This window comes from Lelliottia jeotgali, from assembly GCF_977070485.1.
Map to the genome: position 1 here is coordinate 391477 of NZ_CDRVFO010000002.1, position 57513 is coordinate 448989.

General features: G+C 62.9%; 48 protein-coding genes (2 of these 48 cut by a window edge). 26 read left to right on the forward strand and 22 right to left on the reverse strand.

Translation table 11 applies throughout. From position 1 onward, the window contains the following. The 5 genes from ACW4TB_RS04290 to ACW4TB_RS04310 all read right to left on the reverse strand — a co-directional run. Positions 1-412 carry the 5' portion of a response regulator transcription factor gene (locus tag ACW4TB_RS04290; RefSeq protein WP_012314269.1) on the reverse strand. It extends 269 nt beyond the left edge of the window, so 412 of the gene's 681 nt are visible here — the first part of the coding sequence; it begins with the start codon at positions 410-412; its stop codon lies beyond the left edge, outside the window. Between the two features lie 239 nt (positions 413-651). Beyond that, positions 652-1671: a branched-chain amino acid aminotransferase gene (locus ACW4TB_RS04295; protein ID WP_039602754.1), complete on the reverse strand. Its 1020-nt coding sequence runs from the start codon at positions 1669-1671 to the stop codon at positions 652-654. A 122-nt stretch (positions 1672-1793) separates the two neighbouring features. Further along, the gene (locus ACW4TB_RS04300) at positions 1794-3386 is read right to left on the reverse strand and encodes an ATP-binding cassette domain-containing protein (protein ID WP_279933108.1); all 1593 of its coding nucleotides are present in this window, start codon (positions 3384-3386) and stop codon (positions 1794-1796) included. Positions 3387-3554: 168 nt separating this feature from the next. Continuing rightward, positions 3555-3914: a hypothetical protein gene (locus tag ACW4TB_RS04305; protein WP_012314272.1), complete on the reverse strand. Its 360-nt coding sequence runs from the start codon at positions 3912-3914 to the stop codon at positions 3555-3557. After that, the gene (locus ACW4TB_RS04310) at positions 3911-4288 is read right to left on the reverse strand and encodes a glyoxalase superfamily protein (protein ID WP_012314273.1); all 378 of its coding nucleotides are present in this window, start codon (positions 4286-4288) and stop codon (positions 3911-3913) included. The genes ACW4TB_RS04305 and ACW4TB_RS04310 overlap by 4 nt, the downstream gene beginning before the upstream one ends. Positions 4289-4619: 331 nt before the next feature. Here ACW4TB_RS04310 and ACW4TB_RS04315 point away from each other — a divergent pair, with 331 nt between their 5' ends. From ACW4TB_RS04315 to ureG, 8 genes are read left to right on the forward strand one after another with little or no spacing between them, the layout of a single operon-like run. Then, positions 4620-5450, forward strand: a complete 831-nt coding sequence (locus ACW4TB_RS04315) for an urease accessory protein UreD (RefSeq protein WP_455842896.1) — start codon at positions 4620-4622, stop codon at positions 5448-5450. Positions 5451-5459: 9 nt separating this feature from the next. Next, complete coding sequence (locus ACW4TB_RS04320; RefSeq protein WP_012314275.1) at positions 5460-5762, forward strand: urease subunit gamma; 303 nt, start codon at positions 5460-5462, stop codon at positions 5760-5762. 19 nt (positions 5763-5781) lie between these two features. After that, positions 5782-6099 (forward strand): urease subunit beta, encoded by a 318-nt coding sequence (locus tag ACW4TB_RS04325; protein ID WP_012314276.1) that lies wholly within the window; start codon positions 5782-5784, stop codon positions 6097-6099. Further along, positions 6096-7799, forward strand: a complete 1704-nt coding sequence (gene ureC / locus ACW4TB_RS04330) for an urease subunit alpha (protein WP_279933110.1) — start codon at positions 6096-6098, stop codon at positions 7797-7799. Before ACW4TB_RS04325 ends, ureC begins: the two co-directional genes overlap by 4 nt. A 10-nt stretch (positions 7800-7809) precedes the next feature. Further along, positions 7810-8295 carry an urease accessory protein UreE gene (gene ureE / locus ACW4TB_RS04335; RefSeq protein WP_012314278.1) on the forward strand — a complete coding sequence of 162 codons (486 nt, stop codon included), beginning with the start codon at positions 7810-7812 and terminating at the stop codon, positions 8293-8295. 20 nt (positions 8296-8315) lie between these two features. After that, a complete protein-coding gene (locus tag ACW4TB_RS04340; protein ID WP_012314279.1) occupies positions 8316-8861 on the forward strand; it encodes a HupE/UreJ family protein in 546 nt (181 codons plus the stop codon). After that, positions 8861-9535, forward strand: coding sequence for an urease accessory protein UreF (locus ACW4TB_RS04345; protein ID WP_279933113.1), 675 nt, complete (start codon positions 8861-8863; stop codon positions 9533-9535). Before ACW4TB_RS04340 ends, ACW4TB_RS04345 begins: the two co-directional genes overlap by 1 nt. 11 nt (positions 9536-9546) lie before the next feature. After that, positions 9547-10170 (forward strand): urease accessory protein UreG, encoded by a 624-nt coding sequence (gene ureG, locus ACW4TB_RS04350; protein WP_012314281.1) that lies wholly within the window; start codon positions 9547-9549, stop codon positions 10168-10170. On the opposite strand, the gene ACW4TB_RS04355 is transcribed toward ureG, so the two are convergent. The 3 genes from ACW4TB_RS04355 to ACW4TB_RS04365 all read right to left on the reverse strand — a co-directional run bounded on the left by ACW4TB_RS04355 (position 10133) and on the right by ACW4TB_RS04365 (position 13352). Next, on the reverse strand, positions 10133-11713 hold the full coding sequence (locus tag ACW4TB_RS04355) for a sensor domain-containing diguanylate cyclase (protein ID WP_279933115.1): 1581 nt from the start codon (positions 11711-11713) through the stop codon (positions 10133-10135). The genes ureG and ACW4TB_RS04355 overlap by 38 nt on opposite strands. 131 nt (positions 11714-11844) lie before the next feature. Next, complete coding sequence (locus ACW4TB_RS04360; RefSeq protein WP_279933117.1) at positions 11845-12567, reverse strand: DUF899 domain-containing protein; 723 nt, start codon at positions 12565-12567, stop codon at positions 11845-11847. A 119-nt stretch (positions 12568-12686) separates the two neighbouring features. Then, positions 12687-13352, reverse strand: a complete 666-nt coding sequence (locus tag ACW4TB_RS04365) for an HAD family hydrolase (protein WP_012314284.1) — start codon at positions 13350-13352, stop codon at positions 12687-12689. 102 nt (positions 13353-13454) lie between these two features. Here ACW4TB_RS04365 and lexA point away from each other — a divergent pair, with 102 nt between their 5' ends. The 4 genes from lexA to ACW4TB_RS04385 are packed head-to-tail and all read left to right on the forward strand — an operon-like array spanning position 13455 to position 19185. Continuing rightward, positions 13455-14063, forward strand: a complete 609-nt coding sequence (gene lexA / locus ACW4TB_RS04370; RefSeq protein ID WP_080516513.1) for a transcriptional repressor LexA — start codon at positions 13455-13457, stop codon at positions 14061-14063. Then, positions 14063-14683, forward strand: a complete 621-nt coding sequence (gene imuA / locus ACW4TB_RS04375) for a translesion DNA synthesis-associated protein ImuA (RefSeq protein WP_279933121.1) — start codon at positions 14063-14065, stop codon at positions 14681-14683. The genes lexA and imuA overlap by 1 nt, the downstream gene beginning before the upstream one ends. Positions 14684-14689: 6 nt before the next feature. After that, positions 14690-16108 carry a Y-family DNA polymerase gene (locus tag ACW4TB_RS04380; RefSeq protein WP_279933123.1) on the forward strand — a complete coding sequence of 473 codons (1419 nt, stop codon included), beginning with the start codon at positions 14690-14692 and terminating at the stop codon, positions 16106-16108. Beyond that, positions 16084-19185 (forward strand): error-prone DNA polymerase, encoded by a 3102-nt coding sequence (locus tag ACW4TB_RS04385; RefSeq protein WP_455842890.1) that lies wholly within the window; start codon positions 16084-16086, stop codon positions 19183-19185. Before ACW4TB_RS04380 ends, ACW4TB_RS04385 begins: the two co-directional genes overlap by 25 nt. Positions 19186-19240: 55 nt before the next feature. On the opposite strand, the gene ACW4TB_RS04390 is transcribed toward ACW4TB_RS04385, so the two are convergent. Both ACW4TB_RS04390 and ACW4TB_RS04395 read right to left on the reverse strand, forming a co-directional pair. Continuing rightward, the gene (locus ACW4TB_RS04390) at positions 19241-20062 is read right to left on the reverse strand and encodes an aldo/keto reductase (RefSeq protein WP_279933125.1); all 822 of its coding nucleotides are present in this window, start codon (positions 20060-20062) and stop codon (positions 19241-19243) included. After that, a complete protein-coding gene (locus tag ACW4TB_RS04395; RefSeq protein ID WP_012314290.1) occupies positions 20050-20955 on the reverse strand; it encodes a LysR family transcriptional regulator in 906 nt (301 codons plus the stop codon). The genes ACW4TB_RS04390 and ACW4TB_RS04395 overlap by 13 nt, the downstream gene beginning before the upstream one ends. A gap of 139 nt (positions 20956-21094) precedes the next feature. Between ACW4TB_RS04395 and ACW4TB_RS04400 the strand changes: the two genes are divergently transcribed. The 4 genes from ACW4TB_RS04400 to ACW4TB_RS04415 all read left to right on the forward strand — a co-directional run bounded on the left by ACW4TB_RS04400 (position 21095) and on the right by ACW4TB_RS04415 (position 25018). Continuing rightward, complete coding sequence (locus tag ACW4TB_RS04400) at positions 21095-21793, forward strand: CoA transferase subunit A (RefSeq protein ID WP_279933128.1); 699 nt, start codon at positions 21095-21097, stop codon at positions 21791-21793. A 35-nt stretch (positions 21794-21828) separates the two neighbouring features. Beyond that, on the forward strand, positions 21829-22485 hold the full coding sequence (locus ACW4TB_RS04405) for a CoA transferase subunit B (RefSeq protein WP_012314292.1): 657 nt from the start codon (positions 21829-21831) through the stop codon (positions 22483-22485). Positions 22486-22632: 147 nt separating this feature from the next. Continuing rightward, positions 22633-24051, forward strand: a complete 1419-nt coding sequence (locus tag ACW4TB_RS04410; protein WP_254467757.1) for a short-chain fatty acid transporter — start codon at positions 22633-22635, stop codon at positions 24049-24051. A 145-nt stretch (positions 24052-24196) separates the two neighbouring features. Beyond that, entirely contained in the window at positions 24197-25018 is an 822-nt protein-coding gene (locus tag ACW4TB_RS04415; protein ID WP_012314294.1) for a helix-turn-helix domain-containing protein, read from the forward strand. On the opposite strand, the gene ACW4TB_RS04420 is transcribed toward ACW4TB_RS04415, so the two are convergent. Beyond that, entirely contained in the window at positions 24980-25561 is a 582-nt protein-coding gene (locus tag ACW4TB_RS04420) for a LysE family translocator (protein WP_012314295.1), read from the reverse strand. The genes ACW4TB_RS04415 and ACW4TB_RS04420 overlap by 39 nt on opposite strands. Before the next feature lie 258 nt (positions 25562-25819). On the opposite strand from ACW4TB_RS04420, the gene ACW4TB_RS04425 reads away from it, so the two are divergent. After that, on the forward strand, positions 25820-27391 hold the full coding sequence (locus tag ACW4TB_RS04425; RefSeq protein WP_012314296.1) for a TerC family protein: 1572 nt from the start codon (positions 25820-25822) through the stop codon (positions 27389-27391). Here ACW4TB_RS04425 and rarD read toward each other — a convergent pair. Continuing rightward, on the reverse strand, positions 27354-28241 hold the full coding sequence (gene rarD, locus ACW4TB_RS04430; RefSeq protein WP_012314297.1) for an EamA family transporter RarD: 888 nt from the start codon (positions 28239-28241) through the stop codon (positions 27354-27356). The genes ACW4TB_RS04425 and rarD overlap by 38 nt on opposite strands. A gap of 32 nt (positions 28242-28273) precedes the next feature. Continuing rightward, complete coding sequence (locus tag ACW4TB_RS04435) at positions 28274-29860, reverse strand: EAL domain-containing protein (RefSeq protein ID WP_012314298.1); 1587 nt, start codon at positions 29858-29860, stop codon at positions 28274-28276. A 298-nt stretch (positions 29861-30158) separates the two neighbouring features. Here ACW4TB_RS04435 and hppD point away from each other — a divergent pair, with 298 nt between their 5' ends. Beyond that, on the forward strand, positions 30159-31235 hold the full coding sequence (gene hppD, locus ACW4TB_RS04440; RefSeq protein ID WP_012314300.1) for a 4-hydroxyphenylpyruvate dioxygenase: 1077 nt from the start codon (positions 30159-30161) through the stop codon (positions 31233-31235). A gap of 16 nt (positions 31236-31251) precedes the next feature. On the opposite strand, the gene ACW4TB_RS04445 is transcribed toward hppD, so the two are convergent. Further along, complete coding sequence (locus ACW4TB_RS04445; protein ID WP_254467759.1) at positions 31252-32058, reverse strand: CSS-motif domain-containing protein; 807 nt, start codon at positions 32056-32058, stop codon at positions 31252-31254. Positions 32059-32192: 134 nt separating this feature from the next. Next, entirely contained in the window at positions 32193-32876 is a 684-nt protein-coding gene (locus ACW4TB_RS04450; RefSeq protein ID WP_279933198.1) for a type 1 glutamine amidotransferase domain-containing protein, read from the reverse strand. Between the two features lie 279 nt (positions 32877-33155). Between ACW4TB_RS04450 and ACW4TB_RS04455 the strand changes: the two genes are divergently transcribed. Then, positions 33156-35144 carry a hybrid sensor histidine kinase/response regulator gene (locus tag ACW4TB_RS04455; RefSeq protein WP_279933135.1) on the forward strand — a complete coding sequence of 663 codons (1989 nt, stop codon included), beginning with the start codon at positions 33156-33158 and terminating at the stop codon, positions 35142-35144. A gap of 5 nt (positions 35145-35149) precedes the next feature. Here the strand turns inward: ACW4TB_RS04455 and ACW4TB_RS04460 are convergent, their stop codons facing one another. From ACW4TB_RS04460 to mexE, 5 genes are all read right to left on the reverse strand, one after another. Further along, complete coding sequence (locus ACW4TB_RS04460) at positions 35150-36763, reverse strand: response regulator (RefSeq protein ID WP_254467761.1); 1614 nt, start codon at positions 36761-36763, stop codon at positions 35150-35152. Positions 36764-36855: 92 nt separating this feature from the next. Further along, the gene (locus tag ACW4TB_RS04465) at positions 36856-37911 is read right to left on the reverse strand and encodes a tetratricopeptide repeat protein (RefSeq protein WP_012314305.1); all 1056 of its coding nucleotides are present in this window, start codon (positions 37909-37911) and stop codon (positions 36856-36858) included. Between the two features lie 200 nt (positions 37912-38111). Then, positions 38112-39527 (reverse strand): TolC family protein, encoded by a 1416-nt coding sequence (locus ACW4TB_RS04470; protein ID WP_279933138.1) that lies wholly within the window; start codon positions 39525-39527, stop codon positions 38112-38114. Continuing rightward, positions 39524-42703: an efflux RND transporter permease subunit gene (locus ACW4TB_RS04475; protein WP_012314307.1), complete on the reverse strand. Its 3180-nt coding sequence runs from the start codon at positions 42701-42703 to the stop codon at positions 39524-39526. The genes ACW4TB_RS04470 and ACW4TB_RS04475 overlap by 4 nt, the downstream gene beginning before the upstream one ends. A gap of 12 nt (positions 42704-42715) precedes the next feature. Beyond that, positions 42716-43957: a multidrug efflux RND transporter periplasmic adaptor subunit MexE gene (gene mexE, locus ACW4TB_RS04480; RefSeq protein ID WP_012314308.1), complete on the reverse strand. Its 1242-nt coding sequence runs from the start codon at positions 43955-43957 to the stop codon at positions 42716-42718. Between the two features lie 179 nt (positions 43958-44136). On the opposite strand from mexE, the gene ACW4TB_RS04485 reads away from it, so the two are divergent. After that, positions 44137-45309 carry an MFS transporter gene (locus ACW4TB_RS04485; protein ID WP_012314309.1) on the forward strand — a complete coding sequence of 391 codons (1173 nt, stop codon included), beginning with the start codon at positions 44137-44139 and terminating at the stop codon, positions 45307-45309. Positions 45310-45448: 139 nt separating this feature from the next. Here ACW4TB_RS04485 and ACW4TB_RS04490 read toward each other — a convergent pair whose 3' ends face one another. Continuing rightward, positions 45449-45928: a GNAT family N-acetyltransferase gene (locus tag ACW4TB_RS04490; RefSeq protein ID WP_012314310.1), complete on the reverse strand. Its 480-nt coding sequence runs from the start codon at positions 45926-45928 to the stop codon at positions 45449-45451. A gap of 137 nt (positions 45929-46065) precedes the next feature. On the opposite strand from ACW4TB_RS04490, the gene ACW4TB_RS04495 reads away from it, so the two are divergent. From ACW4TB_RS04495 to ACW4TB_RS04510, 4 genes are all read left to right on the forward strand, one after another. Continuing rightward, positions 46066-46686 (forward strand): LysE family translocator, encoded by a 621-nt coding sequence (locus ACW4TB_RS04495; RefSeq protein ID WP_455842891.1) that lies wholly within the window; start codon positions 46066-46068, stop codon positions 46684-46686. 21 nt (positions 46687-46707) lie between these two features. Continuing rightward, positions 46708-47580 carry an alpha/beta fold hydrolase gene (locus ACW4TB_RS04500; protein WP_254467762.1) on the forward strand — a complete coding sequence of 291 codons (873 nt, stop codon included), beginning with the start codon at positions 46708-46710 and terminating at the stop codon, positions 47578-47580. 101 nt (positions 47581-47681) lie between these two features. Beyond that, positions 47682-48557 (forward strand): pirin family protein, encoded by an 876-nt coding sequence (locus tag ACW4TB_RS04505; RefSeq protein WP_254467763.1) that lies wholly within the window; start codon positions 47682-47684, stop codon positions 48555-48557. Positions 48558-48806: 249 nt separating this feature from the next. Continuing rightward, positions 48807-49037: a DUF1652 domain-containing protein gene (locus ACW4TB_RS04510; protein ID WP_455842892.1), complete on the forward strand. Its 231-nt coding sequence runs from the start codon at positions 48807-48809 to the stop codon at positions 49035-49037. Between the two features lie 80 nt (positions 49038-49117). Here the strand turns inward: ACW4TB_RS04510 and ACW4TB_RS04515 are convergent, their stop codons facing one another. After that, the gene (locus ACW4TB_RS04515; protein WP_012314315.1) at positions 49118-49405 is read right to left on the reverse strand and encodes a hypothetical protein; all 288 of its coding nucleotides are present in this window, start codon (positions 49403-49405) and stop codon (positions 49118-49120) included. Positions 49406-49675: 270 nt separating this feature from the next. Between ACW4TB_RS04515 and mnxG the strand changes: the two genes are divergently transcribed. Both mnxG and ACW4TB_RS04525 read left to right on the forward strand, forming a co-directional pair. After that, complete coding sequence (gene mnxG, locus ACW4TB_RS04520; protein ID WP_279933144.1) at positions 49676-55555, forward strand: manganese-oxidizing multicopper oxidase MnxG; 5880 nt, start codon at positions 49676-49678, stop codon at positions 55553-55555. An 18-nt stretch (positions 55556-55573) separates the two neighbouring features. Next, on the forward strand, positions 55574-57513 hold the 5' portion of the coding sequence (locus ACW4TB_RS04525; RefSeq protein ID WP_279933146.1) for a cytochrome D1 domain-containing protein. The gene runs 43 nt beyond the window's last position; only the first 1940 of its 1983 coding nucleotides appear in the window; its start codon is at positions 55574-55576; the stop codon falls past the right edge of the window.

A 57513-nucleotide genomic window follows, 5' to 3' on the forward strand; every position in this document is an offset into this window, starting at 1 on the left:
GGTCCAGTTGCAAGTCGGCGACCTGCAGCCGGGTCTGGGTCATCGGCACGCTGTTGCGCCGCAACAGCACCTCCACCCGGGCGGCCATCTCGTCGGAGGCGAACGGTTTGGTCAGGTAGTCGTCGCCACCGGCACGCAGGCCTCGTACACGCTCATCGACGTCGGACAGTGCGCTGATCATCAGGATGGGCGTTGCGATTTTCAGGTTGCGCAGGGTGGTGACGATGGTCAGGCCATCAACCTCAGGCAGCATGCGGTCCAGGGTGATCAGGTCGTAGCCGCCGCCGATGGCCTTGGCCAGGCCTTCACGGCCATTATCTGCCCAATCCACTTCCAGACCGTGGCTGGTGAGTTCGGCGACGATTTCCTGGCCGGTGACGGCGTCGTCTTCGATGGTCAGTACGCGTGGCATGCTGGTTCCTGGGCGTCTAGTGGAGGCTTGATTGTGCCAAAGAATAGACTGCCGGGAATTTAAGAAAAATTCATCTGGCTGCAGTTTCTTTGTTGCGGGGCAAACTCGCTTGCTCAATGTCTAAAGATGACGCAAGCCCTGTGGTAGCGGGCTTGTCGGCGATGGGGTCGTAACGCTCAGCCAAAAAAAGGGGCATGCCAGCGTCTGGCATGCCCCGTGGTTCAGCGTGGCGCGATGGCTCAGGCGACCTTGACGATCCAGCCCGCCGGCGCTTCGACGTCGCCGCTCTGGATACCGGTCAGCTCGTTGTAGAGCTTCTGGGTGACCGGGCCAACCTTTTCCAGGTCATGGAACACGTGCAGCTTGCCGTTGTACTCGATGCCACCGATCGGGGTGATCACCGCGGCGGTACCGCAGGCACCGGCTTCGATGAAGCGGTCGAGCTTGTTGATTTCGACATCGCCTTCGATCACGGTCAGGCCCAGGCGCGAGGACGCCAGTTCCATCAGCGACAGGCGGGTGATGCCTGGCAGTACCGAAGCTGATTTCGGGGTGATGAATTCGTTGTTGGCGGTGATGCCGAAGAAGTTGGCCGAACCGACTTCCTCAATCTTGGTGTGCGTCAGCGGATCGAGGTAGATGGCGTCGGCGAAGTTGGCTTTCTTGGCTTCAGCACCTGGCTGCAGGCTGGCCGCATAGTTGCCGCCGACCTTGGCCGCGCCGGTGCCTTGCGGAGCTGCGCGGTCGAAGCTGGAAATCTGGAAGTTGTGCGGCTTCATGCCGCCTTTGAAGTAGGAGCCAACCGGGATGGCGAATACCGAAAAAATGAACTCCGGGGCGGTGCGCACGCCGATGTTGTCGCCGGTGCCGATCACGAACGGGCGCAGGTACAGGGCACCCTTGCCGTGTGGCGGGACGAATTTCTCGTTGGCCTTGACCACTTGCTTGCAGGCCTCGATGAACACATCGGTCGGCACGTGCGGCATCAGCAGGCGAGCGCAGCTGCGCTGCATGCGCGCGGCGTTCTGGTCAGGGCGGAACAGGTTGATCGAGCCGTCCTTGCAGCGGTAGGCCTTGAGGCCTTCGAAACACTGCTGGCCATAGTGCAGGGCAGTGGAGCCTTCACTGATGTGCAGCACGTTGTCTTCAGTCAGGGTGCCTTTGTCCCACTCACCATTGCGCCATACGGACAGGTAGCGCTTGTCGGTCTTGATGTAGTCGAAACCCAGCTTGTCCCAGTTAATGCTTTCGTTACTCATGACACCCTCGATTGTCTTGCAAGTGCCCGATCGCTCGGGCTGCTGTTATATGCGCACCTCGCCACGATAATACATCCGCTGCGGATCGGGAACGGCCAGTCACGAATTGGCGGCTATCTGGATCATGGTGACGCCGATGGCAGGTGCAGGTAAGCGTCCAGCGCCAGTTGCTGGAGAAACACTGAATCATGGGAAGCCACCAGCATCGCCCCCTGAAACTGCCGTAGCATGGCCTCCAGCGCTTCAAGCGACGGCAGGTCCAGATGGTTGCCGGGCTCATCGAGCAACAGCAGGTCCACGCCGCGTTTGCGATAAAGCACACCAGCCAGCGCTGCCTTGAGCCGCTCGCCGCCGCTGAGCAAACTGCTGGGCAGCTCGATGCGTGCGGCATCGAGCCCCAGTTGAGCCAGCCGCATGCGCAGAACGCCGGATGGCAGTGTCGGGTTAGCCTCGCGCAGGTGTGCCAGAACGGTCTGCTGCCCGGGTAATGAACTGCAGTGCTGGTCGAGCATCGCGACTTCGCCGCTCATCCGAACGCGGCCGGCCTGGATGGGCAGCGCTTCGCACAGCACCTGAAAGAGTGTTGACTTACCACTGCCGTTGGTACCGACCAGTCCGAGCCGTTGGCCCAGGCAAAGGCGCAGGTCGATCGGTTCGGTACTGCCGCGCGGCAGCACAAGCCCCTGCAGTGCCAGCACTTCGCGACCAGGGTGCGATTGAGGTGTCGGCGCATGAAGAATGATCGCGCTGTCTCGCTCTACCTGGCGCGCCGCTTCCTGCACCTGCGTTTGCAGGGCCTGCAGGGCATCGTTGTGATCGCGACGCTGTTTGCCAGCCGTGGCCTGGCTACGTTGCTGCTGGCGGTCGATGAGTATCTTGGCCTGGTTGGCGTGCTTGGCGTGGTGGCTGGCACGTGACTGGTGGCGTTCAAGGCGCTCCCGTTGTTCGTGCAACGTTTTGGCGGTGAGCTGGCGCTCATGCTTTGCGCGGACCAGTTGTTGCTGAGCCTGTTCGCGCTGTTCGGCCTTGCGCTGGGCATAGAAGCTGTAAGGGCCCCCGAATGCCTGCAAGCCAAGGCTCGACAGTTCGACGATGCGCGACATGTGTTCGAGCAAGCCACGGTCATGGCTGATAACCAGCAAGCCCCGGTCCCAAGCCGTGATCATGGCCATAAGCTGAGCGCGGCCTTCGCTGTCCAAGTGGTTGCTGGGCTCGTCCAGGATCAGGTAATCGCTATCGCTGAGCCAGGCACCGAGCAGGGCGACGCGCATAGCCTGGCCGCCGCTGAGCTCGGCAGCGGGGTAATCGGGGGTGAGGTGACCCAGGCCGTGGCGATCCAGCAGGATGTGCAGCCGCTCACGAATGTCCCATTGATCGCCCACAGTGTCGAAACCGTGAAGGTCGATGCTGCCTTTTTCGATACTTTGCAACGCAGCGATCACCTGCCCGACCTGGGCTAGATCGGCGACGGTGGTACTGTGCCGGATCACTTGCTGGTCCAGGTGATGAACCCTGCCATGGCGAGTGCAGCGGCCGCTGCTGGGCAAACGCTGGCCGGCGAGTATCTGCCCGAGCAGGCTTTTGCCCACACCATTACGCCCGACCATGCCGGTCGGGCGTTGGTCAAAGCACGCGTTGAGGTCGGTAAACAGTGGCTTGCCATCGGGCAAAACCAGGGAGACGCTGTCCAGCGTCAGGAACGACGTATTCGTCATGCACAACTCCACTCATGCCGCGACATCTCCGGAGCAAACCAGAGGCTGAAGGCTGGCCGTCGAAGGGACGGCGGCATCAATGGCGCATTGGACGAATACCTCCTGTAGCGAGATGCAAGAGCCTAGCGCAAAGGCGAGGGGAGGTAAATCACCGCTCGCCTGTTGGCCTCAACGCCCCTGCAAGCGCTTGTTCCAGTCGCCTGCGTGGCTTCGTTGGCAGGCTTCTTCACTGTCGAAGCGCACATGCCATGCCGGGTGATCCAGCCTTATACCTGCCTCGTCCAGCGCCTGGGCCGTCAGTTTGAGCATGTGTACCTTCGCATCACTCGCCAGCGCTGCGGCCTTGTCCACCTCGCGCTCGAATACCCAGGTAATGCGCAAGCTTGCAGGGAACTGATCAGGGTCCAGGCGATGTGTCAGCCAGCTGAACCCGACGATTTGCGCCTTGGCCGTTTCGCAGGCGTCGGTCAGGCACGCCACCAGTTCACGCTCAAGGCGCGCCAATTCGCGTTTGCCCAATGCTTTCATTGCGCGGCCTCGTCATCGATCTGCTGGCAGAAACGCAACAGGTTACCGAACGGGTCACGTATCTGCATCTGCAGGCCCCAGTCGACACGCTCGGCCTGAGGGCGGGCGTAGCTGTACTGTTTGTCCTGCAGTTCACGTTCCAGCGCCAGCAGTTCATCGGTACGGGCAAACACCGTCGAACCTGGGCAGGCGTCGCCGTGATGCTCGCTCAGGTGCAGGACCAGGCCGTCGCGGTGGATTTGCGCATACAAAGGCAGATCCGGGCTGAAGCGGTGCTCCCAGTCCAGGGTGAAGCCGAGGAAATCGAGGTAGAACTCCTTGGCCTTTTCGACCGAGAAAATGCGCAGGATGGGGATGGCAGGGGCGAGAAGCATGGCTGTTCCTTGGCCGTGGGCGGTACTCAAGTGGATTGCCAGTCTACTGATTGTCGCGGCGAGCTGTCTTGTACGCGGTGATTACTCTGGCAGATTCAAGCACCGAAACAGGGCTGATCAGTGCCCTTGTGTCGTGCGTCATGACCCGGCATGCCCCATGCCAGAGCCTCGCGCAATATGTTTCATATGGCTTCACCTGCGTAGTTGGCCCGCAAACTGCTATATCCCAGCCAATCGAATTTGATCGAGTGGTCAGGCCTGCAGCACGTCGGTGCGCGGCGTTGATCCTCTTAACGGCCACCAGGCCGTGGATATCAGGGGCTATAGGATGTTGCTGGCGGAGCGCGTCGAACAATCTGAACATGATGCAGGCTGGAGTGCCCACCTGCAGTTGCGCTTTGTCGAGGGTGGTGGCGTGACCCGCCTTGGTGCGCGCCGGCATTTCGGCCCGCTTTTGGTGCAGCGGCCGTTCTACCCGGAAGGTGCGCCTTGCCACGTCTATGTGCTGCACCCGCCTGGCGGCATCGTCGCCGGCGACCGCCTGGAGCTGGATATTCATCTGGAACCCGGCAGCCATGCGCTGCTGACCATGCCTGGCGCCAGCAAGTTCTACCGCAGCATTGGCCCCACCGCGCGGCTTACCCAGCGCTTTCACCTGCAAGCTGGCAGCACGCTGGAGTGGCTGCCGCAGGACAGCATTTTCTTCTCCGGCGCCCGCGCCAGCCTCGACAGCCGCTTCACCCTGGAGCCCGGGGCCCGCCTGCTGGCCTGGGAAACGCTGTGCCTGGGCCGCCCGGTGATGGGCGAGCGATTCGATCAGGGCGCGCTGGACAGCCGTCTGAGCATCGAGTTACCCGACGACCCAGGCTTGCACGAACGCCTGCGCATCAGCGGTGGCCAGCTCGAAAAGCTCGGCGGCCACCCGTTGCTCGCTACCTTCTGTGCGTCCCCGGCAGACCCGTCCGTGCTGGAAAAGGTGCGGCACCTGCTCGATGAACTGAAAACCCCCGCCGGCGCCACCTTGCTGGGTTCGCTGCTGGTGATTCGCCTGCTGGACCACGACAACCAACATCTGCAACACACCCTGCAGCGCCTCTGGCACGTCCTGCGGCCGGCCGTTCTCGGCCTGCCGGCGTGCCCGCCGCGCATCTGGGCCACTTGAGAGAGCGCCATGGAGCTGACCCCGAGAGAGAAAGACAAACTGCTGCTGTTCACCGCCGCACTGTTGGCGGAACGGCGCTTGGCCCGTGGCCTGAAGCTCAACTACCCGGAGGCGGTGGCGTTGATCAGTGCCGCCGTGCTCGAAGGCGCCCGCGATGGCCGCACGGTAGCCGAGCTGATGAGCCTGGGCCGCGAAGTGATCGGTCGCGAGCAGGTCATGGACGGTGTTCCCGAGATGCTCCATGACGTGCAGGTCGAAGCCACCTTCCCTGACGGCACCAAGCTGGTGACTGTGCATGACCCTATCGTCTGACCTGGCCGAGGAGCCCAGCATGATTCCAGGTGAAATCCAGGTCGCCGCCGGCGACATCGAACTCAATGTCGGCCGTGAAACGGTCAGTGTCAATGTGGCCAATCATGGCGACCGGCCGGTGCAGGTGGGCTCGCATTACCATTTTTACGAGGTCAACGATGCACTGGTGTTCGACCGCGAGCCTAGCCGCGGCTTTCGCCTCGACATCCCGGCCGGCACTGCCGTGCGCTTCGAGCCGGGCCAGGCGCGTACCGTGCAGCTGGTGGCCTACGCTGGCAAACGCGAGGTGTATGGCTTTCAGGGCAAAGTGATGGGCGCACTGGAGGGCAAGGCATGAGCCGTATCTCACGTCGGGCCTATGCCGACATGTTCGGCCCTACCGTCGGCGACCGGGTGCGCCTGGCCGACACTGCCCTGTGGGTGGAGGTCGAGAAGGACTTCACGGTTTACGGCGAAGAGGTCAAGTTCGGCGGTGGCAAGGTCATCCGCGACGGCATGGGGCAGGGCCAGATGCTCGCGGCCCAGGCCATGGACCTGGTGCTGACCAACGCCCTGATCATCGACCACTGGGGCATCGTGAAAGCCGATATCGGGGTCAAGCACGGGCGTATCGCTGCCATCGGCAAGGCCGGCAACCCTGACGTCCAGCCAGGCGTCACCGTGCCGGTCGGCCCTGGCACCGAAGTGATCGCGGCCGAAGGCAAGATCGTTACCGCCGGCGGCATCGATTCGCACATTCACTTCATCTGCCCCCAGCAGGTGGAAGAGGCGCTGACCAGTGGCGTTACCACGTTCATCGGCGGCGGCACCGGGCCTGCCACCGGTACCAATGCCACGACCTGCACCCCAGGGCCGTGGTACCTAGCGCGCATGCTCCAGGCGGCCGACAGCCTGCCGATCAACATCGGCTTGCTGGGCAAGGGCAATGCCTCGCGCCCTGAAGCGCTGCGCGAGCAGATCGCTGCAGGCGCGGTGGGCCTGAAGCTCCACGAGGATTGGGGGTCTACCCCGGCAGCCATCGACTGCTGCCTGAGCGTCGCCGAAGAAATGGACATCCAGGTGGCGATTCACACCGACACCCTCAACGAATCCGGTTGCATTGAAGACACCCTGGCCGCCATCGGTGATCGCACCATCCATACCTTCCACACCGAAGGGGCCGGCGGCGGCCATGCACCCGACATCATCCGCGCGGCGGGGCAGGCCAACGTGCTGCCGTCCTCGACCAACCCGACCCTGCCCTATACGGTCAATACCGTCGATGAACACCTCGACATGCTGATGGTCTGCCACCACCTGGACCCGAGCATCGCCGAGGACGTGGCGTTCGCCGAATCGCGCATCCGCCGTGAAACCATCGCCGCCGAGGACATCCTGCACGACATGGGCGCCTTCGCCATGACCTCGTCCGACTCTCAGGCCATGGGCCGCGTTGGCGAGGTGGTGCTGCGTACCTGGCAAGTCGCGCACCAGATGAAAGTGCGCCGCGGCCCGCTGGCACCGGACAGCAGCTACAGCGACAACTTCCGGGTCAAGCGCTACATCGCCAAATACACCCTCAACCCTGCGCTCACCCATGGCATCGCCCATGAGGTGGGTTCGGTGGAGGTGGGCAAGCTGGCTGACCTGGTGCTGTGGTCGCCGGCCTTCTTCGCAGTCAAGCCGGCGCTGGTCATCAAGGGCGGGATGATCGTCACAGCGCCCATGGGCGACATCAATGGCTCTATCCCGACGCCACAACCGGTGCATTACCGTCCCATGTTCGGCGCGCTCGGTGCGGCCCGCCATGCCACGCGCATGACCTTCCTGCCCCAGGCCGCCATGGACCTTGGCCTGGCCCAGGAACTGGGTTTGCAGAGCCTGATCGGTGTGGCTCACGGCTGCCGCCGGGTGCGCAAGGCCGATATGGTCCACAACACATTGCAACCGGTGATCGAAGTCGATTCGCAGACCTACCAGGTGCGCGCCGACGGCGAACTGCTGGTTTGCGAGCCGGCCAGCGAACTGCCGCTGGCTCAGCGTTATTTCCTGTTCTAAAGGAGCGAAGATGATTGTCCTGACCCGCCGGATCGATGAATCCGACACTATCACCGGCACCGTTACCCTCGACGTCGACAGCCGTATCAAGAGCCGCCTGCGCGTTACCCTGGACGATGGCCGCGAGGCCGGCCTGATGCTCGAGCGCGGCCACTTGCTGCGCGGTGGCGAGCTGCTGGCCGATGCCGCCGGCAGCCAGGTGGTGCGAGTACTTGCAGCACCCGAGGCCGTATCGACCGTGCGTTGCAGCGATCCGCACCTGCTGGCGCGTGCCGCGTATCACTTGGGCAACCGCCATGTCCCGCTGCAGATCCAGCCGGGCCTGCTGCGTTACCAGCATGACCATGTGCTTGACGACATGCTGCGTGGCCTGGGCCTGGCGGTCGAGGCCGAGCAGGCGCCGTTCGAGCCGGAAGCCGGTGCCTACCAGAGCGCACCGCACAGCCACAGTCATGCGCACGATCACCCCTTCGTGCGCCTGCCAGCCCATTCCTGAACTGCCCCTTGGAGCCCACAATGAAAAAAACGCTTGCCCTTGCCCTGCTGCTGGTTGCGCTGCCGGCCTTCGCCCACCCGGGCCACGACAGCAACCCGCTGCACGATGGCCTGCTGCATCCGCTGACCGGCCTTGACCACTTGTTGATGCTGTTGGGGACCGGGGTACTGGCGGCCTTGACCCGGCGTAACCTGGCGCTGCCACTGGCAACCCTGGCAGCAATGTTCGCTGGTGCGCTATGCGGCCATCTGTTCGGTGATGTGCTGGGCATGGAGACCATGATCGCCGTGTCGGTGCTGGTGGCTGGCGTTGCCGTACTGCTGCCTAGCCGGCAGTTGCTGCTGGCGCTGGCCATGCCGGTGTTCGCCCTGTTCCATGGCTGGGCCCACGGCGTGGAGGCCACGCCCAGTGCCTTCTGGATGTTCAGCGCCGGCTTCGTTACCGTGAGCGGCTTGCTGCTGGTAGTGGGCTTTGCTGTCGGTTGCCTGCTGCGCCGCCATAGCGCCCTGCAGAAAGCCTTTGGTGGCGGCATGCTTGCCGGCGCCGCAGTGGTGCTGGCCGGTTGATGAACAGCGACCTGGCACTCCTGCGCCTGCTGCAGCTGGCCAGCCCCGGCTTGCCGGTGGGTGGCTTTACCTACTCGCAGGGCCTTGAGTGGGCCGTCGAGGCGGGTTGGGTGCGTGACATCGAAAGCTTCAGCGCCTGGCAGCGCGAGCAGATGCACGACACCCTCGCTTACCTGGACTGGCCAGTGCTGGCGCGCCTGTACCACGCTTGCAAGGCCGATGATGCCGACGCGTTTGCGCGCTGGAGCCGCTTTCTGCTGGCCAACCGCGAAACCGCCGAGCTGCGCCTGGAAGAGCAGCAGCGTGGCGCGGCCCTGGCGCGCCTGCTCGATGGCTGGCAGTTGGGCCAGGCGCCTGCCTGGCGCCCAAGCCTGGAGCTCAGCCAGTTGGGCGGTATGGCCTGGCTAGCCGTGCACTGGTCGATCCCGTTGCGTGAGCTTGCCCTCGGGCATGCCTTCGCCTGGCTAGAAGGCGCGGTCATGGCTGGGGTGAAACTGGTGCCGTTTGGCCAGCAGGCGGCCCAGACCCTGCTGCGCGATCTGGGCGAGATTCTGCCCGGCGTCATCGACCAGGCCCTGGCGCTGGGTGACGACCAGCTCGGTGGCGGCCTGCCGCTGCTGGCCATTGCATCATCGCGTCACGAAACCCAATACACCCGTTTGTTCCGTTCCTGAGGACTGCCTACATGCAAAGCTATCAGCAACCCCTGCGCGTCGGCGTCGGCGGCCCGGTCGGCTCCGGCAAGACTGCGCTGCTCGAATGCCTGTGCAAAGCCATGCGTGATCACTACCAGATCGCCGTGGTCACCAACGACATCTACACCAAGGAAGACCAGCGCATCCTCACTGAGGCTGGCGCCCTGGAGCCCGAGCGCATCGTCGGCGTCGAGACCGGTGGCTGCCCTCACACCGCCATCCGCGAGGACGCCTCGATGAACCTTGCAGCCGTGGAGGCGCTGGCGCGCAAGTTCGGCAACCTTGAAGTAATCTTCGTGGAAAGCGGTGGCGATAACCTTAGTGCCACCTTCAGCCCGGAACTGGCCGACCTGACCATTTACGTGATTGATGTCGCCGAAGGCGAAAAAATCCCGCGCAAGGGCGGCCCTGGCATCACCAAGTCCGATTTCCTGGTGATCAACAAGACCGACCTTGCGCCCTACGTCGGTGCCTCGCTGGAGGTGATGGAGCGCGATACCCAGCGCATGCGCCCTGAGCGGCCGTGGACTTTCAGCAACCTGAAGAAAGGCGACGGCCTGCAGGCTGTGATCGACTTCATCGTCGAGCGGGGAATGCTGGGGGTGAGGGGCTGAGGTCAAGCACTTCGACCCGGTTGCGGCCGTTGTGTTTAGCCTTGTACAGCTGCTCGTCGGCTTGCTTGAGCACGCTGTCGGCCTGTTGTGTATCGGGCCGGCGGCAGGCTACGCCAATCGACACGGTAAGCTTGCCCACATGGGGTGAATCGGCCTGTTCGACCGCGCTGCGTATCCGTTCGGCAATGCGCCGGGCATCGGCCAGGCCAGTGTCGGGCAGCAGCATGGTGAACTCCTCGCCACCGACCCGGCAGGGCAGGTCATCCTGGCGTGAATTGTGACGCAGCAGCTCGGCGAGGTGTTTGAGCACCTCGTCGCCAGCATCGTGGCCAAAGGTATCGTTGACCCGTTTGAAGTGGTCGATGTCCAGGGCCAGCACGGCGAATGCTCTTGAGCTTTGCATCAAGGCGTCCAGCGCCAGTTGCATGGCACGCCGGTTGGCAAGGCCGGTGAGGGCATCACTCTGAGCCTGCTGGCGCAGCTTGCCGAATTTTTCTTGCAGCAATTGCTCGCCTGTCAGCAAGGCGCGGCGGATGGCTGCGACCTCTACGTACCACGCGTCGATACGGCGCAGCTGTTCGCCGGTCTGGGTGGCGGACAGGTGACTGGCGCTGTGCGCCAGTTGGCGTAACGGCAAGGTCAGGCGGTAGGTCATCCATAGCATCAACAGCAAGCCGATAATGCTGACCGGCAGTATATAAAGCAGCACCTTGCGGGTCATTTCGCCCAGTGGTGCCAAGGCCAGATCCCGCGGTGTCTGGACCACCACTGCCCAGTGCGCTTCAGGCACCGGGGCAAAGCCTGCGAGCATGGGAACGCCAATATAGTTGGGCACTTCAAGGGTGCCTGCCTCGCCACGCAAGGCCGCGCTGATCGTCGGGCTGCTGCTGACCTGGGTGCCAATGCGCGCATGGTCGGGGTGGTGCAGCAGGCGTCCATTGCCGTCGGCGACGAAAGCGAAGGTACCGTCCTGTTGGTAGTGCAGGCCAATCAACGTATGCAGTGCGCTTTCTTTTTTGAGAAACACCGAACCGCCGACAATGCCCAGGTAACGGCCATCGGCGGCAAAGATCGGCTGCGAAACGAATATCACCAGCTCGCCCCCGCGCGAGGTGTAGGCGGAACTGACCCACGGCTGACGGGCTTGCACGGCTTGGCGGATTTCGCTGGAGTGCTGGTGGTGGCTGGTGATCTGCTCTGTGTTCGGATGAGCCACCAGCACCTGGCCTTGGGCGTTGACGATGACGATGGAGTTGAAGTCCTTGTCCTGCACCTGCAGTCGCTTGGCTTCCCTTTTCAGCATGGTCATGTCGTCCAGGCCACCGTCCAGTTGCCGGGCGGCGTAGGACAGGTGGTTGCGTGCCGAGCGCAGGAACTCGTTGATATCCGATGCCAGTTTGCTCGCATAGGCTTGGTTGGCCTTCAGCTCAAGGTCTACCAAGGCGTGGTGCTGTACCCGGTAGGCGACAGCGAGGGTGTTGCACAGGGTTGCCAGGCACGCCAGCACGACAATGCCGACGACCAGGGTTCGTAGGTGGAACATGGGCAAGCGCTTGAGCATGGGGGGCCTGTAATGCAAGGGCGACGGGCTCAAGTATGGCCGTATTCTGCCGAGCTGCAGCCATTGTGCCGCCCGGGCTGCTCAGCCATGGCGCAGGCGGCACTGTGGCGTGTTCAGTCATGGCAGCAATGAGGTTTGCCGGGCTGGCTTTCGTAGCGATCATGATGCCGCACCCAATCCATGGTGCCTGCCTCGTTGCGCCCCAATGGCGCGATGTCGAGGAAATTGTAGGTATTGACCAGGATGTCGAGCCCGCGGGCATAGGTGGAGTAGGTATGAAAGATTGTGCCGTCCGGCTCCCGGTAGAAGGCGCTCAGCCCAGGCAGCTCGCTTTCGTTGCCGGTATAGGGTTCGTAGTTGTATTGGCTGTTGCCTTCAGTGGCGACACTGACGCCGAAATCCTCATTGAAACTGCTGCCGTTTGACGAGTACCAGGGAAAGCGCCAGCCCATGCGCTGGCGAAATGCCTGGAACTCAGCGTGGGGCGCACGCGAAACGGCGACCAGCGAAACATCATGATGCGCCAGGTGCTGGTTGGCGCCGTCGAAATGGTCGGCGAGAAACGAGCAGCCGGGGCAGCCTTCGCTCCAGCCTTCGGCGAACATGAAGTGGTAGACCAGCAATTGACTGCGCCCGGCGAACAGGTCGGCGAGACTCAGCTGGCCTTCCGCGCCTTGAAAACGGTAGGGCTGTTCCAGCTTGACCCAGGGCAGGGCGCGGCGGGCGGCGGCCAGTTCATCGCGCTGGTGGGTGAAGGCCTTTTCATGCAGCCATAGCTGACGGCGAGCGGCCAACCATTGGCTGCGCGAGACGATGTCGGGCTTTTGAGGGTTCATGAGGGTGACTCCGCACGAGGGTTCAAGTGTGGTCGAGCGGGGAGGAGTGAGATCGACAGCAGGCCCTGTTGCCACGACGAATGGTTGTGCGCCGCGCGATCCCAGTCACGCCATGAGACTCAATCGGCACACTGCATCGTTTCGATGACCTCCCACAACCGCGGATCGTCAAAATCATCCACCACCAGCCTGGCCCCCGCAGCCATCAGCCGTTCTGCCGTCTGTGTAGTCGCCACCCCCACGGTGAAGATCCCTGCACCGCTCGCCGCTTTCACGCCCGGCAACGAATCCTCGAACGCCAGCGCTTGCTCGGCCGTTGCCCCCAGGCGCTGCAAGCCGGTCAGGTACGGCAACGGGTCAGGCTTGGGCCGTTCCAGCTCTTCGGCCACCAGTACATGCTCGAAGTGTGCGCCGAGGCCCATTGCATTGAGCATGTGCTCGGCATTGAGCCGGGGTGCATTGGTCACCACGCACATTTCGATACAGACCGCCTGCGCATAGTCCAGCAGGCGCAGCAAGCCCGGCATGGGTTCAAGGGCAGGGGCCAGCTCGCGGAACAGCGCTTCCTTGCGATCAGCCAGCGCCAGGCATTCATGCGCGCCGGCTTTTGGAAACAGCTCGGCAAATAATGGCCCATTGGCCCTGCCACTGATCTGGGCATCGAACTGGGCCTGGGTCAGCTCACGGCCGTCATGTTCGCGCAACAACTGACGGAAGGCCTGCAAATGCAGGGTATCGGTGTCGGTGAGGGTTCCGTCGAGATCGAACAGCAGTGCAGTCAGCATCAGGCATCCAGGCAGTAGAAAACACATGTCAGGGGATGATAGCGAAACCTGGCGACGAAGGGGGCTGTTCAGCTTTCGCTGAAAAGAGTACAAATGTGCTCCATGGACAATCTCACCCCCAAACGCCGCGCAATCCTCGACTTCATCCGTGAACGCATCACCGATCACGGCCAACCGCCGAGCCTTGCAGACATCGCCATCCGCTTCGGCTTTGCATCACGCAGCGTTGCGCGCAAGCACATCACTGCCCTGTGCCAGGCTGGGTACATCGACGTCACGCCCAACCAGGCACGGGGCATCCGCCTGGCCGCACCCTTGCGCCGCCCGGAAATTCTCGAAGTGCCCGTGCTGGGCCAGGTGGCTGCAGGCGCGCCGATCGGCCCCGACCTTGGCATTCACGAGCAGTTGCTGATTGACCCCAGCCTGTTCCGACGCACACCGGACTACCTGCTCAAGGTGCGCGGCGACTCCATGATCAATGACGGTATCTTCGACGGTGACCTGGTGGGTATCCGCCAGCAAGGCGAGGCCCGTGATGGCCAGATCGTGGTCGCCCGTCTCGACGGTGAGGTCACCATCAAACGCCTGCAACGCCAACCGGGCGGCTACCGGTTGCTGCCACGCAACCCTGCCTATGCGCCGATCGATGTCGGGCCTGAACGCGAGTTCTTCATCGAAGGCGTGTTCTGCGGCCTGTTGAGGCGCGACTGATGGGCGCGGTGGTCGATCTTGACCGGTTGCTGGACCAGCGCCAGGTCTGGCGCGGCCGGCAGGCCCGGGTACGGCCGACCGGGTTGCAGCCCACTGGCCATGCGGCGCTTGATCAACGGCTGCCGGAGGGTGGCTGGCCCGCAGCTGCGCTGAGCGAATTGCTGCTGGCCAGCCCCGGGTGTGGCGAACTGCAACTGCTGTGGCCCTCATTGGCCCGGCTGACCGCCGATAGCGGGCGAGTGGTGCTGGTGGCGCCCCCCTTCATTCCCTACGCACCGGCCTGGCAAGCTGCCGGGGTGGACTTGCGCTGGCTGGTCCAGGTCGATGCCGAAAAGGCCGACGCGCTCTGGGCTGCCGAGCAGTGCCTGCGTTCTGGCAGTTGCGCCGCCGTACTGTGCTGGCCGGAGCGTGCCGATGACCGTGCGTTGCGGCGCTTGCAGGTGGCGGCAGAAACCGGGCAGGCGCTGGCTTTTGCCTGCAGGCCACAACAGGCTGCGCACAATCCATCCCCGGCCGCGGTGCGCATCGCCATCGACGCGCGGCCCGCGCAATGGCGTGTGCTCAAGTGCCGGGGTGGTTTACCGCCGGCTGCTGCCATCGCCTGTCCCGGGCAGGGTTGATGCAACATGCTTTGGGCCTGCATTCTTTTGCCGCAGTTGGCGCTGGACTCGATCCTGCGCGAACGCGATGACGCCGATGCACCATTGGTGCTGATTGGCGGGCCTGTACAACGGCGCGTGTTGCAGGCCGTAAACCCCGCTGCGGCGGCCCTCGGCCTGCATGCCGGGCTTACCCTGACCGCTGCCCGCGCCTTGGCCGACGGTTTCAACTGTGTCGAGGCAGATGCTGCGCGCATCGAGCATCTGCAGCAATTGCTGGCGGCCTGGGCGTACCGCTTCAGTGCCCAGGTCAGCCTGCACTACCCGCGCGCTTTGTTGCTGGAAGTGGGCTCCAGCCTGCAACTGTTCGGCCCCTGGCCCGCGTTCGAGGCGCGCTTGCGCGAGGAACTCGCAGCCTTGGGGCTGCGTCAGCGGATTGTCCTGGCCACCAACCCGGTGGCGGCGCGCATGCTTGCCAATGGCCATGATGGGCTGGCGCTGAGCTGCCCGGAAGAAACCCGGGCGGCGCTTGCACGCATGCCTATTGCGCGGGTGGGTTTACCGCAGGACGCCGCTGAAGCGTTCGCCCGCATGGGGCTGCATCAGCTTGACCAGGTACTGGCGTTGCCGCGTGATGCATTGGCCAGGCGCTTCAGTGCCCAGGTCCAGTTGCACCTTGACCAGTTGCTGGGCCTGCGTACGCTTGGCTTGAGTTTCTATCAACCGCCGGACCGCTTCGAAACGCGGCTGGAGCTCAACTTCGACGTCGAATCGCACCAGGCGTTGCTGTTCCCGTTGCGGCGCATGCTCAACGATCTGGCCGCTTTCCTCGCCGGGCGAGACTGCGGTGTACAGCGGTTTTGCCTGTACCTGGAGCATGCCGAGGGGCCGGATACGCCATTGCAGGTCGGCCTGCTGGCCGCCGAGCGTGATGCGGCAATGCTCTTCGAGCTGGCGCGCGGGCGCCTGGAGCCTCTGCGCATCCCGGCACCGGTGCGTAAACTGCGCCTGGTGGCCGATGACTTGCCGGCTTTCGTGCCCCAGCACCACGCGTTGTTCGACCCACGCGCCCACCAGGCCCAACCCTGGGAGCAACTGCGCGAGCGCTTGCGTGCCCGCCTGGGCGACGAAGCGGTCAAGGGCCTGCGCGCTGAAGCCGACCACCGCCCCGAATGTGCCTGGCAGTCCGCCGAGCAAGGCGGGCAGGGCAGCCTGCCCGCCTTGCCCGGGAGCCGCCCGGGCTGGTTGTTGCCCCAGCCACTGGCACTGGATGCCAGCACTCACAGGTTGCTGGGGCAGGCCGAGCGTATCGAGTCGGGCTGGTGGGATGGCGGTGATGTACGCCGCGACTATTACTGCATCGAAACCCGTGAAGGCCTGCGCGGCTGGGCCTATCGCGACCTGGCCAAGCCCGGCCCCTTGTGGCTGCAGGGCTGGTTCGCATGAGCGCGCCGGGCTACGCCGAACTGCATTGCCTGTCCAACTTCAGCTTCCAGCGCGGCGCATCCAGCGCCGAAGAGCTGCTGCGCCGAGCCCGGGAGCAGGGTTACCAGGCCCTGGCGATTACCGATGAGTGCACCCTGGCCGGTATCGTGCGTGCCTGGCAGGCTGCCAAAGCGCAGCAGATACGCCTGATCGTCGGCAGTGAAGTGCGCCTGCACAATGGCCCGAAGCTTGTGTTGCTGGTACAGGACCTCAGTGGTTACCAGAACCTGTGCGCCTTGATTACCCGCGCCCGCCGGCGAGCTCAAAAGGGCAGCTATCAATTGTTCCCTGACGACCTGCGCGAACTGCACCGAGGGCTGCTGGCGTTATGGCTTGCCGAGGACTCCAGGGACCTGGCAACCGGCCAATGGCTGCAGGGCGTGTTCGGCGAACGCTTGTGGTTGGGTGTGCACCTGCATCGGGGCAGCGATGACGAGACCCGCCTGGCCCGGCTACGCGGCCTGGCTGGGCAACTGGGCATTCGCGCCGTGGCGTGCGGTGACGTGCACATGCACGTACGCGGCCGGCGGGCTTTGCAGGATTGCATGACCGCTATCCGCCAGCATTGCAGTGTCGCCGAGGCAGGGCGGTTTCTCTTCGCCAATGGCGAGCGTCACCTGCGCACGCTGGAGCAACTGGCCGAACTTTATCCGGCCGACCTGCTGAGCGAAACACTCTGTATTGCCGAACGCTGTCAGTTCGACCTCGGTGAATTGCGCTACCAGTATCCGCGTGAGCTGGTGCCCGAGGGGCAAACCCCGGCCAGTTGGTTGCGCCAGCTGTGCGAGCGTGGCCTGGCCCATCGCTGGCCGTCGGGGCCAAGCGACAAGGTGCGCGAGGTGCTGGCCAAGGAGCTGGCGCTGATCGCAGAGCTTGGCTACGAAAGCTACTTTTTGACTGTGCACGATATCGTCGCCTTTGCCCGCAGCCAGCACATCCTTTGCCAGGGCCGCGGTTCGGCAGCCAACTCGGTGGTGTGTTTCGTGCTGGGTATCACCGAGCTCGACCCGATGAAGCATCGCCTGCTGTTCGAGCGTTTTCTGTCACGCGAGCGCAACGAGCCACCGGACATCGACGTCGACTTCGAGCACGACCGTCGCGAAGAAGTGATCCAGTACGTGTTTCGGCGTTATGGCCGGCACCGCGCAGCGCTCACTGCGGTGGTCAACACCTACCACGCTGCCGGCGCGGTGCGTGATGTCGCCCGTGTACTGGGTTTGCCTGCCGATCAGGTCGATGCCCTGGCCAAGTGCTGTGGTCGCTGGAGCGATCGCATACCGGACGAGCAACGCCTGGCCGAGGCCGGCTTCGAGCCCGGCAGCCCTTCGTTGCGGCGCATTCTGGTGCTGGCCGCGCAGCTGATAGGGTTCCCCCGTCATCTGTCTCAGCACCCAGGCGGCTTCGTCATTTCCGAGCAACCGCTGGACCACCTGGTGCCGGTCGAAAACGCCGCCATGGCTGAACGTACGGTCATCCAGTGGGACAAGGACGATCTGGACATGGTCGGCCTGCTCAAGGTCGATGTGCTCGCCCTGGGCATGCTCAGCGCCTTGCGCCGCTGTTTCGACCTGATGCAGCAGCACCGGGGCCGGCACCTGACCCTGGCGACGATCCCCGCCGAAGACCCGGCCACCTACGCGATGATCAGCCGCGCAGAGACCATGGGCGTTTTCCAGATCGAATCACGCGCTCAGATGGCCATGCTGCCGCGGCTCAAGCCCTCCACCTTCTATGACCTGGTAATCGAAGTCGCCATCGTGCGCCCGGGGCCGATTCAGGGCGATATGGTGCACCCCTACCTGCGCAGGCGCTTGAAGCAGGAGCCGGTGACCTACCCATCGCTCAAGCTCAAGGAAGTCTTCGAGCGCACTTTGGGCGTGCCGCTGTTTCAGGAGCAGGTCATGGAGCTGGCCATGGTGGCCGCAGACTACAGCCCCGGTGAGGCCGACCAGTTACGCCGCAGCATGGCCGCCTGGAAGCGCCATGGTGGCCTGGAGCCACACCGCGAACGGCTGGTACAGGGCATGCTGCGCAACGGCTACGACCTGGCGTTTGCCGAGCGCATATTCGAGCAGATCAAGGGCTTTGGCAGTTATGGCTTCCCGGAATCGCACGCGGCCAGTTTCGCCTTGCTGTGCTATGCCAGCAGTTGGCTCAAATGCCATGAGCCGGCGATTTTCACCTGTGCGCTGGTCAATAGCTGGCCGATGGGCTTCTATAGCCCCGACCAACTGTTGCAGGAGGCACGCCGCCAGGGGATCGAGGTACGGCCGGTGGATGTAGGCCATAGCCAGTGGGATTGCACACTGGAGCCTGTTGCTGAAGGTGCCTTGGCCATCCGCCTGGGGTTGCGGCAGATCCGAGGTTTTGCCGAAGCCGATGCTCGGCGGCTGGAAGCGGCCAGGGCGCGCAGGCCGTGGCGCGATGTCGAGGACCTGTGCTTGCGTGCCGGCCTCGACAGCAGAGCCCGCGCCCGGTTGGCCGATGCCGGGGCGTTGCGCGCCCTGGCACGTGACCGTCACCAGGCTCGCTGGCAGGTCGCGGCGGTGCAGCCGCAACTGCCCCTGTTCGCCGAGTTGCAGGCAACGCCCGAAGCCGCGGTGGCATTGCCTGCGCCTACTGTCGGCGAAGACCTGGTGGCCGACTACGCCACTTTGGGAACCACGCTGGGCCCCCACCCGCTGACGTTGCTGCGTTCGCGCCTTCGGGTGCTGGGCTGTCGCAGCTCGCAGGAGCTGGCGGGTGTTGAGCATGGTGATGCAGTCGCCGTGGCTGGGCTGGTGGTGGGGCGGCAACGGCCACAGACCGCCAGCGGGGTGACTTTCGTGACCCTTGAGGATGAATTCGGCATGGTCAATGTGGTGGTTTGGCGCGAGCTGGCCGGGCGGCAACGGCGCGCGCTGGTGGGGGCTCAATTGCTCAAGGTGAGTGGCCGCCTGGAACAGGAGAACGGGGTGCGGCACCTGATTGCGCGGCGGCTGGAGGATGTCAGTGTGTTGCTGCAGGGGCTGGATGTGAGGAGCCGGGACTTTCACTGATTTGACCGGCGAACGGGCTGCAAAGCAGCCGCAGTCGCCGTTGTCGGCCGAGCGGTCAGACCATTGCCAGGTGCTGCTTGCGTGTTGGCGCCGGGAATGCCCTGTCAATGGCCCGCAAGTCCTCACTGGTCAAGCTCAAGCCTGCGGCAGCCGCATTCAACCTTACATGCTCCGGCGACACCGCCTTGGGAATCGCTATGACCCCGTCTTCGCGCGTCACCCAGGCCAGGCAGACCTGCGCCGGGGTGGCCCCATGGCGCTCGGCGATCTCGTGCAAGAGCGGATGCTGCAGCAGTTTTCCTGCCTGGGCCAACGGGCAGTAGGCCATGGTCGGTAGCCCGCGTTGCCGGCTCCAGGGCAGCAGGTCGAACTCGATGCCACGCTGCATCGGGTTGTACAGCACCTGGTTAGTGGCGCAAGCAGGGCGGTCCAGCTCGCTCAGGTCGTCGACATCGAAGTTGGAAACACCCCAGTGGCGAATCTTGCCCTGTTCGCGCAAGCGCTCGAACGCCTCGACGGTTTCTTCCAGCGGGTATTGGCCGCGCCAGTGCAGCAGGTACAAGTCGATGACATCGGTGCCCAAGCGAGTGAGGCTGCGTTCACAAGCAGCGGGTACGCCGCGCTGGCTGGCATTGTGCGGGTATACCTTGCTGACCAGAAAGACCTGATCGCGCCGCCCGGCGATGGCCCGCCCGACCACTTGCTCAGCGCCACCTTCGGCGTACATCTCGGCGGTATCGATCAGGTTCATCCCCAAGTCGATGCCTTGTTGCAGCGCGGCCACCTCGGCAGCTCTGCGTGCCGGATCCTCGCCCATGTACCAGGTGCCCTGGCCAATGGCCGGCACTTTGCAACCTGCCAGTTTCATGTAACGCATGTCACCTCCGGAATCTGTGTGTGGGAAAGCAGTACCTCAAGCAGCGCCTGCGCTGCAGTGGAAAGTTTATGGTCGCTCAAGGCGATGACGCCGATCCGCCGTTCTACAGCGGGCTCTACCAGGGTAATGCAACGCGCGCCAAGCTCCTGCATCTGGTTGATGCACAGCGCCGGCACCGCGCTCACGCCCAGCCCACTGGCGACCATGCGGCCAATGGTCGAGAGCTGGTGGCTTTCAAACGCCACCGCGAGCTTGCCGTGCAGTGCCGCTACGTTCTGCTCCAGCAGCAGGCGCACGGCCGAAGGGCGCTGCAGGGCGATGAAATCTTCGGCCAGCAACTGCGCCCAGCTGACTTCGGCCAGCTCGGCCAACGGGGAATCGGTGGGCACCACAGCAACGAAGCGGTCCAGGTACAGCGGGTGGAAGCGCAGGCCGTCGGTGTTTTCCGGTTCGAAGCCGATGCCCAGTTCGACGCGGCGGTGGCGCACCAGTTCAAGGACCTGCTCGTTGATCACGTCGTGCACCGTGACGTTGACCTTGGGGTAACGTTGGCGAAACACCTTGAGTGAACGGGGCAGCAGGTTGCCGGCAAAAGCCGGCATGGCCGCCACCGACACCCGCCCCAATTGCAGGGTGAAGCGCTGGCGCAGCATTTCCTCGGTGTCGTCCCAGTCGGCCAGCAGGCGCCGGGCCAGTGGCAGCAGGACCTCACCTTCGGCCGTCAGGCTGACGCTGCGCGTGGTGCGGGTGAGCAGGGCGCCGCCAAGGTTGTCCTCCAGGGCCTTGATGGTCAGGCTCAACGCCGGTTGTGATACATGCAGGTGTTCGCCGGCCTGGGCAAAACTTTGGTACTTGGCCACGGCGACGAAGGCGCGCAGTTGCTTGACGTTCATGGCGGGCTCACAGGTTGTTTTGAAAAAGTTATCAATCGATGACGAAAACAAAATTAACAAATCAGTCGCCAGCGGTGAAGATGCCTGCACACGCTCACCGACAGCCTCGTCGGTCAACAACTACAAAAGGCGGATCAGCATGGCCGGACTGGACAAGCGCGTAGCAACCTATGAACAGGCCCTTGAAGGCTTGACCGACAACATGACGGTACTGGCCGGCGGTTTCGGCCTGTGCGGTATCCCGGAAAACCTCATCGCCGAAATCAAGCGCCGTGGCGTCAAGGGCCTCACCGTGGTTTCCAACAACTGCGGCGTCGATGGCTTTGGCCTGGGCGTACTGCTGGAAGAGCGGCAGATCCGCAAGATGATTGCCTCGTACGTCGGCGAAAATGCCGAATTCGAGCGCCAGCTGCTCAGTGGCGAGCTGGAAGTGGAACTGACCCCGCAAGGCACCCTAGCCGAAAAAATGCGCGCTGGCGGCGCCGGCATTCCGGCCTTCTACACCGCCACCGGCTATGGCACGCCAGTTGCCGAAGGCAAGGAAGTGCGGGAGTTCAAGGGCCGCAAATACATCCTGGAAGAATCGATTACCGGCGATTTCGCCATCGTCAAAGGCTGGAAGGCCGACCACTACGGCAACGTGGTTTACCGCAACACTGCTCAAAACTTCAACCCGCTGGCCGCCAGCGCCGGCAAGATCACCGTGGTCGAAGTGGAAGAGATCGTCGAGCCAGGCGTGCTGCTGCCCAGCGAGATCCACACCCCTGGCATCTTCGTCGACCGGGTCATTGTGGGCACCTTCGAAAAACGCATCGAAAAGCGCACCGTCAAGGCCTGAGCGCCATCCTCCAGAACAACAAAGAGATTTTCACCATGGCACTGACCCGCGAACAGATGGCACAACGCGTCGCACGTGAACTGAAGGACGGCTTCTACGTCAACCTCGGCATCGGCATCCCCACCCTGGTGGCCAACTACGTCCCTGCTGACATGGATGTGATGCTGCAGTCGGAAAATGGCCTGCTGGGCATGGGCGAATTCCCCACCGAGAGCACCATCGACGCCGACATGATCAACGCCGGCAAGCAGACGGTCACCGCCCGCCGCGGCGCCTCGATCTTCGATTCGGCACAATCGTTCGCCATGATCCGTGGCGGCCATGTCGACCTCACCGTGCTCGGGGCCTTCGAAGTGGACGTCGAGGGCAACATCGCCTCGTGGATGATCCCGGGCAAGCTGGTCAAGGGTATGGGCGGCGCCATGGACCTGGTAGCCGGGGCCGAGAACATCATCGTCACCATGACCCACGCCTCGAAGGATGGCGAGTCCAAGCTGCTGCCGCGCTGCAGCCTGCCGCTGACCGGTGCCGGTTGCATCCGCAAGGTGCTCACCGACCTGGCCTACCTGGAAATCGAAAACGGCGCCTTCATCCTGCGCGAAACCGCGCCCGGGGTGAGTGTTGAAGAAATCATCGCGAAAACCGCCGGCAAGCTGATCGTGCCGGACGATGTGAAAGAAATGACCTTCTGATACACATCCCCAGCCCTGTGGCAGCGGCGGCAGCTGTGAATGCGATGGTCAATGCACCAACGCTGTCGCAGGTGTCGTCGTTGCCACAGGGTTTTGTGCGTTGTGCTTGAAACGTAGCCCCCATAAAACCAATAAAAGGAAGTTACAGTGGCCGCTGAAATCCAAGACAGCCGCTCCGCGCGCTTTGCCCTGCGTTGCTCCAACTGGGCCGAGCGCTGGTTCCCTGATTCCTGGGTGTTCGCTGCCCTGGCAGTGGTGCTGGTATGCCTCGGCGCCATGGTCATGGGCGCCAAACCTACCGATACCGCCAAGGCCTTTGGCGATGGCTTCTGGAGCCTGATCCCTTTCACCATGCAAATGGCCTTCGTGGTCATCGGCGGCTACGTGGTGGCCAGCTCACCCCCTGCCGCACGGCTGATCGACCGCCTGGCGCGGGTGCCGAAGAACGGTCGTTCGGCGGTGTGCTGGGTGGCGCTGATCTCGATGCTGGCATCCTTGCTCAACTGGGGCCTGTCCCTGGTGTTCGGTGGCCTGCTGGTGCGCGCGCTGGCACGGCGCAGTGACCTGAAGATGGACTACCGCGCCGCCGGTGCCGCTGCTTACCTGGGCCTAGGTGCGGTCTGGGCCCTGGGCCTGTCGTCTTCAGCGGCGCAGTTGCAGGCCAACCCGGCCAGCCTGCCGCCGTCCATTCTGTCGATCACCGGCGTGATCCCATTCACTGAAACCATCTTCCTCTGGCAGTCCGGGGTGTTGCTGGCGGCCCTGGTCATTGTCTCGCTGGTGATCGCCTACGCGACCGCACCTGGCCCGAACAGTGCGCGCAGTGCCGAAGACTGCGGCGTCGACCCCAGTTTCAGCGCGCCGCCCGCACCCCAGCGCACCCGCCCGGGTGAATGGCTGGAATACAGCCCGATCCTTATCCTGCTGATGGTAGCGCTGGCCGGCGGCTGGCTGTACCAGGAGTTCGCCACCAAACCGGCCATTACCGCGATCTCCGGGCTCAATACCTACAACCTGCTGTTCATCATGCTCGGTGCATTGCTGCACTGGCGCCCACGCAGCTTCCTTGACGCCGTGGCGCGTGCAGTACCGACCACCACCGGGGTGCTGATCCAGTTCCCGCTGTACGGCTCGATCGCCGCCATTCTCACCCAAGTGAAGGGGGTCGATGAGCAAACCCTGGCCCACCACATTTCGCTTTTCTTCACCCAGATCGCCACCCATGACACCTATGCCGTACTCATGGGCGTGTACTCGGCGGTGCTGGGTTTCTTCATCCCCTCGGGCGGTGGCAAGTGGATCATCGAAGCGCCCTACGTGATGCTGGTGGCCAATGACCTGCAGTACCACTTGGGCTGGGCAGTGCAGATCTACAACGCCGCTGAAGCGCTACCCAACCTGATCAACCCGTTCTACATGCTGCCGCTGCTGGGTGTGCTGGGCCTGAAGGCGCGCGACCTGATCGGCTTTTCGTTCGTGCAACTGCTGGTGCATGTGCCGCTGGTGCTGGTGCTGTTGTGGGCGTTGGGTACGACCTTGCAGTACGTGCCGCCGGTGATGCCTTGAGCTGAACTTTCATTGAAGGTGCGGCTGAACACACCTTTTACGGGTGTGTATCATGGCGAGCCGGGCACGAAGCGTGGCTCTTTTTCGCGCAGGCGTTCGCGTCTGAGCACAGGCCCGGCTACAGCAGCAGGTGAGGGCAGGGGCGATGATCGAGGTGTCGGGGTTCTGGCGGGATTCGGCGTTGCCTTTTGTAGAAGCAAGGCGCGTTGGGGATGGGCGTCAGGTGTGCTATGCCGCCCATTCCCATGAAAGTTTTTCGCTCGGTGTGATCACCGGGGGGCGCAGCACCTACCTGAGTGGGACCAGCCAAGTCGAAGTGGGCGCTGGTACCACGGTGCTCATGAACCCCGGTGTGGTCCACACGTGCAATCCTATTGCTGGGCAGGGCTGGTCATACCTGATGCTGTTCGTCGACATGCCGTGGCTGAAGGCGCTCGGTTTCAACTTGCCCGCGCAAACCTGCAGTACCTCGCCGGCACTCTACAGTGCCGTGCTGCAAGTGTTTGCCGACCTGTTCGACGGCAACCTGGATGACCGAGAGGCCCGGCTGGCGTGTTTTTTCAATGCACTGCCAGGCTACCTGCAGGCTGCTACCGGCAAAACGCAAGCCCATCACCCGCAGCTGGAGGCGGCAGCTGCGTTCATCCGGGCCCACCGCACCGACCCGCTGACGCTGCAAGACATCTGTGCTGCCAGCGGCTTGTCCCGCTCTTATCTGATCCGTACCTTTGCCCAGCGTTTCGGCTTGACGCCGCATGGTTACCTGCTTGATCAGCGCGTGCAGTATGCCCGCGCGCAACTGCGCACGGGGCGGGCGATTGCCGAGGTGGCACTGGAGGCAGGATTTGCCGATCAGGCCCATCTGCAGCGGGCGTTCAAGCAACATCTGGCGGCGACGCCCGGGCATTATCGCAAGGCTCAGCGACCATCAAACGAGCAGGTACAGCGCGCTGATCACCAGCAGTAACGCCAAGCCTCGGTTGAACATCTGCAGGTAGCGCGGCTTGCGCAAGTACTGCTGAATCATGCTGCCTGCCCAAGCCCAGCTGGCCACTGAAACAAAACAGATCGGCCCATAGATCCACGTGAACAGCCACAGCATCTGCTGCTCGCCACCGGTATAGGCTGCCACGCCCGCCACCGCCGCTAGCCAGGCCTTGGGGTTCAGCCACTGCATGGCTGCGCCCTCCCAAGCCGAAGGGGCGCGTTGCGGGTGCTCACCACCCAACTGCCCGTCATCACTGGCCAGCTTCCACGCCAGGTACAGCAGGAACGCCACGCCGCCCCAGTGCAGCGCCACGCCCAGCAACGGCCAGCGCATCAACAGTGCGTGCAAGCCCAGCCCCACCAGCACCAGCAGCAGGCAAAAGCCCAAGGTCGCCCCGGCAACATGCGCGAGGCTGGCGCGCAGGCCGTGGCGTGCTCCGCTGCCAAGGGCGACGATGTTCACCGGGCCGGGGGATATCGATGCTGCCAACGCAAACGCAGCCATTGAGAGGTACAGGCTCATCGGGAATGTCCGTGTGAAGGAGGTACTTGCCATGCTGCCCAGAAGCCAAACCGTGGTATTGAAGAAAAGTCCCCATAAAACTGCGTACAGGTTTTGTAATAGTTTGGCGCTATCAGAAAAAAGCTCTGCTCTTGTAGGATCGGATTCCCTATTTTCTATCCAGGTCCCCATGAGCACCTTCGCGGAACCCCCCAGTTTTCGGCCGTCCTGGCCATCCTTTCCCCGTCTCCGTGACGCTTCCTTCGTGAGTACCCGCTAATGGAATGGCTAGCCGACCCCACGGCCTGGCTGGGCCTGTTGACGCTTATCGTCCTCGAGCTGGTGCTGGGTATCGACAACCTGGTGTTCATCGCCATCCTGGCCGACAAACTGCCGCCGCATCAGCGCGATCGGGCGCGGGTGATCGGTCTGAGCCTGGCGCTGATCATGCGCCTGGGCTTGCTGGCCAGTATCTCGTGGATGGTCACCCTGACCGCGCCGTTGTTCGAGGTGTTCGGCAAGAGCTTCTCCGGCCGTGACCTGATCATGCTGTTCGGCGGTGTGTTCCTGCTGTTCAAGGCCACCATGGAATTGCATGAACGCCTCGAAGGCCATGTCACGCAGGCCAGTGGCGCGGTGCGCCATGCCGCGTTCTGGCCCATCGTGGCGCAGATCGTGGTGCTCGACGCAGTATTCTCGCTGGATGCGGTGATTACTGCAGTAGGTATGGTCGAACACCTGTCGGTGATGATGATCGCGGTGATCTTCTCGATCGGCATCATGATCGTCGCCAGCAAGCCGCTGACCCGCTTCGTCAATGCTCACCCAACGGTCATCATGCTGTGCCTGGGCTTTTTGATGATGATCGGCTTCAGCCTGACGGCCGAAGGCCTGGGCTTCCATATCCCCAAAGGGTATCTGTATGCGGCCATTGGTTTCTCGATCCTTATCGAGCTGTTCAACCAGCTTGCCCGTGCCCGCCGCAAGCAGAGCCTGCAGCAGCACCGGCCATTGCGTGAGCGTACCGCGCACGCCGTGCTGCGCCTGCTGGGCGGGCGCAGGGTGGAGGCTGACGAGGTTGGCGAGGAGATCGCTGACCTGGTTGCCGGCGGTGAGGAACATGTGCTGTTCGACCGCCGCGAACGGGTGATGATCAGCGGGGTGCTGAACCTGGCCGAGCGGCCAATCCGGACGGTAATGACTGCCCGTACCGAAGTCGACGTCCTCGACCTGGCGCAGCCTGCTGCAACCATTACCGAGGCGTTGGCCAACTCACCTTATTCGCGCCTGCCGCTGATTCGTGACGGCCGCATCGACGAGCCGCTGGGCTTTGTGCACAAGAAGGAGCTGCTCAAGGAGCTGCTCTCCGGCAACCAGCCGGACCTTGAGCGCATGGCCCGGGCACCGTTGAACCTGCTGGAAAGCTTCAGCATCCTCAACGCCCTGGAGCAGATGCGCGGCCAGTCGACGCACATCGCCTTCGTGGTGAACGAGTTCGGTGACTTTACCGGCTTGCTGACCATGACCGACATCCTCGAGTCGATCGCCGGTGAGCTGCCTGATGCCAGTGAGGTGGAAGGCCCGGGTATCGTTGAGGAAGCTGATGGCTTTGTCGTCAGCGGCGCGCTGAACCTCAGCCAGGTGCAGGCGCGTACCGGCTTCAGCGCGCGTGCCACCGAAGATTACCAGACCCTTGCCGGCCTGGTGATGAGCCTGCTCGACCGCCTGCCGGTGGTCGGTGACCACCTGGCCTGGAACGGCTGGAGCATGACCGTGGTGGCGGTGGAGGAGCGGCGGGTGCGCCAGGTGCGCCTCAAACCGAACGGCGACGTTGGCGCAGCAGGTGCCTGAAACCCTCAAGCACCAGCACCAGCACCGCGGCCCAGATCGGCAGGTAAGTCAGCCACTGATCCGGGCCGATGGTTTCGCCCAGCAGCAGCGCCACGCCCACCAGTAGCACCGGTTCGACATAACTGAGCAGGCCGAACAGGCTGAACGGCAGCAGTCGGCTTGCCAGCACGTAGGCGATCAGGGCTGAGGCACTGATCGCGCCGAGCAGTGGAATCAGGCCGTACAGGCCGGGATGCGCAAGCAGGTCTGCGCTCGACAGCGGCCCTTGGATGACGAAGTACAGGGCCCAGGGCAGCAACAGGCACATGTCGCACCACAAACCGCCCAGGTGGTCGGTGCGGCAGCGTCGGCGCAGTACGAAGTAGATAGGGTAGCCAATCATCACCAGCATGGTTTCCCAGGCAAAGCTGCCGTGCTGGTAAAGCTCGTGCGCCACGCCCAGCGCAGCGCAGGCCACTGCCACTTTTTGCAGGCGTGACAGGCGTTCGCCGTAAACCAGGCGGCCCGTCAGCACCATCGCCAGCGGCAGCAGGAAGTAGCCCATCGATACCTCAAGGCTGCGCCCGTGCAGGGGGGCCCAGAGGAACAGCCACAGTTGCACGCCCATCAGCCATGAGGTGCCGACCATGCCCAGCAGCAGCACAGGCGTCTGACGCACCCGCGCCAGCAGGTCGCCGACCCGCTTCCAGTCTTTGCTGGCCAGCATGAACAGCGTCAGGCAGGGTAGTGTGAGCAGTGTGCGCCAGCCAAAGATCTCTTCGCCATCGAGTGGAGTGAGCAGGGAGGTATAGAAGTACATCACGGCGAACAGGCAGGAGGCCATGACCGAACAGAGAATGCCTTTTGACACGAATGCCTCGAATAGCTGGATGGGCGGTTGGATCAGCCGCGCATGATCTCAGGGGCCGCGTCATGCGGCAACCGCGTAACGCCCGGTCGCGTGGCCAGCGCCTGGAGAAATTGCGCTGCCGGCATTGGTCTGGCGAACAGATAGCCCTGCTGAAAGTCCACGTCATACCGGGCCAGATACTCGCGCTGCACTTCGGTTTCCACGCCTTCGGCGACGATGCCCAGGCCCAGCTTTGCCGACAGCTCGATGATGCTGTCAAGGATGTGCTGCGACAGCGCATCGCCTCCGATCATTGCCACAAAGCTCTGGTCGATTTTCAGGTAGTCGATTTTGAACTGACGCAGATAGTTGAGGCTGGACTGGCCGGTGCCGAAATCGTCCAGTGCGATCATCACACCCATTTCGTGGAGTTTGTCGAACAATTCCAGCGTTACCCCGGTGGCCTCGATCAGTTTGCGCTCAGTCAGCTCCAGCGTCAGCACCACCCGCCCGGGGGGGAAGTGCTCGAGGAACGTGCGGCAGTCGTCGATCAGGGCCAGGTCATGGCAGTGATCGGCCGTAATGTTGATGCCAATGTGGAAGCCGTCTTCCAGCAATGCAGCGTACGGCGCCAGGCTTTGCGCAGTGTGCTGCATCAACGCACGGGTCATGTCGACGATCTGGCCGCTGTGTTCGGCATAGGGAATGAACAGATCGGGGCGCACCAGGCCCTCGTGCGGGTGGTTCCAGCGCATCAGCACTTCGGCGCCAGCCCAGCGATAATCGCCTTTGCGCACCACCGGCTGAAAGTACGGCAGGAACTCGTCAGCTTCCAGCGCACGGCGCAGTTCGGCGCGTGGAGAGTTGGCGCGGCGGATTTGCCAGCGACAAGTGCAACCGGCTGCGACACCGAGCAACAGGAGCAAGCTGAGCAATGCCGGGTAGCGGCTGCGCAGCACTTCGCCCCGCTTGTCGGCGGCATAACCACCGTGAACGCTGAAGGGGTAGTGCGTCGATCCGAGTGTCACGTCGCCAATGGGGGCGGTGGGCGGCTGGCCTTGATGCACCACGCCGTCCTTGCCCATCCACGCCGTACCGACGCGCAATTGCAGCGCCTCATCGGGGCCCATAAGGCGTAATGCAGTCAGTAAATGGTCGCCATCTACTGTGGTGATCGCGCCTCTGTCGCCGTCACTGGCCCGATACACCAGCAGTGGGTGCCCGGGTGTGACCGAGTTGCCGTCCATCAGCCACAGCGTGCCATCGGTGTAGTCGCGGGCATCTACCGGCTCGTCGAACTCGCCGAACAGAGAGGTGCAATACAGTGTGTCCTGCCGGAACAGGTTGGTCGAGCGTACATAGGCGTTGCGCGTCACCTGTCCACGCAAGGCCAGTTCGACTTGCCCGCATGGGCTGCCAGCTAGCGGCAGCAGGGTCTGGGCGGCACCGGAGATGCTGTCCAGTATGCGCTCGACCTGCTCGACCACTTGTCGCGCGGTAGCCTGGCTGCTGGCGCGCAGTTCGCGCTCGATTTGCCAGTTCATCACGATCAGGCCGAACGCCAGGGGCAAGATGCCAACGCCCCAAGGGAGGAGGGTGCGCCAGCTCCAGCGGGCGGGACTTTTACTGCGCAGGGGCATGTTGGCGTAATCTTTAACTTGAAATGACTGAGGATAGCCGTTTGTCGGCGCGTGTGAACAACTAATGCGCGACAAAGAAATTTACGCAATGTAGAATCGATTTACGAATACAACAATAAGGTCTTTCTTCATTGAAGGATCAACCCCACCGAGAATGGGCCTATATGACAAACCAAGGGTTCAAGCTGATCATTGGTGACTTCCTCGCCAGAAGCGTGCGCGGCATCCCATGCTCACCGCCAGTTACGTACCACATCCCAGGCATTCAATAATTTTCGCTGCAGATGAGGATACGAACATGGCTGATATCTTTGACAATCCAATGGGCCTGATGGGCTTTGAATTCATTGAACTGGCTTCGCCAACCCCTGGTGTGCTGGAGCCCGTCTTCCAGATGCTCGGTTTCACCAAGGTAGCCACACACCGCTCCAAGGACGTGCACCTTTATCGGCAAGGTGGCATCAACCTGATTCTCAACAACGAGCCGAAAAGCATCGCCTCCTACTTTGCAGCAGAGCATGGGCCGTCGGTGTGTGGTATGGCGTTCCGGGTACGCAACGCTCATGAAGCCTATGCCCGTGCGCTGGAGTTGGGCGCCCAGCCGGTCGAGATCGAAACCGGCCCGATGGAACTGCGCCTTCCGGCGATCAAGGGCATCGGCGGCGCTCCGCTGTACCTGATCGACCGCTTCGAAGAAGGCAGCTCGATCTACGACATCGACTTCAACTTCATCGAGGGCGTCGACCGCAACCCGCCGGGCGCAGGCCTGAAGATCATCGATCACCTGACCCATAACGTGTATCGCGGCCGTATGGCTTACTGGGCCGGCTTCTACGAGAAACTCTTCAACTTCCGCGAAATTCGTTACTTCGACATCAAGGGCGAGTACACCGGCCTGACCTCCAAGGCCATGACCGCGCCGGATGGCATGATCCGCATTCCACTCAATGAAGAGTCGTCCAAAGGGGCGGGGCAGATTGAAGAATTCTTGATGCAGTTCAACGGTGAGGGCATCCAGCATGTGGCCTTCCTCACCGATGACCTGCTCAAGACCTGGGATGCGCTCAAGGGCTACGGCATGCGCTTCATGACTGCGCCGCCGCAGACCTATTACGAAATGCTCGAAGAGCGCCTGCCAGGGCACGGTGAACCTGTCGACCAGCTGCAGGCTCGCGGCATTCTGCTTGACGGCGCCTCCGAAGCAGGCGACAAGCGCCTGCTGCTGCAGATCTTCTCGGAAACCCTGCTCGGGCCGGTTTTCTTCGAGTTCATCCAGCGCAAAGGTGATGACGGCTTTGGCGAAGGCAACTTCAAGGCGCTGTTCGAGTCGATCGAGCGCGACCAGGTTCGCCGAGGTGTGCTCGACGTTCAATAAGTGAAGTGTGCCGCCGTCACGGATTCTGGGCGGCGGCACAGCCAGGTTTACCCCATTGCCTGAACAGCCCCCAGTAGAAGATCGAACCCGTGATGATGCCAATCAACGCAAGCGATGGCAGGATCTGCATCAGCATGTGGCGCCTTTCATTAGCGGCAAAGCCGTCGGGATAGCCGACCTTCACGGTGTAGCCGTACTTGTCCGATTTTCCGGTCATTAAGAACTCGGATTGAGAGGGGCGGGCAGGGTCTCGGCTGTCGCCATCGGCCCAGATGTAAAAATCTCCGAACTCCAGCAGCAATACCAGCCCGGTTTGAAATGCACGCAGTTCGTTGCGAAGTTCCATGCCGTAGGTTGACGCGATCACACTCAGGTTTTCGCGACGAAGTTGGTAGGCGACAAGCACTGCATTGGGCGCTGTAGGAGAATCGAAGATCAGTTGTACCGGAGACTCCGAGGTAGTCGTAAATCTGCTTTTCGTACGGGGAGGAACCTGGGTGTCACAGTAGACACGCGCATCGACAGTCAAGGCCAACGCTCGCAGGTAGCGGACGTCTTGAACTTGTTTCAACAGGGGCGCCTTGGCTGTCTCGCAAGCGCTGCCAGCCAGCGGCATTGCCACCACGGCCGCGTCGTGCAAGCGGTTGAGGGACATATCAATGGAAAAGATGGCTTCTTTCAACGATACGCGAGCCGTCTCCTTGAGCTTGTTATCGTGCTGATAGATCATCACCATCAAGCCTGAGGCAACAGGTATCGAACTGATCGCCAGCGTCAACAACAGCGCCATCATGCTGCGACCGAGAACCCTGAATTTTGACATAGGACTGCAGCCCTCCTGATCCGAGTTGTCCGAGATGGACAGTTGACCGGAGAGCCTATGTATTCAGCGGAGTCGCTACTGTAATCCCCAACCGTGTCTGACTGAGGATTTGCGCAGTTGCGGCGTAAGAATGATTACGGGTTGAGCGTCTGAACTACTTTTTCTGCCAGTAAACGCGTAGAGGCGGGGTTTTGCCCTGTGATCAGGCGGCCATCACAGACAACAAAGGGCTTCCAGGGGTCATCATGCTTGCTGTAACTGCCCCCTCGCGCGCCCAGTTCGTTCTCGGTGAGAAAAGGCACCACCTCCTCAAGTTCGGCAAGCTTTTCTTCGGTATTGGAAAAACCGGTGACCTGGCGATCCTTGAGCAGCAGCTTGTTATCACTGAGTTTGATGTTGAGCAGCCCTGCGACGCCGTGGCAGACAGCCGCCACCACGCCGTTCTTCTCGTATATCCTGCGCGCCAGCTCCTGCAATTGCGGGTTGTCAGGGAAGTCCCACATCACGCCATGGCCACCGGTGTAATAGATGGCACAGTATTCGTCTGCCGTGACCTGGCCGGGGCTTAGCGAGGCGCCCAGGCGGTTCATGAAACCCTTGTCGTTGTAGTAGTTCCAATCCATCTCGGGCGCCATCTGCAAGCTGTGCGGATCGATTGGCACGTAGCCGCCGCCGGGGCTGACGCAGTCTACTGTATAACCAGCTTGCTGAACCGTCTCTACAAAATGCACAGCTTCACCCAGCCATAAACCGGTTGCGCGATTCAGGGTCGGATATTTGGCGGTATTGGTCAGTACCACCAGAATTTTCTTGCTCATCACGACACTCCTGCCTGTAATCAACCGGGGAAGTCAGCGCATGGCGCGGGAAGCCAATAAAGCATAGCTGGCGTTGTAAGCACTGCCTGCCCAGGTGCCAGAATCGGTGCGATTCGCACATGGCCTATTGCAGCGCTTGACCGTGGAGCCGATGATGCAGGAACACCTCATTGAATCTAGAGCAACAGTGGAATCAACATCTTGGTAGCTAACAGTACACCTTGTGATACCTCGCCGCGTGGCATGGCACTGTCTACCCCTGCACAGTCGACTGCTGGCATGAGGGAAAGGATTGTGCAGTTCGACTGGCGGGATACGGACCTTGGGCCTTTGCCGCACTGGGATGCCACGTTGCGCATTGCGATCGACATGATGCTGATGTCGTCGTTCCCCAGTGCAGTGGTCTGGGGGCCGAACATGAACGTTGTCCATAACGATTCCTATGTGGCGCTGATCGGTGGCCTGGACCAAGCGCTGGGCATGCGCTTCGATTCGTTGTGGAACAGCGTCTGGGACGATATCGGCCCATGGGTGTTCAAGGCACTGGAAGGTGGTACCAGTTTTGTCGAAGATCAGCCTCATCAGATCAAGTGCGCAAAGACTGGTGCCCTGCGCTTGTACGTATTCAGTTATGCGCCGATTCGTGACGAGCAACATGAAGTTGTGGGTATGCTGCATACCGTGATCCAGAGCTCTGACAGTGTTGCAGCGCATGACAGGTGGCGCGAGCAGGCGCAGGCATTCGAGCGTCAGATGGCGCGATACATGGCAGACCGCGATTACATGTGGCGCCTATCACGTGATGCCATGCTCACCGTGAGCCTGGACCTCAAAATGATCGCGGCCAACCCGGCCTGGCATCGCGCCCTGGGCTGGAGCGAGCTTCAGGTGCAGGGTACGTCGATCCTGGATCTGGTTCATCCGGCCGACAGGGATGAAGTTGAAGCGGCTGCAATCGATTTCGTCAACGACAGAGGGCCTTCAGAGCTCGAAACACGTGTGCGCCATGTCGACGGGCATTACCGCTGGTTCCACTGGAGTGGCAGCTTCGACGGTTCTGTACTGACGGCCGTTGGGCGGGACATTACCGACGACCGTGAAGAGGCCATGCGCCAGTCCCAGGTACTGTTGCGCAACACTCAAAGGCTGGAGGCAGTCGGTCAAGTGGCTGGCGGCTTGGCCCATGAGATGAACAACCTGTTGTCGGGTATTGGCGGCAGCCTGGAATTGTTGCAGCGACGTATGAGCCAAGGCCGGATGGAGCTTATCGACAGCTACGTGGAGATGGCGCGCGATTCGGTGCAGCGCGCCATGAGCCTTACCCACCGGCTGCTGGCGTTCTCCCGCCATCAGCCCCTTGCTGCTGCACCTTTGAATATCAACTGCCAGCTGACCGCCATGGAGCCGATGCTGCGCCATGTGCTCGGGGCTGAAGTGAGTTTGTCCTGGGAGTTGGATGTCGAGCCATGGACCGTGTGCCTGGATGTCGGCCAACTGGAAAACAGCGTGATCAACCTGTGCGCCAATGCACGTGAAGCTTGCCTGGGCCGGGGCAATGTTGCGATTCGCACGATCAACACCCGGTTGGCCTCGGCGTTTCCTGAAGAAGGTGGCCTGCCGCCGGGTGACTATCTGGGTTTGCAGGTCATGGACGATGGCCATGGCATGCCGGCAGAGGATGTGGCCAGGGCCTTCGAGCCGTTTTTCACCAGCAAACCCATTGGGCGTGGCTCAGGGATGGGGCTGGCGATGGTGCATGGCTTCGTCGGGCAATCAGGCGGTTACGTGTGGATCGAATCGTCACCTGACCAAGGTACGAAGGTATGCATGCTATTCCCGCGATGCCTGGAAGAGATACCGCAAGCGCCTGCCGTACCGGTGCCACAGACGTCACTGGCAAACGGGCAGCGCGTGTTGTTGATAGACGACGAGCACAGCCTGCGCACGGTCATGGGCGAGTATCTGCGCGAGCGGGGTTTTACGGTCACTGATGTGAGAGACGCTAATACTGCGCTGGAGTGTTTCCGTCAAGATGGCCCGTTTGATCTGGTCATCACCGACATCGGGCTGCCTGGGGGCTTGAGTGGTCGTCAGATGGCCAGAGCCATGCGCATCATCAAACCTGACCAGAAGATACTGTATATCACCGGCTATGTGGATCAACCGCTGGAGCCGCACATACTGGAAATGCCAGGCACGGCGCTGTTGATCAAACCCTTTGAATTGTCGACATTGGCCGACCAGGCACTGCTGTTGCTGGACGAATGAGCCCGTCAGGCCTCACCTAGAATCTGCATCACTCGGGCATGAAATTGCGCCAGTTCGAATGGTTTGCACATCAATTGCATGCCTGCCCCGAGAAAACCCTCCCTTGCCATTGCCGTTTCGGTGTAGCCGGTGATGAACAATATGGGCAGATGCGGGTGCAAGGTACGGGCGATTTCTGCCAATTGCCGCCCGTTCATGCCCGGAAGGCCTACGTCACTGACCAGCAGGTCGATTGCCTCAGAGGAGCGCAATATTTGCAGGGCCTCACTGGCATTGCACGCACTGCGGTACGGGAAACCCTGCTCCTTAAGGGTCTGGCACAAAAGCTGGCGCACATCCGGGTCATCTTCGACCACCAGGATCGTGCGGCCGCTACGCCGTGAAAGTGGTGGCGCTGCGGGAGCCTGCGCTTGTTCTTGCTCCAGGTGGCGCGGCAGGTAAAGGTCCACGCGGGTGCCTTGGCCTATCTGGCTATGCAGTACCACATGCCCTTGGGACTGTTTGCTGAAGCCGTAGACCATCGAAAGGCCCAGACCGATACCTTGGCCCACCGGTTTGGTGCTGAAGAATGGCTCGAAGGCATGTTCGAGTGTGCTTTGTGACATGCCTTGGCCTTCGTCAGTGACGCTCAGGCACGTATAGTCGCCCACCGCCAGGCTGCCATCGGCAAACTGCCTCGCCGTTACCTTTCGATTGCTGGCTTCGACACGCACCTTCCCGCCGTTGGGCATGGCTTCGCAGGCATTGAGCAGCAGGTTGTCCAAGGCTTCTTGCAATTGTGTGTCGTCGCCGGCCACTGGCCAGGTGTTTTGGGGCACTGTCAGTTGCAGTATCACGCCGTGTTGCAGTGCGGTCTCCAGCCGTTGTGGCTGTAGCATTGCCTGCAGGTCAATGCGACGGCTCTGCAGCGACTGTCTGGATGAGAACGCCAATAGCCGATGGGTAAGGCGCGCTGCTCGCGAAACGGCCTCCTGCCCCCTGTGCAGCAAGCTTTCCACCCCCTTGGTGCTGCCCTGTTTCAACCGCCTGTCGATCAGTTCGAAACTGCCCCCGATGCTGGTCAGCAAGTTGTTGAAGTCGTGTGCCACACCGCCGGCCAATTGCCCGATGGCGTCCATCTTGCGGGTCTGGTGCCGCGCTTGCTCCGTGCTTTGCTGTGCCTCGCTGTGAGCCTCCAGGCGTTGCTGCAGGTCAAGTAACTGGTCGCGTGCCAGGTACTGGCGGCGACGGTGACGAAGTGCCACCTTGATCAGCTCCAGTAACTGCTCATTTTCGAACGGAATGGCCAGCAGCGTCAGGTTGCCCAGTGGATGGTCGGCGGGCGTGCAGGGGCTGGTTGACGGTCGCGGGGTTTGCGTGAGCAGTACGATGGGCAAGTCCGACCAGGGCGGTTGTTGGTCGATGAAATCCTGCAACAGTCCGCTTTGGCTGCTGTTGAGCATGTGTTCGTCGATGACCACCAAGCCTGCGCCACTGCCAAGTCCGTCCTGCAGGTGGGCCATGTCACGCGAACACAGGCAATCGATGCCAGCGCTCGTCAGAAACGTCGAGGCGTGCGTGGCAAGTTGCCTGGGTGCCAGAATCAAGGCACGTTCGTCGAGCGACAGCGACCTGGCCAATGTGATTCTCCTTAAGGGCTGCCATGCCTGGCCAAGCCGTGAATGGGCCGATACCCACTGGACCACAGGCAATCCCTTAGGGTTCAACGCATCTAAAGCCCCTGCTGCAGAAACGGATCGTCAGGGTTTTGCCGCTCCAGTTCGGCAAGCAGCACCTGAACGTTCTGCAACTGGCCTGTTTCTTTCCAGTATTGAATCAGCAACACCCGCGCCCGGCGATTTGCCGGTTGCCGGCTGAGCAGGGTTTCGAGCTGCTTTTGCGCTGCATCGGACTGTTCCAGGTCGTGCAGGGTCACTGCCAGGCTATAGCGATAGTCGGCATTGTCCGGCTCCAGCTCGACTGCGCGGGACAAAGCGAGCAGGGCGAATTCGCGCTGGCCATGGCGGATCAGCCAGCGCCCCAGTTCGTGTTGCAGGAAGGCCGAATCCGGGCGCAGCGCCAGTGCCTGTGCCAGTACCTGCCGGGACTGGTCGTGGTGGCCTTGACGTTCGAGCAAGCGTACCTGGGTCGCCAGGGCGTCGAGGTTGTCCGGGTTTGACGCGAGGCTACGTTGCAGGGCGGATGCAGCCTCTGTGTACTCATTCTCATGCAGATACAGGCGTGCCAGGTGTACCTGGGCCGCGGCATCCTGGGGCTGTTGTTCCAGCGTTTGCTGGTATTGCTCCAGTGCGGCCTGCAGTGGGCCGAAGTACAGACCAATGGCGTCGGGGTCCAGGCCAAGCAAGGCATCCACGGCGGCGAAGCGTACACTTTGCTCGGCATCATCCAGCAGGGGGCCAAGAACCAGGCTGCGCTGTGCCGCAGGCAGCAGGCGGCGGATGCTGGCGATCGCTGCACGACGGACCAAGGGTTCATCGTTTTCCAGGTCCATGCGGGCCAGTTTCAGCGCTTGTGGTGAAGGGTAGTTAGGCAGCTCTGCGTACAAGGCTGCGCGGCGGATCGGCGCCAGGTCGTTGCGTTGCAGTTGCTGGTAGAGCACCCGCGCGGCGCCCGGTTGGCCTTCATGAGCCTGGCGCAGGGCTTTGGCGTAGCTGTGCGGGGGAAGTGTCGGTTGTGCTGGCGGGGTATCCCGGCGCAGGTAGACGATGCCGACTGATACCAGAATCAGCAGTAACACAGCGATCAGGTAGCGGTGGCGTGTGGGCATCGGAGGGGGCCATGGCGGAGGAAGTGGAAGCTTGGGGCAGATTGGCGTGGGCTGCAAGGGCACCACAGCAATCAAGGCATGTGCCCGGCCGCACTATCAGCGACCTGTAAACAAACCAAAAAAAGCCCCGCAAGCCAAGGCCAGCGGGGCAAACGGTTGGGGGAGGAACCAACCAAAGGAGTCGTTTGAAAAGTGGGAAATCAGCGCACGCTGGCCACCGAGTCCGGCTGCCAGCCGCCGCCCAGCGCCTTGTAGATCGAGACAATGCCGCGATACAGGTCAACCTCACCCTGCGCCTGTGCATCTTCGGCGCTCAGCCGCTCACGCTCGGCATCGAGCAGCACCAGATAATCCACCGTACCTTCGCGGTAGCGCACCGAGGCCAGATCTGCCGCCTTGCGGCTGGCATCGCTCTGACGCATCAGCGACAGCAGCCGCTGCTGGGTCTTGTCATAGTCGCTGAAGGCATTGGCCGACTCTTCCAGGGCCAGTAATACCTGCTGTTCATAATTGGCCAAGGCACCCTCTGCATCGGCTTTGGCACCGCGCAGGCGGGCGCGCACGCTACCCAGATCGAACGCAGCCCAAGTGATGCTTGGCCCCAGCCCCCAGGCGTTGGCTGCCGACGAGCCGATCTGCGAACCGCGCGCCGCGGTAAAGCCTAAAAAGCCGCTCAGGCTTACCCGCGGGAACAGGTCGGCAGTCGCCACGCCCACATTGGCGGTGGCTGCGGCGAGTTGGCGCTCGGCACTGCGGATATCTGGGCGGCGGCGCAGCAGTTCACCCGGGTCGCCCACCGGCAGGGCCTTGGCGATAGCCGGCAAGGCCTTGGGCGAGAGGTCCACGCTCAGGGCATCCGGGCGCTGGCCGAGCAGGGTGGCAATGCGGTGGCGAGCCCGTGCCTGCTCGGCCTGCAGTTGCGGCACTGTGGCTTCGACCCCGGCCAGGCGGGCGTCAGCGCGCACCACATCGAGCTCGTTGCCGACCCCGGCGTCGCGCAGGGTCACCGTGATGCTGCGCGATTCCTGCTGGGTCTTGAGGTTGGCCACGGCGATCTTCTCGCGCAGTTGTGCACCCCGCAGCTGGCCATAAGCATCGACCAGTTCAGCGATCAGGCTGACCTGCAACTGCTGCAGGTCGGCCTGGGCGGCAGCTGCCTGAGCGTCGCTGGCTTCGATCTGGCGTTGGATACGGCCGAACAGGTCGAGCTCCCAGGCCATGTCCAGGCCCAGGTCGTAACGCTCACTGTTGACCCGCTGATCGGTCTGGCCGGGTACCTGGCCCTTGCCGATCTCACTGCTGGCGCGGCTGGTGACCACCGGCAACTGGTCATTGGCGGCATCATCGCGGATCGCCCGCGCCGACTTGAGCCGTGCAAACGCCACGCGCAGGTCGCGGTTGCCGTCCAGCGAAGCCTGCACCAACTGGTTCAGTACCGGGTCATCGAACTGCTTCCACCACACGCTTTCGAAGCGGCTACGGTCGAAGGCCTTGGCCTGGATGTCGCTGGCCAAACGCGCAGGCTCAGTGTCCGGCGCTTTGTAGTCCGGGCCTACCGCGCAGGCCGCCAGGGCCAGTGCCAGCAGGCTCGGGGTCAGGGGTTTGAGCAGCTTCATGCGTGGTTCTCCAGCGATTGAACGCGTTCGGCCTTGCGGGCCTGGCGACGTTCGACGAAACGGCGAATCAGGAAGAAGAACACCGGTGTCAGGAACAGGCCGAACACGGTCACGCCGATCATCCCCGAGAACACCGCTACACCCATCGCATGGCGCATTTCCGAGCCGGCACCGGAGGAGAACACCAGCGGTACCACGCCCATGATGAACGCGATCGAGGTCATCAGGATCGGCCGCAGGCGCAGGCGGCAGGCTTCCAGCACCGCAGCCAGCGGGTCGAGGCCCTTGGCTTGCTCGTCCTTGGCGAACTCGACGATCAGGATGGCGTTCTTGCACGCCAGGCCCACCAGTACGATCAAACCGATCTGGGTGAAGATGTTGTTGTCGCCACCGGAGACGATCACCCCGGTGATTGCTGACAGCAGGGTCATCGGCACGATCAGGATCACCGCCAGCGGCAGGCTCCAGCTTTCGTATTGGGCCGCCAGCACCAGGAACGCCAGCAGCACGCACAGCGGGAACACCAGCAGCGCGGTATTGCCGGAGAGGATCTGCTGGTAGGTCAGGTCGGTCCACTCGAAGGTCATGCCGTTGGGCAGTTCCTCGTTCAGCAGTTTCTCGATCGCGGCTTCGGCCTGGCCGGAGCTGTAGCCCGGGGCTGCCGCACCGTTGATTTCCGCGGTGATGAAGCCGTTATAGTGCATCACGCGATCAGGCCCGGAGGTGTCGCTGACCTTCAGGAAGGTCGCCAGCGGGATCATCTCGCCCAGGTTGTTGCGCACCTTCAACTGGCCGATCTGCTCGGCATCAAGGCGGAACTGCTGCTCAGCCTGGACGTTGACCTGGTAGGTGCGGCCAAAGCGGTTGAAGTCGTTGGTGTACAGCGAACCCAGGTAAACCTGCAGGGTGTCGAAGATGTCGGTGATCGCCACGCCGTGGGTCTTGGCCTTTTCCCGGTCGATGGCCGCATCTACCTGGGGCACGTTCACCTGGTAGCTGGTGAACAGGCCTGCCAGCTCCGGCACGTTGTGGCTCTTGGCGATGATGTTCTGGGTTTCCTTGTACAGCGCTTCGTAGCCCAGGTTGCCGCGGTCCTCGATCTGCAGGCGGAAGCCGCCGATGGTGCCCAGGCCTTGTACCGGCGGTGGGGGAAAGATCGCGATGTAGGCATCCTGGATGTCGGCGAACTGGGCGTTCAAGGCGGCGGCAATGGCCGCTGCCGACTGGCTCGGGTCCTTGCGCTCATCGAACGGCTTGAGCGGGGTGAACACGATGCCGCTGTTGGGGCTGTTGGTGAAACCGTTGATCGACAGGCCCGGGAAGGCTACCGAGTCGGCCACGCCAGGTTGCTTCAGGGCGATTTCGCTCATGCGCTTGATCACCGCCTCGGTGCGGTCGAGGCTGGCGGCGTCAGGCAACTGGGCGAATGCCACCAGGTACTGCTTGTCCTGGGCCGGCACGAAGCCGGTCGGGGTGGACGAGAAGCCCAGATAGGTCAGGCCCATCAGGCCGGCATAGACGAACAGGGCGATGCCGCTGGAGCGGATGACCCGGCGCACACCACCGACGTAACTGTGGCTGGCGCGGTCGAAGAAGCGGTTGAACGGGGCGAACAGCCAGCTGCCCAGCAGTTTTTCCAGCAGCCGCGAGAAACGGTCTTTGGGTGCGTGGTGGTCCTTGAGCAGCACTGCGGCCAGGGCTGGCGACAGGGTCAGCGAGTTGAACGCCGAAATCACGGTCGAGATGGCGATGGTCAGGGCGAACTGTTTGTAAAACTGCCCGGTAAGGCCGGAGATGAACGCGGCGGGTACGAACACTGCGCACAGCACCAGGGCGGTGGCGATGATCGGCCCGGTCACTTCGCCCATCGCCTTTTGCGTGGCTTCCAGCGGTTTGAGGCCTAGCCCGATATTGCGTTCGACGTTCTCCACCACGACGATGGCGTCGTCCACCACGATACCGATGGCCAATACCAGGCCGAACAGCGACAGGGCGTTGAGCGAGAAACCGAACAGGTGCATCACCGCGAAGGTCCCGATCAGCGACACCGGCACAGCCAGTAGCGGGATGATCGAGGCGCGCCATGTCTGCAGGAACAGGATCACCACCAGCACCACCAGCACCAGCGCTTCGAACAGGGTGTGCACCACTGCTTCGATGGAGCCGCGCACGAAGATGGTCGGGTCATAGACGATGCTGTAGTCCATGCCTTCAGGGAAGTCTTTCTTCAGCTCGGCCATCTTCGCCCGCACTTCGTCGGAGATCTCGATGGCGTTGGAACCGGGGCGTTGGAAGATCGGAATGGCCACCGCCGGCTGGTTGTTCAGCAACGAACGCAGGGCGTACTGGCTGGAGCCGAGCTCGACCCGGGCGATGTCCTTCAGGCGAGTGATTTCGCCATCGGCACCGGCGCGGATGATGATGTTCTCGAACTCTTCCTCGTTCACCAGCCGGCCCTGGGTGTTGATCGACAGCTGGAAGCTTGTCGAGCCGGGGGCGGGCGGGGCACCCAGCTGGCCCGCGGCAACCTGGCGGTTCTGCTCGCGGATGGCCGCGACCACGTCACCGGCGGTCAGGTTGCGCGAAGCGGTCTTGTTCGGGTCGAGCCACACCCGCAGCGAGTAGTCGCCCATGCCGAACAGTTGCACATCACCCACGCCGCCCAGGCGTGCCAGCTCGTCCTTGATGTTGAGGATGGCGTAGTTGGACAGGTAGAGCATGTCGTAGCGATTGTCCGGCGAAGTCAGGTGCACCACCATGGTCAGGTCGGGTGAAGCCTTGTCGACGGTGATACCGATACGGGTCACTTCTTCCGGCAGCTTGGGCTGGGTGCGCGTGACACGGTTCTGGACCTGAACCTGCGCGTTGTCCAGGTCGGTGCCCAGGGCGAAGGTGATGGTCAGGGTGAGCTTGCCGTCGGCGGTGGATTGCGAGGACATGTACAACATGTTCTCGACACCGGTGATGGCCTGCTCCAGCGGTGCGGCGACGGTTTCGCCGATAACTTTGGGGTTGGCGCCCGGGAAGTTGGCGCGCACCACCACGGTAGGCGGCACTACTTCCGGGTATTCACTGATCGGCAACTGGAACAGCGAGATGGAACCCGCGATCAGCAGCACCAGCGACAGCACCGCAGCGAAGATCGGCCGGGTAATGAAGAATTTCGAAAAGTTCATCGGTGTTGTCCCTTAACCGCGCGGCGCTTGGGCGCTGGCGACTTTTGCATTGGTGCCGGCAACCTTCGGCGGCGGGTTGCTGGCTTCTAGAGCCTGGCGCTGCTGGGCGAGGGCGGCGAGGGTCTGTTCGCTGGCCATGGGTGTTTCTTGCGGGGTGACTGGCGAGCCAGGGCGTACCCGCTGCAGGCCCTTGACCACGATGCGATCATCCTTGCCCAGGCCGCTGCGCACGATACGCAGGCCTTCGAGCTTGGGCCCCAGTTCCACGGCGCGGTAGGTCGCCTTGTTGTCCTTGTCCATGACCAGCACGAACTTCTTGCCAAGGTCGGTGCCCACGGCTTCGTCGTTGATCAGCACGGCGTCGTACTGGGCGCTGCCCACCAGCTTCAGGCGGGCATACAGGCCAGGGGTGAACTGGCCGTCGCGGTTGTCGAACACGGCACGGCCACGGATGGTGCCGGTGCGCGGGTTGACCTGGTTGTCGACGAAGTTCATCTGGCCAAGGTGCGGGTTGCCGGTTTCGTTGGTCAGGCCCAGGTAAACCGGAGTGGCTTGGCCGCGCTGCCCTTCACGGGCCAGCTGTGTGTACTTGAGGTACACGCGCTCGTCGGCGTCGAAGTAGGCATAGACCTTGTCGGTGGAGACCACGCTGGTCAGTGGCGTGACATCGGCAGTGACGATGTTGCCGGCGGTGTACTGGGCGCGGCTGACACGGCCGCTGATCGGCGCGGTGACACGGGTAAAGCTGAGGTTCAGGCGGGCCAGGTCAAGCTGGGCCTGGATCGCATCGACACCGGCGCGGGCCTCGGCGGCGGCGCTGCTTCGCGACTCGGCAAGCTCGGCGGAGATGGCGTTGCTGTCACGCAGACGCTCGCCACGGCGGGCTTCGTTGGCGCTGCGGATGGCGGTGGCCTTGGCCTGTTGCAATTGTGCTTCGAGGCGGCGCACTTCGGCCTGGAACGGGCGTGGATCGATCTGGAACAGCAGGTCGCCTTTCTTGACCTGGGCGCCTTCGGTGAAGCCCACCAGGTCGATCTGGCCGGATACGCGCGGGCGCACTTCGACGGTTTCCGGGGCTTCGAGGCGGCCAGTGAATTCGTCCCATTCGTTGATCGGCTGCTCGATCACTTTGGCGACGGTGACCTTGGGCGCGGCGGGAGCCTGCACGGCATCTGGGGTGCGGCCACAAGCGCTGAGCACCACCACTGCCAGGGCAGCGAGGGGGAAGCGCAAGGGTTTGAGTGAGTGGTCCATGGAGAACTCCGCCAAAGTATTAGTAGTGGGCGGAGTGTGAGTGCCTTGCGCGTGACGCACGAATCGAACGCAGCGAAGGTTATTATCACGCGCAATGATATGTCGGGATATTTCATCGATGGCGGGCATGGTAGGGTGCCAGCTTTGATCCTCCCGCGCATGTGACCCAAGGCCCGATAGTGAACAGCTCCCCTCAACTCCCCGGGCCCTTTGGCATCGTCTGCCTGGGCATCCTGCAAATACTGGTCTGGGGCGGTTCGTTCTTCCTCATGGCGGTGATGGCCGAGCCCATCAGCCGCGACACTGGATGGCCCAGCCAGTGGGTGTACGGTGCGCTATCGCTGAGCTTGATGGTCTCGGCGCTGCTTGCCCCGCTGTCCAGCCGCCTGGTTGCACGCTACGGTGGCCGTCCGCAGATGGCCGCCAGTGGCGCCGTGGTCGCGATGGGCTTGCTGCTCATGGCCGTCAGCCAAGGGCTGGGGCTGTTCCTGCTGGCCTGGGCGGTGATCGGGGTCGGCATGGCGATGGGGCTGTACGAGGCACTGTTCGCCACCCTTGGCGGGTTGTATGGCGAGGGTGCGGGCAAGGCAATCACGGGCATCACCCTGATCGCCGGCTTCGCTTCGACCCTGTCCTGGCCGACAGTGGCCTTGGCCATCGAACACCTGGGCTGGCGCACCACCTGCGCCTGCTATGCGCTCGTGCTGCTGGTGGTGGTGGCGCCTTTGTATTGGCGAGTGTTGCCGGCCGGGGGGCGGGTGGAGGTGCGCAAGGCACAGGATCAAGGCAACGCGATCGGGGTCGATCGCCAGCTTTATCTGCTGTTGACCAGCATGTTCGCTATTGGCGCGATCATCATGACGGCAATTGCCGTGCAACTGGTGGCCGTGCTCCAGGGCCTTGGGCACTCGCTGCCGGTGGCAATTGGCCTGGCGGCGATGCTCGGCCCCAGCCAGGTGGCCTCCAGGGTGTTGCAGATTCTGGCCGGCCAGCGCCATCCGATCTGGACGGCCTTGGCTTGGGTCAGCCTGGTGCTGGTCGGCCTGCTGTTGGTGACGCTGGTGCCGGCGGCCACGGCCGTGGGCCTGCTGGTGTTCGGTTGTGGTAATGGCTTGCGGGCGATCGTGCGCGGGCTGTTGCCCTTGGCGATGATGCCGCCTGCGCAATACGTGCTGTTGATGGGGCGCATGTCGCGGCCATCGCTGATCGGCCAAGCGTTGACGCCGCTGGTGGGGGGCTACCTGTTCGAGCACTTTGGCGCGATGGGGGTGCTGGTGACCTTGTGCCTGTTGGCGCTGGTCAATGTGGTGCTGGTGGGCGCGGTGATGCAACGGGTGCGCAGCGGCGCGTGACGGGCGGCTCCCACTGGGTTTGCGCTGAGCTTGAGAGCAGCGGGGTACCTGTAGGAGCCGGCTTGCCGGCGATCACCGGCGAAGCCGGTGCCCTGCACCGCAGCGTCTGCATCGCCGGCAAGCTCACACAGGTTACCGATCAACCGCGGGCAAACTGCAGCAGCTTGTCCCCATCCAGCCGGTACCGCACCCACTCATCCTGCGGCTCGGCCCCCAGCGACTTGTAGAAACCGATCGCCGGTTCATTCCAGTCCAGCACACTCCACTCCAGCCGCCCGCAGCGGTTCTCCACGGCTTCGCGGGCAATATGCCGCAGCAGGTCGCGGCCCGCGCCGCCACCGCGCTGCTCAGGCGTGATGTACAGGTCTTCCAGGTAAATACCGTTGCGCCCCAGCCACGTCGAATAGCTGTAGAAATACACGGCAAACCCCACTGCCTGGCCATCGCGTTCGCAGATCAGGCTGTGCACCGTGCTGCCTTCATCGAACAGGCTGTGCTCGATATCGGCAAGGGTGGCGATCACTTCATGGCGCGCACGCTCGTACTCGGCCAGTTCGGTGATGAATGCAAGAATCTGTGCGGCATCAGTACGTACTGCGGGGCGAATGGTAAGGCTCATGCTGGGCTTCCTTGGAAAGCAGTGCGTCGTATCGATACAGTCATGTGTATCTGCGTAATTTAATGTAACTGTACCGGTTGTGCGGAAGGCGACTGCCGTAGTGTGACAGCACTCATAACGATTCTGGAATGCCTGCCATGCTCGCCTCTTTCGACCTGCTGATGGCCTTTGTGCTGTTTGCCTTCGTTTCCTCGATAACCCCAGGCCCCAATAACACCATGCTGTTGGCATCAGGGGTGAACTTTGGCGTGCGTCGCTCCATCCCTCACGCCCTGGGCATCAGCATCGGTTTCATGGTCTTGGTACTGGCCGTTGGCCTGGGCCTTGGCGAGGTGTTCAAGGCCTGGCCTGCGTTGTACACCGTGCTGCGTTACGTGGGCGCCGCCTATTTGCTCTACCTGGCTTGGAAAATCGCCACCTCCGGGCCGTTGAGCGCCGATTCGTCCAATGCCCGCAAGCCTCTGGGCTTCTGGGGGGCAGCAGCGTTCCAGTGGGTCAACCCCAAAGCGTGGGTGATGGCGGTAGGGGCGATCACCACCTACACACCGGCCCAGGGCTATGTGATGAACGTGATCGTCATCGCGGCTGTGTTCGCCTTGGTCAATCTGCCCAGCGTCGGCGTGTGGGTGATGTTTGGCAGTGCGCTGCGCAACCTGCTGCAGAACCCGCGTTGGCTGATGCTGTTCAATGTCCTGATGGCCTTGCTGCTAGTGATATCGCTTTACCCGCTGCTGTTTGTAGAATCGGCGTTTTCGTAACGCGTAGAGTACGGCAAACCGATGCAGTTGATTCCCTGGTCTCACCAATGCTCCGAAGGTTTCACCTTACGCGGCTGGCGCTCGCCGGCCAGCGGCAAGCCGCTGCTGCATTTCTTGCACGGCAATGGCTTCTGCTGCCTGGCCTACCAGCCGATGCTGGCGCGTCTCGGCGAGCACTTCGACCTGTGGCTCAGTGATGTTCAGGGGCATGGCGACAGTGACCATGGCGGTGTGTTCCGCGGCTGGAACCGCACGGCTGAGTTGGCAGTGGAGGCTTTCGAAACGGGCCGTGGCGAGTATGGCGACGTACCTCGCTATGCACTCGGGCACAGCTTTGGCGGCGTGCTCACTGGGCTGATCCTGGCCAGCAGCCCTGCGTTGTTCGAGCGCGCCGTATTGCTTGACCCGGTATTGTTCAGCCGGCGCATGATCGGGGTCATGGGGGCCGCCGCGCTGGTGGGGCTGCATCGCCGGCATGCCCTGGCACGCAAGGCCGCCAACCGCCGCAGCCATTGGCCCGACCGCGAAGCGGCGCTGGCCTCCCTGCAAGGGCGGGGCATCTTCAAGGGCTGGAGCGATGCGGCGCTGCAGGCCTACATCGAACATGCCATCGGCGATTGCGGTGAGGGCGTGGTGCTCAAGTGCCGGCCCAGCCGTGAAGTTGAGATTTTCAGTTCCTTTCCGACGCGCATGTGGGCGCATCTTGCCGCCATCCAGGCGCCAACCCGGGTGCTGTATGGCGAACAGACCTATCCCTTCGTGCCGCATTCGGTGCAGCGGCTGGCGTCGATCAACCCCAGGGTCGAAGCCTGCCAGGTCGCCGGAGGCCATTGTTTCATGCAGGAAGACCCGGGCATGGCCGCGCAGCGGATACTGGATTACCTGCAGGGCTAAATCACTGTTCCATTGCTGGAACGATGCATGCCATTTGCGCGGGCTACCGGCTGATTGGTCTCATTGGTAAGGTTAACCCAGCCTTAGAGAGGAGACTTCTCATGAAAAAGATCCTGGGTATTCACCGCAGCCCTCACACCCACTGGGTAGGGGATGGCTTTCCGGTGCGCAGCCTGTTCACCTACGACAACCTGGCCAAGCAGATCAGCCCGTTCCTGCTGCTGGATTATGCCGGCCCCCATGCATTCACGCCCACCAGTGCCCGGCGCGGCGTAGGCCAGCATCCACATCGTGGTTTCGAAACGGTCACTATCGTTTATCAGGGCGAACTGGAACACCGTGATTCCACCGGTGCCGGAGGCCTGATTGGCCCTGGCGATGTGCAATGGATGACGGCCGCCAACGGCATCCTTCACGAGGAATTCCATTCCCCGGCGTTCGCCCGCAGTGGCGGTATGCTGGAAATGGTGCAGCTGTGGGTCAACCTGCCTGCGCAGGACAAACGAGCCGCTGCCGGTTACCAGACGCTGCTGGCAGCCGATATCCCTGAAGTGCCGTTGGCGGGGCAGGCAGGTAGCCTTCGGGTGATCGCTGGCAGCTACCAGGGACATCCAGGCCCAGCGCGCACCTTCACCGCGATGGATGTCTGGGACATGCGCCTGGGCGCAGGTGCTGCAGTGCAGTTGCCTGTCGCTGCTGGCCGCAATGCTGCGCTGATAGTGTTGCGTGGCACTGTGAGGGTCAACGGTGAGCGTGAAGCCGGGCCGGCCAGCCTGGTATTGCTGGAGCGAGCGGGTGAAGACGTGGCCATCGAAGCGCTGGACGGAGCGAGTGTGCTGTTGCTCAGCGGCGAGCCGATCGACGAACCGATTGTGGGTTATGGGCCATTCGTGATGAACAGCCAGGCGGAAATTGCCGAATCCTTCGATGATTTCCATGCCGGGCGCTTCGGCCAGATGGCGGTCGAGCCCCACTGACCAGCCTTGCATCGCTGACCGCTTGTCGCGAAGTGCCATCATTGGATCGAACGGTAGTGGGGCGCGTCCGTTCTTTTACTAAGGTGCTAGATGATCTCCCGCATCACCATTGCCCCGGCGCATGGACGGCCGCCTTGGCATGCTCATTATCAATTGGCACCCCGCCTGCCAAAGGCGTACTCCAATAAACAGGCCATCCACTGAAGAGAGGGTCGTAACATGTCATTGATAGGCGTTTCGATACTGGAAATGCGGCAAATGATTGAACAGGCCTGCCTGCCTGATCACTGTGAAGTCAGTTGCCTGGATGGCACCAGCCTGACCATCCGCTTGGGTCAGGGGCCAAATATGGAGCAGGGCGTGACGCTTAGCGGGGTTTCGTTGCAGAGCCTGAACAGTTGCCGTGACGTGGTGAAGCTGGTCGATCACCTGCATGCGCTGCGCGACAGTCAACCAGCGTCGCTAAGGGCGATCGCCTGATTGCTCGGGTGCGCCGGTCAGCCGAGGCTGGCCGGGCGCACATATTCCGGCATCAGGCCACTTAAAGTCGGTAGATCGGCTTATTGCAGTTCAACCAGCAGGTTCAGCCCACCATCGCCGCATTTGCCCTTGTCACGAACAACGCCGTGGTAACTGCGACCATCCCACACGAAGGCTACGCTGTGCGCGCGCTCGACTTTGTCCGGAAGCGGCGGGCAGATATGCAAGCGCAGGGCGGGGCGGCCCTGCAAGTTCAGCGCGGCAAGCTGGCACTGGCATTCAACGCTCAGGGCTACCGGGCCGAACAGCGTGTCGCGCACATAATCGAGTTGCACGTTGGCGTTGGGGGCGCGGCCGGGCATCTTCATCGTTGCGGGGCTCCTGGGAGTTGATGTCACTCATCATCTTGAAAGCAAGTGAGCGCGGACGTTCAATTTTTTCCAAGGGTTGTTGACAAGCCGTTTACCCAATCCCCCGCAATGACAATGAATACCATCCCCCGATGTGGGGATCGCAGCGGGGAATTCACCCCAATCCGGTTCGATTCGAAAGCCAAGTTATTGAATAGAAAGGATATTCTCTTCTGGCATGCACCTTGCTGACCCTCTTGCACAGTTCCTGTGTCCCGGAGGTGCAGCATGTCGACCCCCAGCAAAGGCCCCGTCCTCACATCACTTGTACTGGCCCTGATGGGCTGGACGGCGACCAGCGAGGCGGCTGTGCAATGCCAGCGCACCTTGGTGGCGAACGTGATCGCCCTGGACCAGCCCCTGATGTTCAACCGCCTTGGCGCGCAAAACGCCAACGGCATGATGTTCGCCCTGCGTCAGGATGTAGTGGACGAGCATCAGGTACCGCTCAGCAAGGGGGGCGCCGCAGTGCCGGGCAAAGTGACCCTGCGCCCGGACAAACGCCCACGTCCCATCGTGCTGCGGGTTGCCGCCGGTGATTGCCTGACGGTCAACCTGACCAACCTGTTGGCTTACCAGGCCAATCCCAACAAACACGGTATCGACCATGATGAAAACGAGGTCGAAGGTGTAGAGGGAGAAGAAGGCGAAGACGCCGAAGAAGCCGCAGAAGTGGAAAATGACGGGGGCGAGAACTTCGTCGTCGACGAGCAGGTCACTGATCGCCACGTCGGCTTTCAGGTCAACGGCCTTCAGGCCGTCAACAGCATCGGCGACATTGCCGCCAACACCGGCCGCAATGGCAACTTCCTGATCGCCCCTGGCGCTACCCGCAGCTACACCCTCTACGCCGAGCGCGAAGGTGCCTTCGCCGCCACCAGCCAGGGTGCCACGTTCGGCGGCCAGGGCAACGCCGGCAACGTAGCCAATGGCCTGTTCGGCCAGGTGGTGGTGGTGCCCAAAGGTGGGCGCACCTATCGAAATACCCTGACCGAAGAGGAAATGCGCCTGGCCAGTACCGCCCGTGCCGCCACCGGCCAGCCCGTGGTCGACTACGAGGCCCGCTACCCACAGGTTGAGCCGTGGATAGCCGAAGGCAAGGCCGGCAAGCCGATCATCGCCATGGTCGACGGCAACGAAATCCTCAGCAGTGAAACCGACGCCATTGTCATGGGGCCCAACCCGGACGGCAGCTTCCCGCGTTCCACCTACCCGCTGGAGAGCATCAACAAGCGCAACCCGGCCTTGCCCAACCGCCTGGAAGCGTTCCGCGATTTCGCCTCGCAGTTTGCCGATGAAGTGGCCGCCACTCAGGCCTTCCCCGGCTACTGGGCGGACCCGGTCATGGGGCATGTGCTGGAGCCTACGCGCGACGCGTTCATGATCAACTACGGCTCGGGGGGCATGGGCGCGGAAGTCGTGGCCAACCGCCTGGGGGTCGGGCCCATGCATGATTGCCTGTCCTGCGCCTACGAGGAGTTCTTCCTCAGCGCGCACACCGTGGGTGATATCGGCACCCTGGTGGACGTGCCGGCCAACATTGGCCTGGAACACATTCGCCCAGGCGAAACCCCACCGGCAAACGCCATTGGCGTCAAGGCCAGCATGGCCCTGTACCCGTCGGAGCCTGCCAACGTGCACCACAGCTACATTGGCGACTTCACCAAGTTCCGCAACACCCACAACGGCCATGAGCAACACATTTTCCACCTGCACGGCCACCAGTGGCTGTTCAACCCCAATGACGACAACTCCGACTACATCGACGCCCAGGGCATAGGCCCAGGTGTTGGGTACACCTACGAGATCGCCAACGGCGGCTCGGGCAACCGCAACCGTGTGGCGGGTGATGCCATTTACCATTGCCACTTCTACCCGCACTTCGCCCAAGGCATGTGGGCCATGTGGCGGGTGCACGATGTGTTCGAAGAGGGTACCCGCCTGGAAGTCAGCGGGCAGGGGGAGGACGGCTTCCATGACACGCCGTTCGCCTTGCGCAGCGGCAAGCCGGCGGCCGGCGCACGGGCGCTGCCCGACGGCGAAATCATCGCAGGTACGCCGATCCCGGCGATCGTGCCGCTGCCAGGCAAAGCCATGGCGCCGATGCCGGGCAAGGTCGTGGTAGTGCCGAAACTGGCTCAAGAGCTGATCGCCGAGGATGACGAGGATCACGAAGACCCAGAGCACGGCGATGACGATCACAGCGACGCGCCAGGCGCAGCCAAGGCTGTAGGCTCGCTGGCGCTGGTCGACCGCAGCGAAACCAACCGCAACGCTGACGGCACCCTGAAAAACCCAGGTTACCCCTTCTGGATCGGCGGTATGGAAAGCAGCGTCGGCCAGCGTCCGCCGACCCCGCCGCTGGACATGCTCGACCCGGCCATGGCGCGCCAGCTCAAGGACAGCGGCGCAGCACTGTGGGCCAACCTCGATGGCAACCAGGTCGACGGTTGGGACGGCGGCCTGGGCCGTCATGCGCTCGATGGTGTGTCCGCTGGGGGTGAAGCCGTCACCACCACCACCAAGCTGGATTTCTCCAAGGTGGTAGAAAAGGCCAAGCCGATCTACCTGCCCGAGGAGGGCACCGACGTCGAGCAGGCCGCCATGCAGTTCCACGCCAAGGCCGAGCACCCAAGCTTTGCCCTGATCCCTGGCAGCCAACCGGTGGCCAAGGCGTTTCGCACCAATGGCGCACTGCCAACCGCCGGCGCCCCCTTCTTCGAACCCTGCATGGATGACCGCGGCAAACGCCTTACCCAGGCCTCGTCCACGGGCGAATACTTCAGCGGCGAGAGCCTGGGCGGTATCACCTTCCGTGGTGCCTCCACGTTCACTGCCGACCGCCCTCGTATCTACAAGGCGGCCAACATCCAGTTCGACGCGGTGTACAACAAGGTCGGCTATCACTTCCCACAGGCGCGCATCCTTGCGCTGTGGGAAGACGCATGGCCGGTGATCACCAAGCAGCGCCCGCCAGAGCCGCTGGTGATGCGCATGAACACCTTCGACTGCACCATGTACCAACAAACCAACCTGATCCCGGCGTTCTATGAAATGGACGACTACCAGGTGCGTACACCGACCGATGTGATCGGCCAGCACATCCACCTGCCCAAGTGGGACCTGACCGCAGCCGACGGTTCGGCCAACGGCTGGAACTACGAGGACGGTGTCCTCTCGCCCGGCAGCGTGGTGGAACGCGTGAACGCCATCCGTGCTTTCAATGGCTGCTCACAGGGCGACAGCCGCGACGGCACTGCCGCCTGCCCGACGGCCAAGCTGCACCCGTACTTCGGCCGCTTTGGCCGGGCCGACTGGGTGGGTGCGCGCACAGCCATGCAGCGCTGGTTCGCCGACCCGCTGATCAACGTGCACAACGTCGACCGCGGCCTGGGCACCATCTTCACCCATGACCACTTCGGCCCATCGACCCACCAGCAGTTGGGCCTGTATGCCACTGTGCTGGCCGAGCCTGCCGGCTCCACCTGGCACCACGCCGAAACCGGCGAGCAGTTGTACAACCCCGCCCTGCGCCAGGACGGTGGCCCGACCTCGTGGCAGGCGGTGATCAGTACCGGCGACAATGACGGTGATGGCAAGAACGACAGCTATCGCGAGTTCTTCCTTGAGTACAGCGACTTCCAGCATGCCTATGAAGCCGGCGTGTATGTGGGCGCCGGTCCCGATGGTGTGCCCAACGCCCAGGCCTATCCAGCCACGGCCGACAGCTTCCGCTACGCCATCAACCCACCCGTGCGGCAGAAGGCCTCGAACCTGCTGGAGTCGATCGTCGAATCGCGCGGTGGCCTCAATCCTGGTTGCCCGACCCGGCCATGCCCACAGGCGATCTCCGTGGATGACCCGGGCATGTTCGTCGTCAACTACCGCAACGAGCCGTTGGCCTTGCGCGTGTTCGACCCGAACAAGGTCGCTCCGGACGGCAAACGCGGCATGCAGGCCGACGGCCTCGGCGGCGACCTGGGCTATGCCCTGCAGAGCCGTACCGACCGTGCCATCCCGGCCATGAACCTGGCGCCCTCGGCGATCAACTCCGCGGTCGGCCCGACGGGTGGCACCACCTTGTTCCCGCCGCACATCAATACGGCAGGCAGCGAGCCAGGCGACCCGTTCACCCCGATGCTGCGTACCTACTCTGGCGACAACGTGCGGTTGCGTATGCACGCTGGCGGCTATGAGGAGGAGCACAACGTCACGATGCACGGCGTCAAATGGCTGCAGAACGGTACCGGCTACGGCAGTAGCTCCAACTCGGGGTGGAAGGCCTCGCAGATGATCGGCATATCCGAGCAGCTGGGCTTCCTGGCGCCGGTGTCGATGATCTCCAGCTCCGCGGCCACCAATGGCGACTACCTGTATTCGCTGGACGCGGCCCTGGAAGGCTACTGGAACGGTATCTGGGGCGTCATGCGCAACTACACCACGCAGCGTGCCGACCTGTTCGCGCTGCCGAACAACCCGCAGCCGGTGGCCATGCGCAACACCATCAACTTCGATGGCATCTGCCCGAGAACCACGGCCAACCCCAGCGGCGTCGGCAGCCGGCCAACGGTCAAGCGCAACTACGAAATCGTTGCCGCGCTGGCCAACGACATCCTCGAAAACCGCAACGGTGTCAGCATCAACGATCCGGCCGGTATCGGCCAGCACGTCGGCGGCCCGCTGAAGGCCAATGGTGGCACCTTGGTGTTCAACAGCCGTACCACCAGCATCCCGCAGGTGACGGTGACCGACGAGGAGGATGGCACCACCTTCACCGTGGGCGGGCACAGCGCGCCACTGCACGACCCGACCGCCGTGCTGTATGTGCGCAAGGCCGACCTGGACACCAACACCGGCAAGCTCAAGGCCGGGGTGCCGGTCGAGCCTCTGGTGCTGCGCGCCAATGCCGGCGACTGCATAAGCATCACCCTGGAGAACCGCCTGCCGCTGGTGATGCCGGACCTGCCCAGCACGGCGGTGATGCAGAACGTGGTCAAGCGCGATCGCAACGACAGCGAAGGTGCCACCGCCTTCAACAACAACCTGATGCGGCCCTCCAGCCACGTTGGCCTGCACGCACAGCTGCTGGCCTATGACATCACCAAGTCCGATGGCGTCAACGTCGGCCTCAACCCGGAGCAGACCGTACCGCCGCGCAGCGGTAACAGTGGTGCCTACCCGACCAGGGTGTACCAGTACTATGCCGGGCACCTGGAACGCGAAGGCAAGCCGGTACTGCAACTGGGCCGCACGGTGGACAACATCCGCACCACGGCAATCGAGTTCGGCGCCCTCAACCTCACCCCGGCGGATGTCATCAAGCAACCGCAGAAAGGCCTGGTCGGTGCCATGAGCATCCTGCCGCAGACCGCGACCTTTACCGAGGACGCGGCCAGCCGCACCCAGGCCACGGTCAAGGTCAGTGGCCAGCCGGACTACCGCGACTTCGTCACCGTCTGGCAGCGTGCGCTGAACATGCGTTGGGCCGACGGCCGCCCGGTGGAGGGTATCGCCACCGAAGGCAACGGTGTGCCAGGTGACCCGAAAGACAACGGCAACATGGCCATCAACTACAAGACCGAGCCGCTGTGGTTGCGCTTCGGCCTGGCACCGGACGCTCCGTTTGGTCGTGCCGATGGCTTTGGCTTCGGCGATGTACCCAACGCGCACATGGCCTACAGCAATGCCCTGGTGGGCAGCGACCCGCAAACCCCGGTGCTGTATGCCAAACCCGGTCAACCCGTGCGCAACCATGTGGTGATGCCCAGTGGCGGCAGCCGTGGCATCACCTACCAGCTTGACGGGCACCTGTGGCCACTGCATGCCTACCAGGCCGAGAAAAACGACCTCGACGGCTACCCGATGAAGCAGCCTGGTATCGGTTCGGTGCGCTTTGGCTACAACCCGATGTCGATGTACATCGGTGCCCAGGAGAGCGTGCTGCCCGCCGCGCACTTCAGCTTCATGTTGCCCAGCGCCGGGGGCGCCAACGCGGTGCCGGGCGACTATCTGTTCCGAGACTACGCCGCATACGGCAATACCTCGGGGCTGTGGGGGATTCTGCGGGTTACCGACGACGCACCGCCGGCAACGGCGCCGGCACAATAAGAAAAGGGGCGCACGAATATGCATAACAAGAAAACCCGCCCCGCCGTGCTGGGGGTATTGCTGGGCACGGCGTTGATCGGCCTGGGCGTGGCCTACGAGGAGCTCTGGTGTGACCCGCGCGAGCTGCTGCAGGAGCCCGCAGACCCGCAGGCGCTGCACCGGCTCAGCCGGGATGGGGTGACCGTGGAGTTCGAAGCGCGGCCCCTGGCCGGTAGCGAGCTGCGCGAAGGCGCCTTCGCCAATATTCGCTTCAAGGTCACCGACCAGAACAGCGGCCAACCGCTGTCGGGGATGGCGCCAGGGGCGTGGATCGACCCGGCGCAGTCGGCCCCACTGGAAAGCAGCCGTGACCAGAGCTGCAAGGCCCGGGTGGCGCTGTTTCTCAAGAGCAGCATCGGTGCCAGGCCGCTGCTGGACCTGAACAGCTACTTCCTTTTGGTGCTGAACAAGGATGCCAGCCTGACCGTGATCGACCCGACAGTCTCGGTGGGCGGTGTTACCAGCACCCTGGCACGCATCGATTTGCCGGGTCGGCCCATGGACTGGGTGGCTACCGGCGATGACAAGCAGGTATTCGTGTCGATACCCGAACGCGGCGAGGTCGCGGTGATCGACACCGAAACCTTTACCCGCGTGGCCACCCTGGCGGCCGGCGAGATGCCGCTGCGCGTGGCCTTGCAGCCGGACCAGCGCCGGTTGTGGGTCGGCAACAACAGTGATGATCCGGCCAAGGGCGGGGTGACGGTGATCGATGTACACAGCCGCACCACGCTCAAGAGCTTCGCCACCGGCTCCGGGCACCACGAAATCGCCTTCAGCGCCGATTCGCGCTACGCCTTCGTCAGCAACCGCGACGGCGGCACCTTGAGCATCATCGACATCCCCGAAATGCGCCTGGTGAAAACACTCGACGTCGGCCCGCATCCGCTGGCAGTGGCCTACTCGCCGCTATCCCAGGCGGTGTACGTGAGCGATGGTTCAGAGGGCACGGTGCGGGTGTACGATGCCCGTAGCCATCAGTTGCGCCATACCGTCCAGGCCGAGCAAGGCCTGGGGCCGATGCGCTTTAGCAGCGATGGCCGTTACGGCATCGTCCTCAACACCCTGGAAAACCAGGCGCTGGTGATCGATGCCAGTACCGACAGGTTGATCCACCGGATCCCGGTGGCGGCCGAGCCGTACCAACTGACGTTCACCAAAGGTTATGCCTACGTGCGCGGCCTGTCCTCTTCGAAGGTCAGCATGATCAACCTGAGCAGCCTGGGCGAAGGCCGTCAGCCGATCATCCAGGGTTTCGATGCTGGCCCCGCCGCGCCGCGCCAGGCCGGGGACCTGCCGTTGGCCCAGGGCTTATCGGTGTCACGGGATGACAATTCGGTATTCGTGGTCAATCCGGTGGACAACACCACGTACTTCTATACCGAAGGCATGAATGCACCGATGTCGGGTTACAACAACCGCGGCCACCAGGCCCGTGCCGCCATCGTCATCGACCGCAGCCTGCGCGAACTGGCCCCAGGGGTGTATGGCTCGACGGTGAAGATGCCGGCGTCGGGCAAGTTCGACGTGGCGTTCCTGCTCAACCAGCCGCAGATCATCCACTGTTTCAGCACCGACGTGGCTGCCGCCCCGGATGCGGTCAAGCGCAAGGGCGCGCATGCGGAGTTCCTCGGCCTCGACCAACCTTTACCGCAACACAGCGCCTTCACCGCCAAGGTGCGTATCGTCGGTGATGACGGACGCCCGCGCGTAGGCCTGGACGACCTGACCCTGCGTTACTTCCTGGCGCCGTCGTCGATGCCGCGCAACTTGCGGCTGGAAGAGGTGGGTGAGGGCGTGTACCAGGCCGCGCTGATGCTGCCTGAAGCGGGTGCCTGGTACCTGCATGTGCAGTCACCGTCGCTGGGGCGCAAGTTCGCCGAAGAAAACTACACCAGCCTGCGCGTCCTGCCGGCCGC

Bases quoted from the DNA above. Each gene is read 5' to 3' on its own strand.
- mexE (WP_012314308.1), bottom strand. From the start codon at position 43,957: ATGGACCACTCACTCAAACCCTTGCGCTTCCCCCTCGCTGCCCTGGCA.
- ACW4TB_RS04425 (WP_012314296.1), top strand. From the start codon at position 25,820: ATGGAATGGCTAGCCGACCCCACGGCCTGGCTGGGCCTGTTGACGCTT.
- ureC (WP_279933110.1), top strand. From the start codon at position 6,096: ATGAGCCGTATCTCACGTCGGGCCTATGCCGACATGTTCGGCCCTACC.
- ACW4TB_RS04475 (WP_012314307.1), bottom strand. From the start codon at position 42,703: ATGAACTTTTCGAAATTCTTCATTACCCGGCCGATCTTCGCTGCGGTG.
- ACW4TB_RS04415 (WP_012314294.1), top strand. From the start codon at position 24,197: ATGATCGAGGTGTCGGGGTTCTGGCGGGATTCGGCGTTGCCTTTTGTA.
- ACW4TB_RS04455 (WP_279933135.1), top strand. From the start codon at position 33,156: ATGAGGGAAAGGATTGTGCAGTTCGACTGGCGGGATACGGACCTTGGG.
- ACW4TB_RS04505 (WP_254467763.1), top strand. From the start codon at position 47,682: ATGAAAAAGATCCTGGGTATTCACCGCAGCCCTCACACCCACTGGGTA.
- ACW4TB_RS04400 (WP_279933128.1), top strand. From the start codon at position 21,095: ATGGCCGGACTGGACAAGCGCGTAGCAACCTATGAACAGGCCCTTGAA.
- ACW4TB_RS04510 (WP_455842892.1), top strand. From the start codon at position 48,807: ATGCGGCAAATGATTGAACAGGCCTGCCTGCCTGATCACTGTGAAGTC.
- hppD (WP_012314300.1), top strand. From the start codon at position 30,159: ATGGCTGATATCTTTGACAATCCAATGGGCCTGATGGGCTTTGAATTC.
- ACW4TB_RS04380 (WP_279933123.1), top strand. From the start codon at position 14,690: ATGCTTTGGGCCTGCATTCTTTTGCCGCAGTTGGCGCTGGACTCGATC.
- ACW4TB_RS04325 (WP_012314276.1), top strand. From the start codon at position 5,782: ATGATTCCAGGTGAAATCCAGGTCGCCGCCGGCGACATCGAACTCAAT.
- ACW4TB_RS04390 (WP_279933125.1), bottom strand. From the start codon at position 20,062: ATGCGTTACATGAAACTGGCAGGTTGCAAAGTGCCGGCCATTGGCCAG.
- ACW4TB_RS04305 (WP_012314272.1), bottom strand. From the start codon at position 3,914: ATGAAAGCATTGGGCAAACGCGAATTGGCGCGCCTTGAGCGTGAACTG.
- ureE (WP_012314278.1), top strand. From the start codon at position 7,810: ATGATTGTCCTGACCCGCCGGATCGATGAATCCGACACTATCACCGGC.
- ACW4TB_RS04300 (WP_279933108.1), bottom strand. From the start codon at position 3,386: ATGACGAATACGTCGTTCCTGACGCTGGACAGCGTCTCCCTGGTTTTG.
- ACW4TB_RS04445 (WP_254467759.1), bottom strand. From the start codon at position 32,058: ATGTCAAAATTCAGGGTTCTCGGTCGCAGCATGATGGCGCTGTTGTTG.
- ACW4TB_RS04500 (WP_254467762.1), top strand. From the start codon at position 46,708: ATGCAGTTGATTCCCTGGTCTCACCAATGCTCCGAAGGTTTCACCTTA.
- ACW4TB_RS04310 (WP_012314273.1), bottom strand. From the start codon at position 4,288: ATGCTTCTCGCCCCTGCCATCCCCATCCTGCGCATTTTCTCGGTCGAA.
- ACW4TB_RS04495 (WP_455842891.1), top strand. From the start codon at position 46,066: ATGCTCGCCTCTTTCGACCTGCTGATGGCCTTTGTGCTGTTTGCCTTC.
- lexA (WP_080516513.1), top strand. From the start codon at position 13,455: ATGGACAATCTCACCCCCAAACGCCGCGCAATCCTCGACTTCATCCGT.
- ACW4TB_RS04345 (WP_279933113.1), top strand. From the start codon at position 8,861: ATGAACAGCGACCTGGCACTCCTGCGCCTGCTGCAGCTGGCCAGCCCC.
- ACW4TB_RS04355 (WP_279933115.1), bottom strand. From the start codon at position 11,713: ATGTTCCACCTACGAACCCTGGTCGTCGGCATTGTCGTGCTGGCGTGC.
- ACW4TB_RS04395 (WP_012314290.1), bottom strand. From the start codon at position 20,955: ATGAACGTCAAGCAACTGCGCGCCTTCGTCGCCGTGGCCAAGTACCAA.
- ACW4TB_RS04515 (WP_012314315.1), bottom strand. From the start codon at position 49,405: ATGAAGATGCCCGGCCGCGCCCCCAACGCCAACGTGCAACTCGATTAT.
- ACW4TB_RS04490 (WP_012314310.1), bottom strand. From the start codon at position 45,928: ATGAGCCTTACCATTCGCCCCGCAGTACGTACTGATGCCGCACAGATT.
- ACW4TB_RS04295 (WP_039602754.1), bottom strand. From the start codon at position 1,671: ATGAGTAACGAAAGCATTAACTGGGACAAGCTGGGTTTCGACTACATC.
- ACW4TB_RS04420 (WP_012314295.1), bottom strand. From the start codon at position 25,561: ATGAGCCTGTACCTCTCAATGGCTGCGTTTGCGTTGGCAGCATCGATA.
- ACW4TB_RS04340 (WP_012314279.1), top strand. From the start codon at position 8,316: ATGAAAAAAACGCTTGCCCTTGCCCTGCTGCTGGTTGCGCTGCCGGCC.
- ACW4TB_RS04450 (WP_279933198.1), bottom strand. From the start codon at position 32,876: ATGAGCAAGAAAATTCTGGTGGTACTGACCAATACCGCCAAATATCCG.
- ACW4TB_RS04360 (WP_279933117.1), bottom strand. From the start codon at position 12,567: ATGAACCCTCAAAAGCCCGACATCGTCTCGCGCAGCCAATGGTTGGCC.
- ACW4TB_RS04470 (WP_279933138.1), bottom strand. From the start codon at position 39,527: ATGAAGCTGCTCAAACCCCTGACCCCGAGCCTGCTGGCACTGGCCCTG.
- mnxG (WP_279933144.1), top strand. From the start codon at position 49,676: ATGTCGACCCCCAGCAAAGGCCCCGTCCTCACATCACTTGTACTGGCC.
- ACW4TB_RS04405 (WP_012314292.1), top strand. From the start codon at position 21,829: ATGGCACTGACCCGCGAACAGATGGCACAACGCGTCGCACGTGAACTG.
- ACW4TB_RS04320 (WP_012314275.1), top strand. From the start codon at position 5,460: ATGGAGCTGACCCCGAGAGAGAAAGACAAACTGCTGCTGTTCACCGCC.
- ACW4TB_RS04435 (WP_012314298.1), bottom strand. From the start codon at position 29,860: ATGCCCCTGCGCAGTAAAAGTCCCGCCCGCTGGAGCTGGCGCACCCTC.
- imuA (WP_279933121.1), top strand. From the start codon at position 14,063: ATGGGCGCGGTGGTCGATCTTGACCGGTTGCTGGACCAGCGCCAGGTC.
- ACW4TB_RS04365 (WP_012314284.1), bottom strand. From the start codon at position 13,352: ATGCTGACTGCACTGCTGTTCGATCTCGACGGAACCCTCACCGACACC.
- ureG (WP_012314281.1), top strand. From the start codon at position 9,547: ATGCAAAGCTATCAGCAACCCCTGCGCGTCGGCGTCGGCGGCCCGGTC.
- ACW4TB_RS04465 (WP_012314305.1), bottom strand. From the start codon at position 37,911: ATGCCCACACGCCACCGCTACCTGATCGCTGTGTTACTGCTGATTCTG.